This is a genomic window from Bacillus yunxiaonensis, from assembly GCF_037104695.1.
Lineage (GTDB): Bacteria > Bacillota > Bacilli > Bacillales > Bacillaceae_G > Bacillus_A > Bacillus_A yunxiaonensis.
This window is the reverse complement of sequence record NZ_JBAWSV010000001.1, coordinates 1,095,755-1,153,425: the sequence shown is the minus strand read 5'-3', so window position 1 is coordinate 1,153,425 and position 57,671 is coordinate 1,095,755. Positions and strand designations below refer to the sequence as shown.

General features: G+C 33.4%; 49 protein-coding genes and 4 pseudogenes (1 of these 53 cut by a window edge). 42 read left to right on the top strand and 11 right to left on the bottom strand.

The window, feature by feature from the left end:
• Positions 1-346 precede the first annotated feature (346 nt).
• The 3 genes and pseudogenes from WAX78_RS05715 to WAX78_RS25155 all read left to right on the top strand — a co-directional run.
• Positions 347-481 (top strand): hypothetical protein, encoded by a 135-nt coding sequence (locus tag WAX78_RS05715; RefSeq protein ID WP_336481283.1) that lies wholly within the window; start codon positions 347-349, stop codon positions 479-481.
• A 259-nt stretch (positions 482-740) separates the two neighbouring features.
• The gene (locus tag WAX78_RS05710; protein ID WP_336481282.1) at positions 741-2,837 is read left to right on the top strand and encodes a sigma-54 interaction domain-containing protein; all 2,097 of its coding nucleotides are present in this window, start codon (positions 741-743) and stop codon (positions 2,835-2,837) included.
• Positions 2,838-2,974 (top strand): annotated as a pseudogene (locus WAX78_RS25155) (PhnA domain-containing protein); the annotation flags it as partial.
• Positions 2,975-3,309: 335 nt separating this feature from the next.
• Here WAX78_RS25155 and WAX78_RS05700 read toward each other — a convergent pair.
• Complete coding sequence (locus WAX78_RS05700) at positions 3,310-3,915, bottom strand: hypothetical protein (RefSeq protein WP_336481280.1); 606 nt, start codon at positions 3,913-3,915, stop codon at positions 3,310-3,312.
• Between the two features lie 208 nt (positions 3,916-4,123).
• Between WAX78_RS05700 and WAX78_RS05695 the strand changes: the two are divergent.
• The 5 genes and pseudogenes from WAX78_RS05695 to WAX78_RS25145 all read left to right on the top strand — a co-directional run bounded on the left by WAX78_RS05695 (position 4,124) and on the right by WAX78_RS25145 (position 8,602).
• Positions 4,124-4,695 (top strand): annotated as a pseudogene (locus WAX78_RS05695) (hypothetical protein).
• Positions 4,696-5,137: 442 nt separating this feature from the next.
• Positions 5,138-6,390: pseudogene (locus WAX78_RS05690) on the top strand (ATP-binding protein).
• A gap of 505 nt (positions 6,391-6,895) precedes the next feature.
• Positions 6,896-7,471, top strand: coding sequence for a DinB family protein (locus WAX78_RS05685; protein ID WP_336481279.1), 576 nt, complete (start codon positions 6,896-6,898; stop codon positions 7,469-7,471).
• Positions 7,472-7,624: 153 nt separating this feature from the next.
• Positions 7,625-8,065: pseudogene (locus tag WAX78_RS25150) on the top strand (PAS domain-containing protein); the annotation flags it as partial.
• A 93-nt stretch (positions 8,066-8,158) separates the two neighbouring features.
• Positions 8,159-8,602 carry a methyl-accepting chemotaxis protein gene (locus tag WAX78_RS25145; RefSeq protein WP_413789170.1) on the top strand — a complete coding sequence of 148 codons (444 nt, stop codon included), beginning with the start codon at positions 8,159-8,161 and terminating at the stop codon, positions 8,600-8,602.
• A gap of 223 nt (positions 8,603-8,825) precedes the next feature.
• Here WAX78_RS25145 and WAX78_RS05675 read toward each other — a convergent pair whose 3' ends face one another.
• Both WAX78_RS05675 and WAX78_RS05670 read right to left on the bottom strand, forming a co-directional pair.
• Positions 8,826-9,221 carry a hypothetical protein gene (locus WAX78_RS05675; protein WP_336481277.1) on the bottom strand — a complete coding sequence of 132 codons (396 nt, stop codon included), beginning with the start codon at positions 9,219-9,221 and terminating at the stop codon, positions 8,826-8,828.
• Positions 9,222-9,951: 730 nt separating this feature from the next.
• On the bottom strand, positions 9,952-11,301 hold the full coding sequence (locus tag WAX78_RS05670; RefSeq protein ID WP_336481276.1) for an APC family permease: 1,350 nt from the start codon (positions 11,299-11,301) through the stop codon (positions 9,952-9,954).
• 510 nt (positions 11,302-11,811) lie between these two features.
• On the opposite strand from WAX78_RS05670, the gene ald reads away from it, so the two are divergent.
• The 4 genes from ald (at position 11,812) to pepT (ending at position 16,354) form a co-directional block, all read left to right on the top strand.
• On the top strand, positions 11,812-12,924 hold the full coding sequence (ald, locus tag WAX78_RS05665) for an alanine dehydrogenase (protein ID WP_336481275.1): 1,113 nt from the start codon (positions 11,812-11,814) through the stop codon (positions 12,922-12,924).
• Positions 12,921-13,919, top strand: a complete 999-nt coding sequence (gene tdcB / locus WAX78_RS05660; RefSeq protein WP_336481273.1) for a bifunctional threonine ammonia-lyase/L-serine ammonia-lyase TdcB — start codon at positions 12,921-12,923, stop codon at positions 13,917-13,919. The genes ald and tdcB overlap by 4 nt, the downstream gene beginning before the upstream one ends.
• A gap of 336 nt (positions 13,920-14,255) precedes the next feature.
• Positions 14,256-14,975 (top strand): YebC/PmpR family DNA-binding transcriptional regulator, encoded by a 720-nt coding sequence (locus WAX78_RS05655; RefSeq protein WP_336481272.1) that lies wholly within the window; start codon positions 14,256-14,258, stop codon positions 14,973-14,975.
• A 146-nt stretch (positions 14,976-15,121) separates the two neighbouring features.
• Positions 15,122-16,354 carry a peptidase T gene (gene pepT, locus WAX78_RS05650; RefSeq protein ID WP_336481271.1) on the top strand — a complete coding sequence of 411 codons (1,233 nt, stop codon included), beginning with the start codon at positions 15,122-15,124 and terminating at the stop codon, positions 16,352-16,354.
• Between the two features lie 74 nt (positions 16,355-16,428).
• Here the strand turns inward: pepT and WAX78_RS05645 are convergent, their stop codons facing one another.
• Together WAX78_RS05645 and WAX78_RS05640 are read right to left on the bottom strand one after the other, a co-directional pair.
• Entirely contained in the window at positions 16,429-16,944 is a 516-nt protein-coding gene (locus WAX78_RS05645) for a methylated-DNA--[protein]-cysteine S-methyltransferase (RefSeq protein WP_336481270.1), read from the bottom strand.
• Position 16,945: 1 nt separating this feature from the next.
• A complete protein-coding gene (locus tag WAX78_RS05640; protein WP_336481378.1) occupies positions 16,946-17,500 on the bottom strand; it encodes a bifunctional transcriptional activator/DNA repair enzyme AdaA in 555 nt (184 codons plus the stop codon).
• A 344-nt stretch (positions 17,501-17,844) separates the two neighbouring features.
• Between WAX78_RS05640 and WAX78_RS05635 the strand changes: the two genes are divergently transcribed.
• The 3 genes from WAX78_RS05635 to WAX78_RS05625 all read left to right on the top strand — a co-directional run bounded on the left by WAX78_RS05635 (position 17,845) and on the right by WAX78_RS05625 (position 20,344).
• Positions 17,845-18,150, top strand: a complete 306-nt coding sequence (locus WAX78_RS05635; RefSeq protein ID WP_336481269.1) for a hypothetical protein — start codon at positions 17,845-17,847, stop codon at positions 18,148-18,150.
• Between the two features lie 375 nt (positions 18,151-18,525).
• The gene (locus tag WAX78_RS05630; protein WP_336481268.1) at positions 18,526-19,065 is read left to right on the top strand and encodes a DUF420 domain-containing protein; all 540 of its coding nucleotides are present in this window, start codon (positions 18,526-18,528) and stop codon (positions 19,063-19,065) included.
• A 115-nt stretch (positions 19,066-19,180) separates the two neighbouring features.
• On the top strand, positions 19,181-20,344 hold the full coding sequence (locus WAX78_RS05625) for an iron-containing alcohol dehydrogenase (protein WP_336481267.1): 1,164 nt from the start codon (positions 19,181-19,183) through the stop codon (positions 20,342-20,344).
• A gap of 425 nt (positions 20,345-20,769) precedes the next feature.
• Here WAX78_RS05625 and WAX78_RS05620 read toward each other — a convergent pair whose 3' ends face one another.
• The gene (locus tag WAX78_RS05620; RefSeq protein ID WP_336481266.1) at positions 20,770-21,012 is read right to left on the bottom strand and encodes a hypothetical protein; all 243 of its coding nucleotides are present in this window, start codon (positions 21,010-21,012) and stop codon (positions 20,770-20,772) included.
• A 193-nt stretch (positions 21,013-21,205) separates the two neighbouring features.
• Here WAX78_RS05620 and miaA point away from each other — a divergent pair, with 193 nt between their 5' ends.
• Together miaA and hfq are read left to right on the top strand one after the other, a co-directional pair.
• The gene (gene miaA, locus WAX78_RS05615; RefSeq protein ID WP_336481265.1) at positions 21,206-22,156 is read left to right on the top strand and encodes a tRNA (adenosine(37)-N6)-dimethylallyltransferase MiaA; all 951 of its coding nucleotides are present in this window, start codon (positions 21,206-21,208) and stop codon (positions 22,154-22,156) included.
• Between the two features lie 25 nt (positions 22,157-22,181).
• Positions 22,182-22,406 (top strand): RNA chaperone Hfq, encoded by a 225-nt coding sequence (hfq, locus tag WAX78_RS05610; protein WP_000813896.1) that lies wholly within the window; start codon positions 22,182-22,184, stop codon positions 22,404-22,406.
• Between the two features lie 285 nt (positions 22,407-22,691).
• Here the strand turns inward: hfq and WAX78_RS05605 are convergent, their stop codons facing one another.
• Both WAX78_RS05605 and WAX78_RS05600 read right to left on the bottom strand, forming a co-directional pair.
• A complete protein-coding gene (locus WAX78_RS05605; protein ID WP_336481264.1) occupies positions 22,692-24,116 on the bottom strand; it encodes a collagen-like repeat preface domain-containing protein in 1,425 nt (474 codons plus the stop codon).
• Between the two features lie 114 nt (positions 24,117-24,230).
• Positions 24,231-25,193 (bottom strand): tyrosine-type recombinase/integrase, encoded by a 963-nt coding sequence (locus WAX78_RS05600; protein WP_336481263.1) that lies wholly within the window; start codon positions 25,191-25,193, stop codon positions 24,231-24,233.
• A 119-nt stretch (positions 25,194-25,312) separates the two neighbouring features.
• On the opposite strand from WAX78_RS05600, the gene spoVK reads away from it, so the two are divergent.
• Complete coding sequence (gene spoVK / locus WAX78_RS05595) at positions 25,313-26,269, top strand: stage V sporulation protein K (protein ID WP_336481262.1); 957 nt, start codon at positions 25,313-25,315, stop codon at positions 26,267-26,269.
• A gap of 126 nt (positions 26,270-26,395) precedes the next feature.
• Here the strand turns inward: spoVK and WAX78_RS05590 are convergent, their stop codons facing one another.
• From WAX78_RS05590 to WAX78_RS05580, 3 genes are all read right to left on the bottom strand, one after another.
• Positions 26,396-26,530, bottom strand: coding sequence for a hypothetical protein (locus WAX78_RS05590; protein ID WP_255258187.1), 135 nt, complete (start codon positions 26,528-26,530; stop codon positions 26,396-26,398).
• A gap of 12 nt (positions 26,531-26,542) precedes the next feature.
• Entirely contained in the window at positions 26,543-26,680 is a 138-nt protein-coding gene (locus WAX78_RS05585) for a hypothetical protein (RefSeq protein ID WP_336481261.1), read from the bottom strand.
• Between the two features lie 228 nt (positions 26,681-26,908).
• Entirely contained in the window at positions 26,909-27,541 is a 633-nt protein-coding gene (locus tag WAX78_RS05580; protein ID WP_098311110.1) for a trimeric intracellular cation channel family protein, read from the bottom strand.
• A gap of 91 nt (positions 27,542-27,632) precedes the next feature.
• Between WAX78_RS05580 and hflX the strand changes: the two genes are divergently transcribed.
• From hflX to WAX78_RS05460, 24 genes are all read left to right on the top strand, one after another.
• On the top strand, positions 27,633-28,910 hold the full coding sequence (hflX, locus tag WAX78_RS05575) for a GTPase HflX (RefSeq protein ID WP_336481377.1): 1,278 nt from the start codon (positions 27,633-27,635) through the stop codon (positions 28,908-28,910).
• Positions 28,903-30,174: a methionine gamma-lyase family protein gene (locus tag WAX78_RS05570; protein ID WP_336481260.1), complete on the top strand. Its 1,272-nt coding sequence runs from the start codon at positions 28,903-28,905 to the stop codon at positions 30,172-30,174. The genes hflX and WAX78_RS05570 overlap by 8 nt, the downstream gene beginning before the upstream one ends.
• 173 nt (positions 30,175-30,347) lie before the next feature.
• Positions 30,348-30,740 carry a MerR family transcriptional regulator gene (locus WAX78_RS05565; RefSeq protein WP_336481259.1) on the top strand — a complete coding sequence of 131 codons (393 nt, stop codon included), beginning with the start codon at positions 30,348-30,350 and terminating at the stop codon, positions 30,738-30,740.
• 48 nt (positions 30,741-30,788) lie between these two features.
• Positions 30,789-32,123: a type I glutamate--ammonia ligase gene (gene glnA / locus WAX78_RS05560; RefSeq protein ID WP_336481258.1), complete on the top strand. Its 1,335-nt coding sequence runs from the start codon at positions 30,789-30,791 to the stop codon at positions 32,121-32,123.
• A 786-nt stretch (positions 32,124-32,909) separates the two neighbouring features.
• Complete coding sequence (locus WAX78_RS05555; protein WP_336481257.1) at positions 32,910-33,665, top strand: YveK family protein; 756 nt, start codon at positions 32,910-32,912, stop codon at positions 33,663-33,665.
• A complete protein-coding gene (locus WAX78_RS05550; protein WP_336481256.1) occupies positions 33,614-34,276 on the top strand; it encodes a CpsD/CapB family tyrosine-protein kinase in 663 nt (220 codons plus the stop codon). The genes WAX78_RS05555 and WAX78_RS05550 overlap by 52 nt, the downstream gene beginning before the upstream one ends.
• A gap of 275 nt (positions 34,277-34,551) precedes the next feature.
• Entirely contained in the window at positions 34,552-36,378 is a 1,827-nt protein-coding gene (locus WAX78_RS05545; RefSeq protein ID WP_336481255.1) for a nucleoside-diphosphate sugar epimerase/dehydratase, read from the top strand.
• A gap of 57 nt (positions 36,379-36,435) precedes the next feature.
• Positions 36,436-37,590 (top strand): glycosyltransferase family 4 protein, encoded by a 1,155-nt coding sequence (locus tag WAX78_RS05540; protein ID WP_336481254.1) that lies wholly within the window; start codon positions 36,436-36,438, stop codon positions 37,588-37,590.
• The gene (locus WAX78_RS05535; protein ID WP_336481253.1) at positions 37,575-38,684 is read left to right on the top strand and encodes a glycosyltransferase family 1 protein; all 1,110 of its coding nucleotides are present in this window, start codon (positions 37,575-37,577) and stop codon (positions 38,682-38,684) included. The genes WAX78_RS05540 and WAX78_RS05535 overlap by 16 nt, the downstream gene beginning before the upstream one ends.
• A gap of 5 nt (positions 38,685-38,689) precedes the next feature.
• The gene (locus tag WAX78_RS05530; RefSeq protein WP_336481376.1) at positions 38,690-39,574 is read left to right on the top strand and encodes a glycosyltransferase family 2 protein; all 885 of its coding nucleotides are present in this window, start codon (positions 38,690-38,692) and stop codon (positions 39,572-39,574) included.
• 94 nt (positions 39,575-39,668) lie between these two features.
• Entirely contained in the window at positions 39,669-40,748 is a 1,080-nt protein-coding gene (locus tag WAX78_RS05525) for an EpsG family protein (protein ID WP_336481252.1), read from the top strand.
• 184 nt (positions 40,749-40,932) lie between these two features.
• Positions 40,933-41,673: a glycosyltransferase family 32 protein gene (locus tag WAX78_RS05520; RefSeq protein ID WP_336481251.1), complete on the top strand. Its 741-nt coding sequence runs from the start codon at positions 40,933-40,935 to the stop codon at positions 41,671-41,673.
• Between the two features lie 18 nt (positions 41,674-41,691).
• On the top strand, positions 41,692-42,645 hold the full coding sequence (locus WAX78_RS05515; RefSeq protein ID WP_336481250.1) for a glycosyltransferase family 8 protein: 954 nt from the start codon (positions 41,692-41,694) through the stop codon (positions 42,643-42,645).
• A gap of 26 nt (positions 42,646-42,671) precedes the next feature.
• Positions 42,672-43,871, top strand: coding sequence for a glycosyltransferase (locus WAX78_RS05510; RefSeq protein ID WP_336481249.1), 1,200 nt, complete (start codon positions 42,672-42,674; stop codon positions 43,869-43,871).
• A gap of 82 nt (positions 43,872-43,953) precedes the next feature.
• Complete coding sequence (locus tag WAX78_RS05505) at positions 43,954-44,979, top strand: glycosyltransferase family 2 protein (protein ID WP_336481248.1); 1,026 nt, start codon at positions 43,954-43,956, stop codon at positions 44,977-44,979.
• Positions 44,928-46,172 carry a glycosyltransferase gene (locus WAX78_RS05500; RefSeq protein WP_336481247.1) on the top strand — a complete coding sequence of 415 codons (1,245 nt, stop codon included), beginning with the start codon at positions 44,928-44,930 and terminating at the stop codon, positions 46,170-46,172. Before WAX78_RS05505 ends, WAX78_RS05500 begins: the two co-directional genes overlap by 52 nt.
• A 21-nt stretch (positions 46,173-46,193) precedes the next feature.
• Positions 46,194-47,312, top strand: a complete 1,119-nt coding sequence (locus WAX78_RS05495) for a polysaccharide pyruvyl transferase family protein (RefSeq protein ID WP_336481246.1) — start codon at positions 46,194-46,196, stop codon at positions 47,310-47,312.
• A complete protein-coding gene (locus tag WAX78_RS05490; protein ID WP_336481245.1) occupies positions 47,309-48,496 on the top strand; it encodes a glycosyltransferase in 1,188 nt (395 codons plus the stop codon). Before WAX78_RS05495 ends, WAX78_RS05490 begins: the two co-directional genes overlap by 4 nt.
• A 77-nt stretch (positions 48,497-48,573) precedes the next feature.
• Positions 48,574-49,704: a glycosyltransferase gene (locus tag WAX78_RS05485; RefSeq protein WP_336481244.1), complete on the top strand. Its 1,131-nt coding sequence runs from the start codon at positions 48,574-48,576 to the stop codon at positions 49,702-49,704.
• 19 nt (positions 49,705-49,723) lie between these two features.
• A complete protein-coding gene (locus WAX78_RS05480) occupies positions 49,724-51,265 on the top strand; it encodes an oligosaccharide flippase family protein (RefSeq protein ID WP_336481243.1) in 1,542 nt (513 codons plus the stop codon).
• Between the two features lie 350 nt (positions 51,266-51,615).
• Positions 51,616-52,671: a glycosyltransferase family 2 protein gene (locus WAX78_RS05475; protein WP_336481242.1), complete on the top strand. Its 1,056-nt coding sequence runs from the start codon at positions 51,616-51,618 to the stop codon at positions 52,669-52,671.
• A gap of 189 nt (positions 52,672-52,860) precedes the next feature.
• A complete protein-coding gene (gene galE / locus WAX78_RS05470) occupies positions 52,861-53,892 on the top strand; it encodes a UDP-glucose 4-epimerase GalE (RefSeq protein ID WP_336481241.1) in 1,032 nt (343 codons plus the stop codon).
• Between the two features lie 225 nt (positions 53,893-54,117).
• The gene (locus WAX78_RS05465; protein WP_336481240.1) at positions 54,118-56,811 is read left to right on the top strand and encodes a right-handed parallel beta-helix repeat-containing protein; all 2,694 of its coding nucleotides are present in this window, start codon (positions 54,118-54,120) and stop codon (positions 56,809-56,811) included.
• Between the two features lie 386 nt (positions 56,812-57,197).
• A protein-coding gene (locus WAX78_RS05460; protein ID WP_336481239.1) for a glucosamine inositolphosphorylceramide transferase family protein crosses the window boundary here: on the top strand, positions 57,198-57,671 show its 5' portion. It continues 1,161 nt past the right edge of the window; the window shows 474 of its 1,635 coding nt (coding positions 1-474); it begins with the start codon at positions 57,198-57,200; the stop codon falls past the right edge of the window.

Sequence of the window (57,671 nt, the reverse complement as noted above, 5' to 3'; positions counted from 1 at the left end):
TATCTGTAATATTTTAAAAACATTAATGACCATCATATTTCAGTCAGAGCAACTTCATAAATTTAGAAAGGTTCCTTGTTTATCGAGGAGCCTTTTCATTTCATTAACTTTGGAAAAACCAGGATGAAATATGTTGGATGTAATTGTTACCTTTAATACCGTATTAAATTTCTTATCATCTCGTTCGTAAAAGTACAACGTCTTGAATGTCTGTAAAAGTTTATTTTTAATTTACGAACGTTCATTACATCACGACTATGTTTGCGGACGGTTTTTGATTCGGATCAGTCCTGCTCCCTTTTGATCTAACATATGGATCTTAGAAAGGTGATCGGGAGGGGGGGGTATGAGAGGGTTCGGAGTCCATGGCGGTTTATTTTGTTTCGAGAATGTAACTTACGGACCAATAGAAGAGTTTTTGATCGTGCTAATTGGCCTTATCATCATTTACTTAAGCTATAAATTTATTTATAAAAGATAAATTGTATATTTATTTTTAATTTATATAATCGGTTAGAGGAAGTTAATCAAAATATAAAGTTGACTTTAACAGCCAGCTTTATACACTATTTGAACACCATACCTTTTCTAGATTGATAGTATCAGTATGTCCAAGATTTAGAGGTAAGTTTCAAGTTAGCTGAAATTTTTGCACCAGAACCGTTTTTTATTAGGTATAGTTTTAGGTTTGTGTTTAAGTTATTATTATTCTAAAAAAGGGATTTTAAGAGGAGAGAAAAATGGGGAGACCAAGTATTTTACTGCTAACAAGAGGGGAAAAGCTAGCACAAACCTTTGAGACTAACCTGAGAATGTTTTTCGGTACCAATATTCAGATTTATATCGTTCATGAGCACGGGGAGCTGGATAGCCAATTAGTGGATGAGTGTGAACTGATTCTAGTTTCCGCCGAAAGTATATTGGATCGTTTACCGAAACTAATCCATGAGCGGGCACTGTTTGCCAGAAGAACCGTTCATTTGCCAAAGCTCGAACAACTGATGGATTTAGCTCCGGGAACCCAATGTCTATTTGTCTCGAATAGTATGGACACGATTGTAGATGCCATCGAGCTTTTGAATCGTCTGGGATTTGATCATTTGCACTTTATTCCATATGTTCCGCAAACAGCGGAAATCCAGCCTGTACTTGAGGATATAGATGTGGCGATTACTCATGGATTAAAAGAACTTGTCCCGGAGACGATTGGTAAAGTGATTGATTTGGGCATACGCCCGATCGATTTGACAACGATTTATGATATTGCTCAACAATTGAATCTTCCTATAGAAAATGCGCATTTCTATACAGCGGAGTTTTTCCGTGATTTTGTCCGCCTTGGAAGAAATTTAGCCAATTCCGTAAACAATGAGAAGCGGTTAAATCAAAAGCTGGAATCCGTATTTAATGCTGTTCATGAAGGGATTATCAGTATGGATGAATGGGGATATATTACGGTTTTTAATGAAGAAGCGGAGAAAATCCTTAGCCTGTCTGCAGAGAATTGCCTTGGAAAGAGGTGCTGGGATATAATCCCTGAGTTTAACCTGAATCCGATTTTTCAGTCCCACGCGGAGGAATCCAATCAATTATTGGAGATACGGAACAAGGTTCTTCTGGTTACCAAAGTTCCCGTGATGATGGACGGGCATTTGATGGGTGTCGTTGTTACGTTTCAAGACGTCACGATTGTCCAACGAAATGAACAGGAAATCCGCAAAAATAGCAGTCGTCTGGGACTAACGACAAAATATTCTTTTGAAAATATTATCGGTGTAAGCGATTCTATCATTTCTGCGAAACAGGTTGCTGTCAGACTGGCAGAAAGTGATTTTACCGTATTAATCACAGGGGAAAACGGTACGGGCAAGGAAGTATTTGCCCAAGCAATTCATAGGTATTCCACCCGGCGTGATGGCCCATTCGTCCCGGTCAATTTTGCCGGTCTTACAGAAAGTTTGGCAGAAAGTGAATTGTTTGGATACGAAGAGGGCTCTTTCACAGGAGCTAAAAAAGGAGGGAAAATGGGTCTATTCGAATTGGCCCATAATGGAACCATTTTTCTGGATGAGATTGGAGATGCTCCTCTCAGTATTCAGGCAGCCTTGCTGCGTGTGCTCCAAGAGCGGCAGGTGATGCGAGTAGGAGGAAATCGCGTAATTCCCATTAATGTTAGGGTAATTGCTGCCACAAACCGAAATCTGAATAGTATGGTGTCGAAGGGTACTTTTCGGGAAGATTTGTACTATAGACTCAACGTTTTGCCGTTACATATCCCAAATCTTAGAGAAAGGCAAGAGGATCTTTTTATCCTCATTGACTATTTCCTTCATGATAATGGGAGAAAGCTACAATTTACACCTGAAGTAAAAAATGTTCTTTTAAACTACAGCTGGCCAGGTAATATTCGGGAGTTAGAAAATTTCATTAAGTATCTGATGGTAATCGTAGAAGGAGATATAGTGAAATTACAACATATTCCTGAACGTATATTGAATAGCAGCGTCATCTTGTCAACACCTTACAGTCCAATAGCCGAAGGGGAAACAATGGAGAGGGAGGACATCCTTCAATTCTTGTCACGCCATGGTTCCCTGATGGATTATGAGGATATATTGACGATCCTGTGGAATATCAGTAAACGGCAGGAGCGGGTGGGACGAACTGTTTTACGCTCATTGCTCTCCCGTCCTTTATCCGAAGCTCAAATTCGCAATAAGCTATCGATTCTCAAACGATGTGGGTGTGTCGCAGTGGGTGTCAAGAAGCAAGGTACAACGATTACTCCTATGGGAATACAGGTTTTACAAAGTATCAGAGAGAAAATAATGAATTGAAAAGGAAGTCCATTAGTTATAAAAATAGGTACAAAAGTAAAAATATACGTTTGGTTGAGAGAGATCATGATATTGATTGCAAAATTGATGGTATTGGAGCTATGCAATTAATATCTGAATTTGTTAAAAATGTATAAATGAGGTTAGGGTTTATTTGGTATGCAGATTTTTAGATAGTTGATATCAATTTTTTAGAAAACAGAAAAAATCTAGTTGAACAGAATTTTACTTAATTTTAAGTTGATGGGCATGTGGCGGTACTCCATGCTCATCAACTTAAGAATATTCACTACCTGATTGCTATCAACTTAAAAAATATTGATCCTCCAAACGAAAAAATGAGCTTAATTCTTATAAATTAACTGTAGAGAGAAAATTTCGTTTTCTGGGTGCTTCAAAATATTAGCTTGATGGCGATGAGGTAAAAGCGGCTTAGTTTGAAAAAACGATTATAGCTTCATAACTTTCTAAATTACACCTGTGTTTTAATTCCAGGTGATTTATAGATTCCGAAATCGGTAATATACATTTCATTTTGTTTTCCAGAAGTAACAACAATTGGTCTTTCTAAACCGCCACCACCTGTTGTAAAAGCAGCAAGCCCTGTTTTATTGATCGCAAATGTCATAATTACTCCCGTTTCAGGATTGATTCTAGATACACGATGACCTACTTTTCGTGCAGGTTTACCACCTGTCGTATTAGGTGCTTCACTTCCGAATTCAGCAATAAAAGCCTCTCCAACAGGCCCGAAAATAACACGATTGTTATGATGATCCCCAAAACTAAGTAGTCCTGAAATAATATCTTTCTTGGATCCATCTGGTTTTACAATAGTAATAAATCCTCGATGTGCAACATAGATGTTATCTTTGTAAAAAGTAATACCTGTAAGCGGAGGTTTAAACCCCTCAGCTATTACCTTTGTTCCAGTTGGGATAATCATTAACGCCTTGCCATTTCCTGAAGCAATTCCAGCATCTGCAATTAGTATTTCCCATTGATCTGTAAACGTTAAATTGAAGGGAGTTGTAAGGTTTTCAGCAAGCGCTTCGATTTTATATCCGGATGGAACCAAAATATCTTCGGTTTAATAATTCTTTTAATTGCATTAGCGCGATATAACGTATCCCCCTTAGAAAAGGCTTTTATTTTTAATTATTCATAGGGGAGTAGTCCTCATTCCAAGTGATCGAAAAGCATGACTAGTAGGTAATACTGCATAAAACATAAGGCAATGAATATTATAGGAAGTGGCAAATGGGATATTTTGAGGAGGGATTTCAATGAAACGGTTTGTTCGTTATTGGTGTAAACCGATAATAGAGACAGGTTCAAATTCTCTTCATGTACGAAAGATGGCACTTGCAACCCAGTTGGTAATCACAGCCTTATTGAGTACATTTGCTGCCATGTTTCAATCAGCAGGAGGCATTATGCCGGGGATAGGATTTCTGATTAGTTGTCTAGCAACATTACCCATTTTTTTAGCCACTTACTTTTCAATCCGTCAAGGAATCCTTTCTTATATCCTTACGATTTTCCTCTTATTTATTATCCAGCCGAGTGAACTGATTATCTTTCCCTTTACAACAGGTTTATTAGGAGTAGCGCTAAGTGTAGCTTTTTTACAATTGAAGAGGAGAATTGCGGTTGTTTTTTTTCAGCGGCATGTTTACTGGTGGGAATTATGATAAATCTGTACGTATTCCGTTTTCCGGTTTTAGGTCCTACGGTTGATACAACTATGGATCCAAAGGTTATTGCATTCATATTTATATTAAGTTTTCTTTACTGTTGGATCTTCGCAGAGCTTTGTAGAATGTTCATAAATAGGTTGTGTCAGGTGTTGTCTTAAATTTGGATGGGAATCTATTTAAACGAATAAGCATTGTAATAATCTAGAAAAGTTCTTTAAGAAATAAAGGGACTTTTCATTTACATAATTAATGCTATCAGTAGTTAATCTATGTAAAAATATAGAAAATAAAATTTTCTACAATTTAATACAAAAAACGACTAAAAAGATGAAATTTTCCGATTTTTTTGTTGCAATATGACGATTTTCATGTTAGTATAAAAGCAATCACACAATAGGTGGTGATATCTCTTAAAAATTAACAGAATATTCAAAAATTGTGTAATCGTGAGTCGTTATTGTTATTTGCTTTCTTCTTGTATTTCCCTTTAAAGAATGTTTTTTTGCCATCAACTCTAAATAAGCAGTAAAAAAGCACTTGAAAAAGTGCTTTTTTACCTTTTTTTCACTCTTTTTATAAAGAATTAGGGAGGGATAAAAGATGTGGATCTCTACACTACTATTAAATACATTCATTATTATAATTTGTATCCTTGGTTATCAAGTGTTTTGGTTAGACAAAACTGAAAAAAAAGCATGCAACAATATATTAATTTCTTTTCTTTCATCCATTGCAATTATTCTTTGTATGACCTTCCCGATCCATTTTCACGCTGGGTATATTTATGATCTGCGCTTTATTCCTATTCTTTTAGTTGTACTATATGGAAACACAGGAAGTCTAATTTTTATCAGCATTGTATATTTTTCATATAGATTTTACTTAGGTGGAACTGGTTTTTTTTCATCAGTTGTTATATACGGTATTATTATAATTACTATTACAATATTTCATAAGTTTTTCCTCATTCATTTCGAAAGAAAAAAATAGTATTCAACATACTACTTATTTTAATTTGTACCAGTTTTCTTTCAGTTTTTGCTGTAATAAACCAGATTGAAATAATTGGTAAAATAGAAGTTGATTTTATTAAATTATTAGCTAATTATATAATAATTAATATTTTCACAGGATTATTATCTATTTATTTAGTAGAAGGAATGATAGAAAAATTTAAGATGAAAGAAAAAATTCAAAGAGCAGAGAAATTTTGTCTAATTAGCGAATTGGCCGCATCTATTGCACATGAAATCTATAATCCAATCACTACTGTATACGGATTCACTCAATTATTTCATAAAAATGAACTCTCAAAAGCATCTCAAAATAACTACTTGGAAATTATGTTAGTTGAACTGGAAAAAGTACAATTCATTATTAATAATTATTTATCTTTAACAAAACCGCAAAACATAGTAAGCGAATCAATACATATTAAGCAACTTTTTCATCAAGTAAAAAATATTATTTTACCACTTGCACTTTCACACAATGTTGAAATAAAAAGCGATATCGAAAATTCTCTATATATAAATTCCGATCCAGAAAAACTAAAACAATGTTTAATCAACATTGCACAAAACGGAATTGAAGCTATGCAAAATGGTGGAGTATTACAAATTAATATACAAAAAATAAAAAATAATATTGTAATTGATATTATTGATTCAGGAATAGGAATGTCTTCTCAAGAAATGAAAAGAATTGCAATGCCATTTTATTCAACTAAAGAAAAAGGAACCGGACTTGGCACTATGATCGCTTATAGCATCATTAAAGAATTAAACGGAGATATAGAAATAAAGAGTAAAAAAGGAAAAGGAACACATTTTTCTATCATTATACCTTGCTAATACAAAAGTAAGTTTATGAAATGTTACCAATTCATATTTTTGTTTTATAATGTAGAGTAGAGAAACAATCTAAATAGCATAGAAAATCGAGTGTGAAATCGCATAGATTTTATACTCGATTTTTATATTTTTATAAGGATTTATTGCATTTCAACTATTAAAATAGCATTCGAAATAGTATTGCTTTTAACACGCTAACAATTTCTGTTGTCTTATTTACATTTAATATGTAATTTAGGTTGTTAATTTAAATATTAAGAATAAAAGATGACGAGGATTAGGGAAATTATGTTAAAATATTCATAAGATTATGAAGACGCGTATTCAACAAACGGGCAGGATTGTTGAGTTAAGTAGTATCGGTTATTGATATAAGTGTATATGAAAAGAGTACATGTAGCATATGTACTTTTCATTGATAAAAATAACGAAAAAATAAGAAAATTTCTGTTTAGAAAGATTTCACTGGAGTAATCCTTATGAAATAAAGTGGGGGAGTTAATAGATGAAATCTGAAAGTATGACACACCATTTCCAAACATTAAGACAGCAGCGGCATTGTTTTTTTCAAAAAGTACAATTTATTTCAAATGATAAACTATGGGATCAAAAAGAAGGAAAATGGTCTATTGGTGAGCATATTTATCATCTATATTTAATTTTAAGAATGGTTAAAGTTGCAACAAGATTTTCTTTTGTTCTTATTCCGTATGCAAAAATGAGAAGAAAGAAAGCATTTGCCAGCCAAATACATGATATTTATGCAGAATATAAAGAGAAGCATGGAAGAGGGATGAAAGCGCCTTTCATTTTAGTGCCACCGAAAAAAGTGATTCATACTATGGACAAAGAAGAGTTAAAGAGATTGCTGTTAAATGAAACGGATAAATTGAGAGAGTTAGTTATAAATATTGAAGAAGAGATTGCTGGACATATTGTGTTTTTTGATCCAATGGCCAACTATCCTAACTTAATTCAGGCTATTCAACTTTTAGCGATACATGAAGAGCATCATTATAAAATTATTGAAAGCTATTATAGTGACATAATGAAAGAGTTTGCTACTGAAGGTGCAAGGTAGAAGATATCTTTAGTACTGATATTTGAAAAGGAAAAGGTTATAGTTTATCTTGCTGGAGAACGATGAGACAGAAATACATTTTAGTTGAATTCTTAAATTGATTGGCATGGGGGATTTGTAGACAGTATTATATTTTTTTGATATAACGATTATATGAGGGGCGTAATGAGGCTTATGGCTAAAAGAGAAAGGGGTTATATTATGAATGATATAAATGATAGACAGGATTTATCCACTGATGAGGCATCAGATCGCTTAGTTATGAAAGCTATGGAGCGAAACCTTGCGATTATTCGCTTTAACGTTAATCGCCGAGTTGCTTATGTTAACGATCTTTTTGCAAGAACGATGGGATACTTGCCAACTGAAATGGTTGGAAAATTGCATAAAGAATTTTGCTTCCCTGAGTTTACTAACAGTCCTAGTTATGAAGAATTTTGGAATGATTTGTTAAACGGAAAAAGTTATCAAGATAAAATTGAACGTATGGATGCAGCAGGAAATCGAATTTGGTTGGAAGCTACATATATGCCTATTTTTAAGGATGATGGGAAAACAGTGGTGGGGATTTCGAAAATTGCTACAAATATAACGAAAAGACAAAATAGTATTTTACGTACAGCTAATGAAGTCCAAGTTTTATCGGAAACACTTTCTCAAAAATCTGAAGTTGGAAAAGAGAGAAGTTTGGCTCTGTTGAGTAAGATTCAGCAAATTAATCATGAATCTGATGAAAACGTAACGAATTTATCTCAACTTCATGAACAAGCAAATTTAATATCAGGAATCGTTAAAACTATTCAAGATATTGCAGCACAAACAAATATGTTGGCTTTAAATGCAGCAATTGAGGCAGCGCGTGCAGGAGAGTATGGTAGAGGATTCGATGTTGTCGCTAAGGAAGTACGAAGTCTTTCTGATAAAGTTTCACTTTCCATTAGTGAGGTTAAAAACACTGTTGAAGGCATTACATTAGAAATTAATCGAATGTCAAAACGTATCGAAGCTGTTTCGTTAAGTGTGAAAGAAGGAAAAATGCTACTTGATGAAACAGTTAATGAATTTGAATCTATCTCTGAATCGGCAAGTGCTCTAGATCGACAGGCTAAGCAATTCGTAGAAATTTTATAATGGATTTTAATTTGATAAGTAATTGAGCTAAGATTTATTTTGTGGCAATGATGATATTTAAAATAGTTGATTTAGCTGTACGAAAAAAATGTAATCCTAACACCCAATTAGTATTATCTCTATCTATATAAAATAAGCTGAATTTTCTATTTTAAGTAAAATTCAGCTATTATCTCAAACTGGAGTAGGGCACTACTGCCTAATTTAAGTTGTTTTATATGGTTCATATAAATCCCGAAATCTTTTTTTTCTTTTCGATTAATGTAACTTCTTCTGTTCTCACATATTTTTCGAATTTTTCTCCGACATGTGAGTGCATTCCAAATTCACGCCCTATTTTAGAATCAATGGAATATAGTAATACGGTTCCTTCTTCTTCATTTACCCTTATTATTTGAAATTCAATTCCTTTATACTGTGCAAATGGTACAACATCATATGCTGTTTCTAAATCGGTTGTTTTTACTTTTTTATAGTATAAATCTGAATTTAGTTTAAAAGGAAGAAACCCATTCTCGACATCTTGTTTATCTTTAGAAATTAATTTTAAGTGACCACCCATTTTAATAATTCTATATTCTTTCCCTTTGTAAATTGCATATTTGTTATGTCTACTCATTATTCATTCTACTCCTCTCTTTTTTAGGTCTAGCTAAGTTAAATATTTCTAAGGATTATTTTCTATTCGTGCACTGTTTATACAATGTTTAAGCATTCAGAACACTGTTATCTTTGAATGGATATTGATTTTCATATATAAATTAGTTTTTTAGTATTCAGAATCTCTATTGTTTATTTGAATTTCTATGAGGCTATTATGGAATGTAAAACTGAGATGAACCTGAATTGAAACTGAAAATTAGCTGAAAATGAAGTGGCGTATTTTGGGATTAAACTAAAATGTATTGAGGAGGGACTTTACAAACTTTCAGATTTCATTCAGACCAATTTAATATTTTTATAAGAATAAAAAATAAGATGTAGTGCATGTTTTGGTTCAAATATTAGCGATATCTGTCCTCATCAAATTAAAAAATTCTTTGTTCTCTAAACGAAAAAACGAACTAGATTCTTATAGGTAACCGAAACAGGAGTAAACTCATAATTTAGAGGTATTTTAAAATGTTAAGTTGATGGGTATCGGATAACGTGTCATTATCATGGAATGATAGCTATATTAAATAGGAGTTTATATTATTTGCATAGGTGGGGGATTTTTTATAAAAAAAATTAACTGTATATACAAAAAAGAAACGTGTATTAGATCCATCATCTATTTAGAGTAAGAATCTAATACACGTCTGCACTATAAGAAACAATTGATATAATAGTGAACGATTGAGTTATTACTAATTATTATTTTTAATTTGAACATGTTTATTCCGCATTGCAAAGTAAATAGGAAGACCTAAAGCAGTTAAGCCGATACCACATAATGCTAGCAACGTTTGTGTGAAAAGTGTATTAATAACGATAAATGATCCGCCTATAATAGATATCATTGGTATAATAGGGTATAGAGGTACTTTGTAAGGACGCACAAGTTCCGGTTCTCTTTTACGTAAAATGAATACTGCTACAAAAGTCATTGTGTAGAATATCCATATAACAAATACTAACATATCTGTTAAAGTATTGAATCCACCGATAACCATCATTATAATAGAAACAAATAAGATAAATAATCCAGAATTATAAGGGATTCGACTATTTTTAGATAATGTCGCAAACCATTTACTAAAAGGTAGTTTGTTTTCTAATGCCATTGCATAAGGGATACGCATTCCTGTCATGATATATCCATTGATTGTTCCAAATACGGAAATTAAAATACCGATTGTAACTAATTTTCCTCCCATTGCTCCAAACAGAATTGTCGCTACTTCAGATGCAGGTGTATCAGTTCCTGCAAGTGCTGTTGCAGACATAACCATAAGGAAAGCAATATTAATAAGTAAGTAAACAACCATAACAGTAGATAATCCGATTACGATTGCTTTAGGTAAATCTTTTTTAGGATTTTTCATTTCTCCAGCGATATTTCCTACATGAATCCATCCATCATAAGCAAACATTGTTGCAAGTAAGCCAGATCCAAGTGCAGATATAAGTGATTTACCTGGTCCTGCTTCAACTGGAAATAGTTGTAGAGTTACGTCACCTTTGTGGAATAATCCAAAAATAATAAGTAATGCTAAAGGCAGTAGTTTACATATAGTCGAGACAGTTTGAATTCCTCCGGCTGCTTTCGCGCCTAAGAAGTTCATCAAGGTTACGAATGTTGCGGTAACAACAGCAATTCCAATAATCATCATTTTATGTTCATTTGCATTTAATCCAAATAAACTAACTGCTTGTGTTCCAAAAATAATAGCAAGTGCTGCAATATTAGCTGGGAAGTAAATGACTGTTTGTGCCCAGCCTAGTAGGAAAGCAGTTAAGTTTCCATAAGTACGCTTTAAATATGCCATCATTCCACCAGTTTCAGGAATAGCTGCCGATAATTCAGCAGCAGTTAAACCTGCGCAAACAGTTAGTATTCCACCTATTACCCATGCAAGTAATCCTAAACTCGCTGTTCCGGTTGCACCGTATAAGGCAGTAGGCTTAAAAAATACACCTGCCCCAATAACGGTACCAATAACAGTGGTTAATGCTGCAAAGAAGCCGATTTCTTTTTTTAGTTGTTCTTGTGACATAATAATCACTCCTGTTTGGAAAAATACATGCAGTCTCTGATGAATTCATTTTTATTTCAATTTTAAATAGTATATCCTCTCATTTTTTTAATAGTGCTTTATATTGATAAAATTTAATTTTATTTGTGATATAATTCACAAGTTTGCGGAAAATACTATAAAGTATTTCTACGTTCGTATGTGAAAAAAATCACAAAAGTAAGTAAAAAAATAAAATTGCATTTCATTTGAATTCATAAGAGATGTTACTCGTGACAAAGTCTAGCACAAGCTGAAAACGGATTCAATGCTTATTTGAATGAAAAAAAGTTATTTCGAAATAAATAAAAACATTTTGTGAACTATTTCACAAAATGTTGACTCATCATTTTTCTGAGTGCTATCTTGTAGGTGTAAACAGGCGATTCAGACAAATGAGGAAATATAGAAACGTTTAATATATTCCGCAATTTTATTTGGATCGTATAACAAATAATGTAATGAATATTACATTTAAAAGGATGTGTCAACATGAAAATAGGCGTAGTTAAAGAGATTAAAAAAGGTGAAGCACGTGTTGGGATGACACCAGAAAATGCCCAGAAATTAATTAAAGCTGGACATGAAGTTTTAGTAGAAAAAGATGCTGGTGTGGGATCAGGTTATACAAATGAAGAATATACGAATGCAGGTGCTACTTTAGTAAATCAAGAGCAAGCTTGGGATGTTGATATGGTAGTAAAAGTAAAAGAACCTTTAGCGGAAGAATATAAATATTTTAAGAAAGATTTAATTGTTTGGGGATTTTTACATCTAGCAGCTTCAAAAGAGTGTGTTGAAGCGATGACAAAAGCGGGAACAACCGCTATTGCTGGAGAAACAATTAGTGAAAATGGAGTTTTAACGTTATTAAAACCGATGAGTGCAATTGCTGGGCGCCGGGCAGTATTTATGGGAGCTTATTATTTAGAAAAACAACATCAAGGAGAAGGTATTTTATTATCAGGAATAGATGGTATTCCCGCTGGTAATGTTGTCATTTTGGGCGGCGGCAATGCGGCAATTAATGCTTGTGATATGGCTGTTGGAATTGGTTGCCATGTAACGATTTTAGAGTTAAACAAAACACAAATTACTTATTTACAAGAAAAATATGCAAATGCTCCAGTTGAAATTATGGAATCTAATACTGAAAACTTAGAGAAAACAATTAAAAATGCAGACCTATTCATTTCAACCATTTTAATTCCGGGTTCTAGACCACCAAAAATTGTGAAAGAGTATATGGTTCAGTCTATGAAACCAGGAAGTGTTATCGTTGATATTGCAATCGATCAAGGCGGGACGGTTGAAACGATTGATCACTATACAACACATAATGATCCTATATTTATTAAGCATGATGTCATCCATTATGCTGTACCAAATATGCCTGGAGCGACACCGCGTACTTCTACTATGGCGTTAGCGAATGGAAACATCGATTATTTATTAGCGATTGCTAACGATGGTTTAGAAGAGACTCTACAAAATAAACCGGCATTAGTACACGGTATCAATATTTATAAAGGAACCATTACCTATGAAAATTTAGGAACAACGTTAGGATTAGATTATAAACAATTGAAAGAGGTGTTAGTATGATTACTGAAACCTTGCCACTAAACATTGTTGATATAAAAAAAGCCAAACAAGTTCTTGATAGAAATGCTCGCAAAACACCGCTTGTTAAATCGTTTTATTTAACAAGCAAAACAGGCGGGGAGATATACTTAAAATTAGAAAATATGCAATTAACAGGATCGTTTAAATTTCGCGGGGCATTTAATAAAATTTCTAATTTAACAGATGAGGAAAAAGCTCGCGGAGTTATTGCTTGTTCAGCTGGAAACCATGCACAAGGTGTTGCATTATCTTCACATTTACTTGGAATTAAAAGTAAAATTGTGATGCCAACTTCTGCTCCAAAAGCAAAAGTTGAAGCAACGAAAGGATATGGTTCAGAAGTTATTTTATATGGTGATACGTTTGATGATGCAAAAGCAAAATGTGAAGAAATTATAAAAGAAACGGGAGAAACATATTTACATCCATATGATGATGTAGAAGTAATGGCAGGTCAAGGAACAATTGGCTTAGACATTCTTGATGATATGTGGGATGTTGATACAGTACTTGTACCGATTGGCGGTGGTGGAATTATTGCTGGAATCGCGGTAGCACTTAAATCCTTTAATCCGTCTATCAACATTATTGGCGTCCAAGCTGATAATGTACATGGAATGAAAGCCTCGTATGATAAAGGTGAAATCGTAGAGCATTATGAAGCACCTACTATCGCTGATGGATGCGCAGTAAAAATTCCAGGAACTTTAACTTTTGAAATTGTGAAAGAGTTAGTAGATGACATTGTAACTGTATCAGAAGATGAATTAGAAGTAGCTATGAAAGATTTATTACAACGTGGAAAAGCTGTTGTAGAAGGCGCAGGAGCATTAGCGACAGCTGCTCTTCTTGCAGGTAAAGTTGATCCATATATAAAAGGGAAAAAAGTAGCAGCAATTATTTCTGGTGGAAATGTTGATTTAACTCGTATTTCTAGTGTATGTGAGCATTTCTTTGGGAATGAAGTAAAATAAAAAATGAAACTAAGCGATAGACTTATAGAATAGAAGAAGAGCTAAGAGAGAACCTCTTAGCTCTTCTTCGTAAAAGGGGGCACCAATAGTAATTGTAATAGTTCAATATTTTTACAATAACGGATGAGAACTATTTGTCTTTTTTTGATTATTAAACTTGTAATGAGGTATAATACAATATGGTAAATAAATACGACTTCTTCAATGCATATTGTTTGTCGGTAATGTGAAAAATAACGAACTTTTTATATTTAGTTTGAAAAAGTGTTGAAGAAGTAGCATATTTCATATTACTATTTTTATGTAGATTCAAAGCTGAAAGAGAGTGAAAGAAGTATGGGCCGTAAATGGAATAATATCAAAGACAAGAAAGCGTCAAAAGATGCAAATACAAGCCGTATCTATGCGAAATTTGGACGTGAAATTTATGTAGCAGCAAAACAAGGGGAGCCAGATCCAGAATCTAACCAGACTTTAAGAGTTGTACTTGAGCGTGCAAAAACGTATAGCGTACCAAAAACAATTATTGACCGTGCAATTGAAAAAGCAAAAGGTGGTTCAGAAGAAAGCTATGACGAACTTCGTTATGAAGGCTTCGGACCAAATGGATCAATGGTAATTGTAGATACATTAACAAATAACGTAAATCGTACTGCAGCAGATGTACGTGCTGCATTTAGTAAGAACGCTGGTAACATGGGCGTAAACGGATCTGTAGCATATATGTTTGATGCAACAGCTGTAATTGGTCTTGAAGGTAAAACAGCAGATGAAGCACTTGAAATCTTAATGGAAGCAGATGTAGATGTGCGTGATATTTTAGAAGAAGAGGAATCTGTTATCGTTTATGCGGAGCCAGACCAGTTTCATGCAGTGCAAGAGGCATTCAAAAATGCTGGTATAACTGAATTTACAGTTGCAGAACTAACAATGCTTGCACAAAGTGAAGTAACACTTCCAGAAGATGCACAAGTGAAATTTGAAAAAATGATTGATGCATTAGAAGATTTAGAAGATGTTCAACAAGTGTACCACAATGTTGATTTAGGTGAATAATATAGGAAAGCAGACCTTTGTTTTATAACAAAGGTCTGCTTTTTTGATTGTTCATTGAAATGTAAAAGATAAAGTCAAAAGAAATAAAAAAATTTGTAATAAAGGCTTATAATAAATAAAGATGGATAAAAAAGGAGTGTAGTAGAATGAAACAGGAAATTATAGAGCGCTTTACAAGATATGTTCAGGTGGATACACAATCTGATGCAGAAAGCCATACTGTACCATCAACACCTGGCCAAATTGAGTTTGCAAAACAACTAGTAGAAGAGCTGAAGTCGATTGGATTACCAGAAGTAACGATGGATGAGAATGGCTACGTAATGGCAACGCTTCCTGCTAATACGGACAAGCAGGTTCCTGTAATCGGTTTTTTAGCTCATTTAGATACAGCTACAGATTTTACAGGGAAAAATGTTAAGCCACAAATTCATGAAAATTTTGATGGTAAGGCAATTACGTTAAATAAGGAACTTGGTGTTGTTTTAACACCAGAATTATTCCCAGAGCTTCCATCTTATAAAGGGCATACATTAATTACAACTGATGGAACAACACTTCTTGGTGCAGATGACAAAGCGGGAATTACAGAGATTATGACGGCAATGAATTATTTATTACATAACCCACAAATTAAACACGGGAAAATTAGAGTGGCATTTACGCCTGATGAAGAGATTGGTCGTGGTCCATCTCACTTTGATGTGGAGGCTTTCGGAGCTGCATTTGCTTATACAATGGATGGAGGTCCACTAGGTGGATTAGAATATGAAAGCTTTAACGCTGCTGGTGCTAAGCTAATTTTTAAAGGGAATAGCACTCATCCTGGTACAGCTAAAAATAAAATGGTCAATGCAACGAAATTGGCAATGGAATTCCATGGACAACTACCAGTAGAAGAAGCGCCAGAGCATACAGAGGGATATGAAGGCTTCTACCATCTTATTTCTCTAAATGGTGATGTTGAGCGAAGCCAATCTAACTATATTATTCGTGATTTTGACCGCGCTCATTTTAATATTAGAAAAGAGAATATAACAGCTATTACAAAACAGATGCAAGAGAAGTATGGTGAGGAAAATATCATTCTTGAGATGAATGATCAGTATTACAATATGCTTGAAAAAATTGAACCAGTGAAGGAAATTGTTGATATTGCTTATGAAGCAATGAAAAATCTAGATATCGAGCCGAATATTCAACCAATTCGCGGTGGAACTGACGGCTCCCAATTGTCATATATGGGCCTGCCGACACCAAATATTTTTACAGGCGGAGAAAATTACCACGGTAAATTTGAATATATTTCTGTAGATAATATGGAAAAAGCTGTTCAAGTTATTATCGAAATCGCACGATTATTTGAAGAGAAAGCTTAAAAGAAATAAACCCGGATAGTAATGCTTCTATTCGGGTTTATTTTTCATATAATCTAGGTGTTCTATTGATATTTTTATTGTTTTTCAAGCGTTAGCAGTTGCTTCTTCATTTCTAAGCCACCTCTAAATCCAGTTAATTTTCCATTTTTTCCAATGACGCGGTGACAAGGAATTACAATTAAAACGGGATTAGTTCCGATTGCGGTACCTACTGCACGTACTGACTTTGGTTTTTGGATTAACTCTGCAATATTTGAATATGAATAAGTTTGTCCATAAGGAATGTCACATAATGCATTCCAAACTGTTAATTGGAATGGTGTTCCGGTGATATGAACAGGACATGAAAAAGTCGTACGTTGTCTTTTCAAATACTCTATTAATTCATCAACATATGGTTGTAATTTTTGTTCATTTTGTACCAAGGTATATTGCGGTAATCGTTTTTTAGCCCAATTTGATAATCCTTCAAAAGCTTGATTTTTGGATCCTACATAACATAGTCCTTTGGATGTAGCAGCAATATACATACTCCATTTTTCGTAAGTGAATAATGTCCAATAGATTGTTTGATTTGTTTTTGATGCCATTTTATCTTACCTCTTTTGTGCGATTCATTTTTCGATAATCTGTAGGAGTATATCCTGTTTTCTTTTTAAATAGGGTTGTAAAATGTGCGGTATTCGGTATACCTACAGCCAAACTAATTTCCATAATTGTATGATTCGTATTAGTAAGGTATTGCATAGCTATGGAAATACGTGTTTGTTGTATATATTCAATTGGGGCTATTCCTTTAATCCTCTTAAATGTGCGCTGTAAATGATAAGGGCTACCGTGACACATATTTGCTAGTCTTGCAAGCGTTAATGTTTCGGAGTAATGGTTATCAATGTATTCCGTAATTTGCTCTATCCAGTCTTCTTCAGGTAATTTTAGGCCATTTGGCTTACATCGTTTACAAGGGCGAAATTTTTCTGAGAGAGCTTGTTGTGCATTGAGAAAGATTCGTACATTGTTTCTATTAGGAGTTCGAGATTTACATGACGGGCGGCAAAAAATACCTGTTGTTTTTACAGCGTAATAAAATGTATCATCATACGATGAATCATTGTGTACAATTGCTTGCCATCTTTCATCTGTCATAAAATCTTGATACTTAGGTGTTTCTTTTTTGATCTTTTCATGGCGTGTTGGTCTTTCGCTTTTCATATAACCACCTCTGAAATCAGTATATCCTGAATAGAGTGCGTATGTACGGATTTATGAATGTAAGAGCAAGATTACAAAGATGAAAATATAAAATTTTATGTGATGAGGGAAGTAAAGGAAATGAAGGAAATGAATTTCTATATTGGCTAAGTTGAGATCAAGCAATAAGGGGAATGCCATTATATGTAATCCCTATTGTCATAGTGAATATAAAATATTTTTCTTGACTTTTTATACGAACACGAGGAAAATAGGGAAAAAGGAAGGGAGGGGTAACGTTGGAGGAATATGTGCTAGATGTATATAATTTTTTGAGTACAACTGATTGGGAAGATATCATTTCAATCGTAAGTATTTTATTGTGTATTCAATTCGTGTTTTTATATGCGCAAATGAATGGCGCTGAGTTTTCTTTAACGTCCCCATCCGACGTACAAGGGAAAATATCGTTAAAGCAGACAAATATAAAACATGTATATTTCCCTTTAAACATTATTTTCTTTATCCGTTATATTACTGCTGTTGTAAAGAAAAAAGAAGGAGACGACCACTGTAATCCGATTTGTCATTTAGATTTTAAATAAATGATACAAGGAGGAGATTCGTATGTGGATTCGTTTCTTATTAATTGGATTCTTTTCATTAACAGCAATGTCTCTTATAACTTTTCAATTAGCTGAGATTTTTCAAGCGTATACTGATATGTTTTTAAATAAAAACTAAAATGGACGTTACAGTTTGAAATATTTAATGTGAAACGGTACAATCCTTCTTAAGTGGTAAAAAACTTAAGGAGGATTTTCTATTTTTATCCCGCTATTCGTGGGCAGTAAGCACCCCGCTGATGAAAGTTTCACTTTATATAATTATTTCAAACATTTGTCACATTTACACTGTTGATAATATGTTAAAATAATGAAGCTACTATATACTTTAAGAAGAATGAGGGAGTGAACAATTTGACTGATCGTTCTGTTAAACAGAAGAGCTATGCTCCTGTTGTAATAACGCTTTCTGTGGTCGTCAATGCAATTATTTTGTTCTTATTTTTTGGACCGGTTGGTTACAAAGGAGAAGTACATTTTGATGTAAAAATTTTGCCGATGTTAAATGCGATTTTTAATAGTTTTACATTTGTGTTTTTAATCGCAGCATTGTTTTCAATTATTAAAAAGAATGTGAATCTACATAGGGGATTTATTCTTGCAGCATTTACAACTACATTGTTATTTTGTGTTTCGTATTTAACGTATCATTATTTAGCACCAGCAACGCACTTTGGCGGAGAAGGAATCATTAAATATGTATATTTCTTTATTTTAATTACACATATTTTCCTTGCCGCTATTATTGTACCGCTTGCATTATTTTCTTTAGTATTCGGATTTACAAACCAACTGACTCGTCATCGTAAAATTGTACGTTGGACAATGCCAATTTGGTTATATGTAAGTCTTTCAGGTGTTATTGTATACTTAATGATTTCACCTTATTATTAAAAAGAGTCTCAGTTTTAGCTGAGATTCTTTTTTTGTGTAAGCAAATATTTTTGTGAAAAGCTAAATATATGATATATAAAAGTATAGTTACTTTTAGTTAGGAAGGATGAAAAGTATGCAAAACTTCGTGTTTCGTAATCCAACAAAACTTATTTTTGGAAAAGGTCAATTAGAGCAATTGAAAACAGAGGTGCCACAGTATGGGAAAAAAGTTTTACTCGTATATGGCGGCGGAAGTATTAAACAAAATGGAATTTATGATAATGTGATGTCTACGTTAAAAGAAATTGACGCAGAAATTTTTGAGTTAAGTGGTGTGGAACCTAACCCGCGTTTATCCACAGTAAATAAAGGTATTCAAATTTGTAAAGAAAATGATGTCGAGTTTATATTAGCTGTAGGTGGTGGCAGTGTAATAGACTGTACAAAAGCTGTTGCGGCTGGCAGCAAATACGATGGAAATGCGTGGGATCTCGTTACGAAAAAAGTTATTGCAAAAGAAGCATTGCCTTTTGGAACAGTGTTAACTCTTGCGGCAACAGGTTCTGAAATGAATGCAGGTTCTGTTATTACAAATTGGGAAACAAACGAAAAGTATGGCTGGGGTAGTCCAGTAACATTCCCGCAATTTTCTATTTTAGATCCGAATCATACAGTATCTGTACCGCGCAACCAAACAATTTACGGGATTGTTGACATTATGTCGCACGTACTCGAGCAATATTTCCATCAAGGCACGAATACAATGCTGCAAGATCGCTATTGTGAGTCTATTTTACAAACGGTTATTGAGACAGCTCCGAAGCTGCTACATGATTTAGAAAGTTATGAGCACCGTGAAACGATTTTATATTGCGGTACAATGGCGTTAAATGGTATTTTAGCGATGGGTGTACGCGGAGACTGGGCAACGCATAATATTGAGCATGCTGTTTCGGCGGTGTATGATATTCCGCATGGCGGTGGCTTAGCAATTTTATTCCCAAATTGGATGAAACATGTTTTACATGAAAATGTAGATCGTTTTAAACAATTTGCGATTCGAGTATTTCATGTTCAGGCAGAAGGTAAAACTGATGTTAAAATAGCATTAGAAGGTATTGAAGCATTGCGTCAATTTTGGACATCTATTGGAGCGCCATCTCGCTTAGCTGATTACGAGATTGGTGAAGACCAAATTGATATTATGGCAGAAAAAGCAATGGTATATGGTGAATTTGGGCAATTTAAAAAGCTAAATAAACAAGATGTTTTAGATATTTATCAAGCATCATTATAAACAAATAAAAAACACTTCTTTATTGAAGTGTTTTTTATTTGTTAATTTTCCCACCAACATATATTTGCATTGGTAGAAAGAACGCCAGCAACTATTAAGGAAGCGCTTATTGTAATAGAGATAGCCTTATATGGAAACAATTTCTTCAGTTCGTTTTCTTAAATATGCAAAGGTTGTTGTGAAGGGAGAAGGAACTGGAAAGGTTATTGTTTATTTACAAGGACAAATGTTAGTGTAATATTTAAATATCAATGAAAATTCGCTATAAAATGAAAGACTGATGATAAAACGGAAATTAGTGAAGAGAAGTCAATATTATTATAAATTATGTTTATAAAGCAGCAGAAGGGGGAGGATGAACCTGAAACCTCTAAAAAAAACAGTTATAGCCGAACTTGTTAAACAATTTAAAGCAGAGAAATGATTTAGAATGGATATATCGTTCGCCCTGTCACGATGTTATATGCGGAGCAAAATTGTGTTTGTGTATATTCGGTTGTTTTAGCATCTGTCTCATCACTTACAAGCATCGTATGAAACGAACGCAGTAAACAATTTAGTGCGAAGTATAATTCTTCCTGAGAGCAATTTTTTTCTTTTGTTGCTGTTGCTAAAATTAAATCCTCTAGTAACGAGCAAAAATCAATAGTAGCTTGTCCAACTTTCATAGTATCATCTCCGTTTTCATTTTTAACATGTATATGAAGTGGTTGGACAAAACATGCAAAATAGATTATATTTTTAACGAATACATGTAATTTCAATTACCGTAATAAGATAACTTGCATTTTGACTATTAAAATTGGTAAGATTGGGTATAATAATCAGATGGATAACTTTACATAAAGAGAGTTGAAGTATATGGGAGAAGAAAAACGGGACGAAGTTATTGTTATTATTGGGCCAACAGCAGTTGGAAAGACAAAGCTTAGTATTGAACTGGCAAAAGCGTTAAATGGAGAAATTATTAGTGGCGATTCAATGCAAATCTATCGTAATATGGATATAGGTACGGCGAAAGTTACAGAAGAAGAAATGGATGGAATCCCGCATTATATGATTGATATAAAAAATCCAGAAGATTCATTTTCCGTTGCGGAGTTTCAAGAACTTGTGCGCGGTCATATAGCAGATATTACAAAACGTGGTAAACTTCCTATTATTGTTGGCGGAACAGGCTTATATATACAATCGGTGTTATATGATTACCAGTTTTCTGACGAGCCGGGAGATCCTGTGTATCGTAAACAGTTAGAGCAACAGGCGGAGGAATATGGTGTAGAGTATGTACATAGGAAGTTAGAAGAGGTTGATTCGATAAGTGCAAAGCGAATTCATCCAAACAATGTAAGACGTGTCATTCGTGCTTTAGAAATTTTTCATACAACAGGGCAGACGATGAGCGATCAATTAGAACAACAGGAAAATGAGTTGCTATATGATGTTGCTTTAATTGGTTTAACGATGGATCGAGGTTTATTATATAGTCGCATTAATTTACGTGTAGATATTATGATGGAGCAAGGTTTATTAGCTGAAGTTGAACGTTTGTATGAAGATGGAGTTCGTGATTGTCAGTCTATTCAAGCCATTGGTTACAAAGAATTGTATGAGCATTTTGAAGGGAAAACATCGTTAGAAGAAGCCGTGACGGCTTTGAAAACAAATTCACGCCGCTACGCCAAAAGGCAGTTAACTTGGTTCCGTAATAAAATGGATGTTAATTGGTTTGACGTTACAAGTGGTGAAAAAACCATAGAAATTTTAGAGTACATAGAAGGAAAGCTACAACTTAAGTCGAATAATAAGTAAGTAGAGAAAAAGAGGAGGATTCGACATGAAGCAATCAATCAATATTCAAGATCAATTTTTAAACCAACTCCGTAAAGAGAATACGTTTGTCACGCTGTACTTATTAAATGGTTTCCAACTTCGTGGTCTAATTAAAGGCTTCGATAATTTTACTGTACTGTTGGAAACGGAAGGTAAGCAACAGCTTATTTATAAACATGCTATTTCTACATTTGTTCCGCAAAAGAACGTTTCAATCGAATTAGAATAGTACAGAATTGTACATAGCAAAAAGAGCGAATCATTCGCTCTTTTTTTATGCTCAAAATATATAGGGATCTTAATGGAAAATCTTTTAATGGATATATAAGCTAAAAAGTTTAGCTATTGTGCCATCTATTTCAATGATTAGAAATGGATTTTTTGATTGGAATTTTATCCCGTTATCCGTGGGCAGTGAGCCCCTACCTTAAGATTGAAAGAGAAGCGAAGAAGATAGGTGAAGGATACCTGCGGGATTTGCACCATCAGTAGGGTGTGAAGATGCTGGCTTTTATTACACCGTTTGATGGCGAGGAGCTATATCTGATTGTTCGAGAAAATCTGGTTGAACTGCAAGCTCCGGTTGTTCAAGAATATCTGATTGAGCAAGAGTTTCAGGTTGATCAAGAAAGTCTGGTTGAACTGCAAGCTCCGGTTGTTCAAGAATATCTGATTGAGCAAGAGTTTCAGGTTGATCAAGAAAATCTGGTTGAACTGCAAGCTCCGGTTGTTCAAGAATATCTGATTGAGCAAGAGTTTCAGGTTGATCAAGAAAATCTGGTTGAACAAAAAGCCCTAGTAGTTCGAGAAGAGCTTGTTGAACTAGAGGTTCTGATGGGTCAAGAAGAGCCTGTTGCTCGAAAAGCTCCGGTTGTTCGAGAACATCTGATTGAATTAGAGGCTCTGAATGCTCGAGAAGCTCTGTTTGTTCGAGAATATCTGATTGAAGTAGAGGTTCAGGTTGCTCGAGAACATCCGATTGAATTAGAGGTTCTGAATGCTCGAGAAGCTCCGGTTGTTCGAGAACATCCGATTGAATTAGAGGTTCTGAATGCTCGGAAAGCTCCGGTTGTTCGAGAACATCCGATTGAATTAGAGGTTCTGAATGCTCGAGAAGCTCTGTTTGTTCGAGAATATCTGATTGAACTGGAGGTTCTGAATGCTCGGAAAGCTCCGGCTGTTCGAGAACATCCGATTGAATTAGAGGTTCTGAATGCTCGAGAAGCTCTGTTTGTTCGAGAATATCTGATTGAACTGGAGGCTCTGAATGCTCGAGAAGCTCTGTTTGTTCGAGAATATCTGATTGAATTAGAGGTTCAGGTTGCTCGAGAACATCTGATTGGACTAGAGGTTCTGGATGCTCGAAAAGCTTAGGGTGTTCGAGAATATCTGATTGAACTAGAGATTCTGAATGTTCGAGAAATTCAGGTTGCTCGGGAAGAACCTGTTTACTTTGAAATTGGCCATTCATTCCGATTGGCGTAATTTGTAGTAAAGTTACTTGTAATTCCTCTGTTTGCTCAATGATATTTTCGAATTCATGATGATTCATCATGGATAATTTTGTAATATGCAGTGAAAAGTTGAGTAAATTTTGTAATTCAATATATACTGTATTTGCTACAAAAGGTTTCTCGTTTAAAATAGTAATTAAATTTTCGACAATCGCAATGCCAGTTTCTTGCTGTGTAAGTGTTAAGCTTAAATGTTTCAGACCCCCCTTTATTGTTTTTAAGGTGTTTATAAGTTTTTTCGTGTTATATTGTGATGGGTTTGAAAATGCGGATGGAATTATATCAGTTAAGTCACTTAATGCTTTTGAAAAAAGGGTGCCGTACGATTCTCGATTAGGGGTATAATGAACAGCTGGAAGTCGGCGAGGTTGCTTTGGAAAATAAGGTTTTGAGATTTTTTTCTGATTATCTTTAAAATTAGACATTGAAAGTCTCCTTCCTGATAGGGATAGTTAAAAACCTATCATAGTAGATGCAAGTAGTATATAAAATGGGATAGGAGAACGAGCCGTTTCTATGAAAAATAACAAAAACGCCTATTATGAGGCGTTTTCTTTTTGTTTTGCATAGTTATAATATCTTTTTAATGAAATCTTTGATTTAAAACCAATTCGTTTTATAATTTCTTGTTCTGGAACATGGTTTTGGATGAGGCGTAAAATAAATGTATTTCTTAAATGTTGACCAGAAATTCCTTTTCGCAGCCCGGCGCGTGCAACTTCAAGCCGAATCATTTTTTGTACAGCGATTTCCGTTAATGCTTTTGGGGCGTCATTTTCGTATACCCAGCGAAATGTATTTCGGTTAAAATCAAAAGCTATAAATAAAGGGTCTGTGCTATGGTATCTCGGACGTACTGGCTCGGGGATTTTCTTGTAGTAATGATATAGCTTTTTTTTATCTTCTTCTGTTAATGTAATAATTCGTTCTATTCCAGATACAGCGGGAATAGATAATGTATTATTTTCAAAATGAACGTGGTGCATATTTAGTGAAACGAGCTCTTGTAACGATAAACCGTAATCAAGCAAAATCATTATAATACATACGTTTCGATCCATGAGTAACGGACGTACAGGACGTTGTTTATCTGAAAGTCCTTCTAAAGAAGTTAAAATATGTTTTAAACGCTGTTCCTCTTGTGTTGAAATGAAGTCTTCATCTCGCAATGCTCGATCTGGCTGTATAACAAGTTCCATATCTTTTAGTGGGCTAGGTAGGTTTAAAAAATAGTACAATCGATTTAACACGATTAAAACACGGTGCATTGTTTTTTCGGAGTAATGACGCTTCATTTTTAAGTCTGAAAAATAATCTTCATAGTCTTTTGTACAAAGAGTCCGCCATATATTATTAGAAGAAATTTTTTTGTTCTTTTGTAACCAATGAACAAAATCTTCAATGTCATAGACGTATCGCTTAATAGTTGAAGGCTTCCGTCCCTTGTTGATTAAATACGCAGAGAAAGCTTGTACTGTATCATCAAGTTCTTTTGTTGTCATAATCCCACCACCCTAGTTTTCTTACATTATACCAAAAATTTTCAGAAAAAGTTTATTTCTTGGGAAAGCGCAAATTTTGACAATAATCGTCAATGGAATGATAAAGGTGAGGTGATTGTATGGAACAGTCGATGCGAAAGAAGAATAATAATCAAATTAACATTGTGCTAAATCACCGAAAGAAAACTTCTGTTTCTTCGCCAGAACAAAAACCAAATCTTTCAAATGAAACTGTTACAAAACATGAAATGTTGCAACGGATTGAAGAAGAAATGAGCAAGCTTGTTGGAATGCAGGAAATTAAAAAAATTATAAAGGAAATTTATGCATGGATTTATGTAAATAAAAAACGGCAAGAAATGGGGCTGAAATCAGAGAAGCAAGTCCTTCATATGTTGTTTAAAGGTAACCCAGGAACAGGGAAAACAACAGTTGCTAGAATGATTGGGAAATTATTGTTTGAAATGAATGTTCTATCGAAAGGGCATTTAGTTGAAGCGGAACGAGCTGACTTAGTTGGTGAATATATTGGGCATACTGCACAAAAAACACGTGATCTTATTCGGAAAGCAATGGGGGGAATTTTGTTTATTGATGAAGCTTATTCGCTTGCGCGTGGCGGCGAAAAAGATTTTGGAAAAGAAGCAATTGACACGCTTGTTAAACATATGGAAGATAAGCAGCACGCTTTTGTACTTATTTTAGCAGGGTACTCACGTGAGATGAACCATTTTCTGTCACTAAATCCAGGGCTACAATCTCGCTTTCCTTTCATTATTGAGTTTTCTGATTACACGGTCAATCAATTATTAGAAATCGGAAAACGTATGTATGATGAACGGGAGTATCAATTATCAAAAGAGGCAGAGTGGAATCTTCGTGAGCATTTAAATGCGGTAAAATATTCATCGCAAATTACTTCTTTTAGCAACGGACGTTATGTTCGTAATATTGTGGAAAAATCCATTCGTACACAAGCGATGAGATTACTTCAGGAAGAAGCGTATGATAAATACGATTTGCTTACAATTTCAAGTAGTGATTTAACGCTTGAAGAAGAAGGGCACGGTTTATAAGATGAAACTTCCATCAGTGGGGGCTTCATCCCCACTGATGGAAAGCTCTCACCAATCGGGCTTTTACTGCCCGTTAATGCGGGATAAATTGTTTAAAATAAAACACGAGGCGTAATGCTTCGTGTTTTATTTTGTATTCTTTGTTTTTGCGCGTTGTTCTAATTTACTTTTTGGACTTTGATCTGCTACATCTGATGCGATTCCTTGTGGATTAACGCTACTGTGTTGTCCTCGGTTGCTTTTGTTATTTCCTTTTGCCATCCAATATCACTCCTATTCTTCTTTGGCCTTTTGTTGGTATGCTCTATGATATTTTCCCATTTTTTTGCTTTTTTCGTGAGCGGAATTTAAATCGTGTCCAAATTGATCTACGGAGCTTCTTTGTGCACCTTTATTTACGTGTTTTGTCACTTATCTCACCTCTCTTTAAGAAATAGTATTTACGGATAAGTACAAAAAACATGCAATAAAGTACAACTTCTATTAGTGGTATTTTTTTGTCTCTATGGATGGTCAGCACTGTTAATTAAGATTTCACATATGGTTAGGGCGAAGTGAAATAGAAAAGCCCTTTACAGAAGTAAAGGGTTGATTTGTTATTTATGCCGTTATTCGTTGGTAGTAAGACTACTTCGCTGATTAAAGTTTCACTTTATCATTGAAATGTTCTATCTTTTCTACACTGCGATGTGGCAGATGCCATTTGTAATGAATAGAAATCATACGGAAACATACGATAAGAACGAATAAAACATATAAAGCCCAGTCACTCGTAACAATTTTAGCTCCAATTAAAAATCCAGCTAAAATCGTCCAAAATGCATAAACTTCAGCTCGCAGTACAAGTGGTTTACGACGTGCCAATAAATCACGGATAATACCGCCGCCAATTCCTGTTAAAACAGCTGCGACAATCGTTGCGCTAATTGGTAAGTTTAGTTTTTGTGCATATAATGCCCCTTGAATTGCAAAAGCAGATAAACCGATTGCATCGGTAATGTTTTCCCAGCGTTTCCAATGTTTGATAAGTTTGTTCGGGAATAAAAATATAATAGTCATTGACAAGATTGCAATTTCAAATAACATATCTTGTTTCCAAAACGCATCAATTGGATAACCGATTAATAAATTACGCAGTGCTCCTCCCCCGAATGCAGTTGCCATTCCTAAAATATAAACCCCGAAAATATCGTATTCTTCTTCCATCGCGATGATTGCTCCGCTTAAAGCAAATGCAATTGTACCAATGATGCTAAATAAATCCCATGCCATGAAATTCTCCCTCACTAACTAGATGAAATGTTCTTACTCTGCTATTATATTAGAAGGTTTAATTTTCGAAAAGGATGAGTGAGCATATTTGATAGAAGAAAAAGAAAAAGTGATAATAGTTGGTTGTCAATTGCCGCCAGATGATGATGAACGTTTTGAACAATCGATGGAAGAATTAGCATCATTAGCGAAAACGGCACAAGCGGAAGTGTTGGTTTCAACAGTGCAAAAGCGTTCTAAGTTTCATCCGGCAACGTATGTTGGGAAGGGAAAGTTAGAAGAGCTTTCTCTACTTGCAGAAGAACTAGAACCAGATGTTATCATTTTTAATAATGAATTAACACCAAGTCAAATTCGAAATTTATCAGCACAGTTAGACGCGAGAGTCATTGATCGTACACAGCTTATATTAGATATTTTTGCTCAGCGCGCGAAATCAAGAGAAGGTAAATTACAAGTAGAACTTGCGCAGCTTCAATATGCATTGCCTCGTCTTGTAGGACAAGGGCAAGCCTTATCTCGTCTTGGTGGTGGTATTGGTACTAGAGGCCCGGGGGAAACGAAGTTAGAAACGGATCGTCGTCATATTCGCTCTCGTATCGATGAAATTAAAAGGCAGCTTTCTGGTGTGGTAGAGCACCGCAAGAGATATCGTGAACGTCGTAAAGAAAATCAGGTTTTTCAAGTTTCTTTAGTCGGATACACAAATGCTGGTAAATCTACGTTATTTAACAGGTTAACGGCGGCTGATACATTTGAAGAAGATTTACTGTTTGCAACACTTGATCCGACGACGCGTAAAATGCAGTTGCCGTGTGGATATACAGTGTTATTAACAGATACAGTTGGATTTATTCAAGACTTACCAACATCGCTAGTGGCGGCATTTCGTTCTACGTTAGAGGAAGTGAATGAAGCGGATGTTATTTTGCATGTTATCGATTCAGCTGATCCAAATTACATTGGGCATGAGGAGACAGTGAAAAAATTACTGCAAGATCTTGAGTTTGACCACATTCCAATGATTACAGTGTACAATAAAAAAGATAAGTTACATCCGAACTTCATCCCATTCCCAAAGAATGATTTTATTATGACGAGTGCTTTTGATGCGGCGGATTTAGAGAAATTAAAAAAAGTTGTAGAAATAGAAATGATGAAGCGGATGGATTCATATGAATTAATGATTCCGGTAAGCGAAGGTAGATTGTTGACGCTTTTAAGAACAGAAACAGTATTAACAGAAATGACGTTTCAAGAAGAGAAGCAAGCATACGAATGTACAGGGTATATTTTTGCTCATTCTCCGCTAAACGGACAAATCAATAGATATTCAGCAAGAAAAGGAGAAGAGAAAGAAGATGTTTAATCGATTGAAGAATGGGGAAAAGATTGCTCCAATTGTAAAAGAAGTTGAAATGCAAATTACAGACATACATAAACGGATTGATCAAGTAATTGAAAGTAATCAATTTCGTGTGTTAGAAAGTTTTCGTAGTCATAAAATTAGTGATTCACACTTTATTCCGACAACAGGGTACGGCTATGATGATATCGGTCGTGATACGTTAGAAAAAGTGTATGCTGATGTGTTTGGAGCGGAAGCAGGTCTTGTACGGCCGCAAATTATTTCTGGAACTCATGCAATCTCTACAGCGTTATTTGGAATTTTACGCCCTGGTAACGAATTATTATATATAACTGGGAAGCCGTATGATACGTTAGAAGAAATTGTTGGTGTTCGCGGGAAAGGTGTTGGCTCATTTAAAGAGTATAACATTGGTTACCAGGCAGTTGCTTTAACGGAAGAGGGACGTGTTGATTTTACTGCAGTGCAAGCGGCGATTCATGAAAATACAAAAATGATTGGTATTCAACGTTCAAAGGGATATGCAACTCGTCCGTCATTTACAATTGCCGAAATTAAAGAAATGATTGCATTTGTAAAAGAAATTAAGCCGGATGTCGTTGTGTTCGTGGACAACTGTTACGGAGAATTTGTAGAAGAACTTGAACCATGTCATGTCGGTGCAGATTTAATGGCGGGTTCACTTATTAAAAATCCAGGTGGCGGCATCGTGAAAACGGGCGGTTACATTGTTGGGAAAGAACAATATGTAGAAGCATGTGCATATCGTTTAACATCTCCAGGTATCGGAGCAGAAGCTGGTGCATCTTTATATAGTTTGCAAGAGATGTATCAAGGGTTTTTCTTAGCGCCACATGTTGCTGGTCAAGCGTTAAAAGGTGCGATCTTTACAGCGGCCTTTTTAGAAAAGCTTGGTATGAATACATCGCCAACTTGGAATGCACCGCGAACAGATTTAATACAATCTGTTCAATTTGATGATAAAGAACGCATGATTGCATTTTGCCAAGCGATTCAATATGCATCACCAATTAATTCGCATTTTACGCCGTATCCGAATTATATGCCAGGATATGAGGATGATGTGATTATGGCTGCAGGTACATTTATTCAAGGTGCGAGTATTGAATTATCAGCAGATGGTCCGATTCGTCCGCCTTATGTTGCGTATGTGCAGGGTGGTTTAACATATTCGCATGTGAAGATTGCGATTTGTTCTGCTATTGATGCGCTTATTGAAAAAAATCTATTAGTAATTTCTTAAATGAAAGCTGCCAGTTTTGGTAGCTTTTTTTGTATATAAGTAGGTAATTGAGACATTTTAATTAAGAGTAAAAAAATTTTTAAAAAAATCATGTAAGAAAAGCTAACATGTGTTGACATGATACATAACATGATATAAAATGAGAATCAAGTTAAGGCGAAGGAGGAACTGAAATGACACAACATGATCGACGTTCTGCCCCGCTGTTTCCAATAAGTATAGTTATGGATTTAACTCAATTATCTGCGCGTCAAATTCGTTACTATGAAGAACATAAATTGATTTCCCCAACCCGTACAAAAGGAAATCGTAGATTATTTTCATTTAACGATGTAGATAAATTGTTAGAGATTAAAGATTTGTTAGATCAAGGTTTAAACATGGCTGGTATTAAGCAAGTACTACAAATGAAGGAAAATCAATCAGAAGTAATACAAGTAAGAGAAGAAGTGAAAGAAATTTCGAAATCTGAGCTTCGTAAAATTCTTCGAGATGAACTGCAACATACAGGCAGATTTAATCGAACGTCTTTACGACAAGGTGATATTTCAAGGTTTTTTCATTAATGATTGATAATTTTGAACATGTTTAGAGGGACTAAGGAGGAATTTAAAATGGCAAAGTACACAAAAGAAGATATTTTCCGCTTGGCGAAAGAAGAGAATGTAAAGTATATCCGTCTACAATTTACGGATCTTTTAGGAAGTATTAAAAACGTAGAAATTCCAGTTAGTCAGTTAACAAAAGCTCTAGATAACAAAATGATGTTTGACGGATCTTCTATTGAAGGATTTGTTCGTATTGAAGAATCTGACATGTACTTATTTCCAGACCTAGATACATGGGTAGTATTCCCATGGACTGCTGAAAAAGGAAAAGTAGCGCGACTAATTTGTGACATTTACAATGCAGATGGTACACCGTTTGATGGTGATCCACGTAATAATTTAAAACGTATGTTAAAAGAAATGGAAGCACTAGGCTTCACTGATTTCAATCTTGGACCAGAGCCAGAGTTCTTCTTATTTAAAGTTGATGAAAAAGGAAATCCAACATTAGAATTAAATGATAACGGTGGATACTTCGATCTTGCGCCAATGGACTTAGGTGAAAACTGCCGTCGTGATATCGTTCTTGAACTTGAAGAAATGGGATTTGAAATCGAAGCATCTCACCATGAAGTTGCACCAGGACAACACGAAATTGACTTCAAATATGCAAGTGCAATTAAAGCGTGTGACGATATCCAAACATTTAAACTTGTTGTAAAAACAATTGCGCGTAAACACGGTCTGCACGCAACATTCATGCCAAAACCGCTATTTGGTGTAAACGGCTCTGGTATGCACTGTAACTTATCACTATTCAAAGGTAATGAGAACGTATTCTATGATCAAAACGGTGATTTACAATTAAGTGACGATGCTCGTCACTTCATCGCAGGTATTTTGAAACATGCATCAAGCTTTACAGCGGTAACAAACCCAACTGTAAACTCTTATAAACGTTTAGTACCTGGATATGAAGCGCCTTGTTACGTAGCATGGTCTGCGCAAAACCGTAGCCCATTAATCCGTATCCCTGCATCTCGCGGCGTAAGTACACGTGTAGAAGTACGTAGCGTTGATCCAGCTGCAAACCCATACTTAGCAATGGCTGTATTATTAGCAGCAGGTCTTGATGGAATTAAAAATAAACTAGCGGTACCACCTGCAGTAGATCGCAATATTTATGTGATGACACCAGAAGAACGTGAACAAGCAGGTATCATTGACTTACCAGCTACATTAGCACAAGCATTAAATGAATTAAAATCAAATGAAATTATTTGCGGTGCATTAGGTGATCATTTACTTGAGCATTTCATCGAAGCAAAAGAAATTGAGTGGGATATGTTCCGCACACAAGTTCACCAATGGGAACGCGATCAATATATGACTCTTTATTAAGAGCTTCAAACCCTTGACACATAACGTGTTGAGGGTTTTTGTTTTATAATTGGCCTAGTCAAAAGTAAAAAGATTACTTGGGGCATCTTCATCGTAAATTGTCTATTATAAACCCTACGTCGTAGTACAATTTAAACCGTAATTAAAGACCTTGAATTTATATCTAAGTTAGAAAATATTTATTTAATAGAAAGAGTAAATTTTATTAGCTCCATAATGGATAAGTTTTGATGATTAATCATATTTATCCTGTAAGATCACGCCTCAAAATTCTGAGAAAACAAAACAGATAGGTAGTGGATAATTACCTGTAAGAGCCTGAATGATGAGAACTTTTCCTGAGTCGGGATGAAAACAATCTCCTACTGACGGAAGTTTTACTTTATATTTGCTAATTTAATGTTTTTAAAAACTTTACAAAAAATCCATATTTGTAGAAGATAAATACAGAGGATTATTAGAAGAATTAGGTAGAAAATAAAGTTTCTCAACTTTTTGTAAAAAACAGAGGGATAACGAAAGCGAAAATGATATATTATGAGGAGAAAAGAAAGAATTTGCAGAATAATTTATATTGACTTGTTCTGTATAAAGAACTAAAATCTATTTTAAATAGAACATATTGTGTTTCATTCGATGAAGTGATGTTCTTGTGTAAGAAAAGTTTTTCAACATTTTTCTAAAATATCTGAATAAAATCGATTTTACAGAGTATATTAGATTGGATATTCTAAAATCTATAAGTAGTGCTTAGTATATTTATAAAAAAATTTGTGGGGGGAAACTATGGAGAAGGAAATAAATCTTAAAAATTTATTTGCTGTTATAAGAAGACGACTATGGATCATGGTTGTACTTACACTCACCATTACATTGGTAGGAGCAGCTTATAGTATTTTCTTAAAAACCCCATTATACGCATCTTCTGCAAAAATACTCATTCCAGCAAATAATGACGCTATGAATACGCTTAAAGTAATGATAAATGAACAGGTTGTGATGGAGAAAGTAGCTGCGGAATTGAATGCGGAATTGAACATTAACAGATCAGCAAGCGCGTTGAGTGGACAAATAAGTACTGAAAGTGTCCAAAGTTCGCAAATAGTGAAAATTACTGTGGTGGATACGGACCCCAAACTTGCAGCTAAAATCGCGAATACTACAGCAGCTGTTTATAAGCAAGAGGTTGCAAGTATATTAAACTTTAATGATGTTAGAATTTTATCGAAAGCGACAGCAACGAAATACCCTGTACCAATAAACATTAATCATACTAAAACGATAATGATTGCCTTCTTTGTTGGTTTGGTATTAAGTATCGGATTCATCTTTTTACTAGATTCTTTGGATGATAGGATTAAATCGGAGCGAGCTATCGAAAAATTATTAGATAGCCCTACTTTAGGAAGTATTTCTAAAATGAATAAGAAAAACATAGTAGACAAATATAGCAAAAAAGGATCTGTATCCTTATTAAGGGGGGGCAAGAATTGGTTTACAAAAGCAGAAGAAAAAGAGACAAAATCAAGGAAGAAAGCCTAGTTACTTATGCTGCGCCCAATTCCAAAATTGCTGAAGATTATCGTACGATTCGTACGAATCTTCAGTTTTCATCTGTTACCAATAAGGATAAGACCATCGTTATTACCTCTCCAAGATTTGGCGAAGGAAAATCAACTATTACGGCTAACCTTGCTGTGTCCATAGCTCAACAAGGTGAAAAAGTATTGGTAATTGATGCTGATTTACGGAAGCCAACAATACATAAAATATTCCAGCTTGAAAACACGACTGGACTGACAAATGTTTTGAGTGGCAAAACAACAATAGAAGGGGCTGTAGTGCAAACGGGAATTGGAAGGCTCTGTGTGCTAACAAGCGGTCCAGTGCCTTTTAATCCAGCTGAGCTGCTTAGTTCAGCAGCAATGGAGACTTTAATTCAAAAAGCAATAGAGCAATATGACATCATATTATTTGACTCTCCGCCAATTTTAGAAGTAACAGATACCAGCATTTTAGCTGACCGGTGTGACGGGGTAGTATTAGTAATAGGATATAATCATACTGTGAATGAGGATGCAGTGGAATCTAAAAGAATATTAGGCTTCGCAAGAGGAAAATTAGTGGGGACTATTTTAAACAATAAGGTATAAGGATTATTTCGGACTATTGTGTTCTTTATAAAGAACATAGATGTTATTTATAAAAGGAATGTGGTAATGTCTCCTTACCAGTATCAATGGAGGCACTCGATCATGCTGTGGGTTGGATAAACCTTAGATGCTAGTCATCAAGAGTGTGATGTGAGGGCGGGTTAGATGCCCGAATTTTATCAGATTAAAGCTTTTAGCTATGAGTTTTTGAAAAGACCTCGTAGTTAAAAGCTTTAATTTTTTTAAAAGTAATGATTGAAAACGGGGGAAGGCTTATGACATATCGGCAGAGGCTATCGTTATTGCTTTTTGTGGATTCATTCATTGTATTAAGTGCAATTTTCTTTAGTTATTTTTTTGTAAATGCTAGTTTCCACGTTATTACATTATCGTCAGTAATTAGTTCTATAACTTTACTACTTAGCCATCATTTTTTTGCTTTCATTTACAAGTTGTATAAAAAGGCGTGGGAATATGCGAGTATAGGGGAATTATTAATTATTTTTAAAGCTATTACATTCTCTATTATCACCACAGCTTTTGTGCAACAAGTAATGATACATAAGATTTACTTTCGTTTGCTTGTTGTAACTTGGATGATTCATATTTTATTAATTGGCGGATCACGTTTTGTTTGGCGGATGTATAGAGATGCATATTTTAAAAAGGATGATACGAAAAAGAGAACTTTAATTATTGGCGCTGGTTCTGCAGGAACAATGGTGGCAAGACAATTGCTAAAGAACAACGATACAGAATTATTACCTGTTGGATTTATTGATGATAATGTAAAAAAACATAATCTTGATATTCTGGGTATTCCAGTAATTGGCGGGGTGGATCGAATTGAGCATGCTGTTCAAAATCTGAATATAGAAAGTATCATAATAGCAATTCCTTCACTGAGTAGAAAAAGCTTGAACTCCATTTTTAAAGAGTGTTCAAAGACAAAAGCGAAAACTCAAATTCTTCCTATGCTAGAAGATTTAGTAACAGGAAAAGTTTCAGTTAATGAATTTCGTGATGTTCAAGTAGAAGACTTGTTAGGCCGAGATCCGGTTGAATTAGATATGAATAGCATTTCAGAATACTTAACCGACAAAGTTATTTTAGTGACTGGTGCTGGAGGTTCAATTGGTTCAGAGATTTGTAGACAAGTTACAAAATTTAATCCGAAGCAATTAATTTTATTAGGCCATGGCGAAAACAGTATTTACTCTATTGAAATGGAATTGAAAGAGTTATATGGTGGCACGAAGATTACATTTATTTCAGAGATTGCAGATATACAAGATAATAAGAAGATGATGTCAGTGATGAACAAATATCATCCACATGTTGTCTATCATGCTGCTGCCCACAAACATGTACCGTTAATGGAACATAATCCAGAAGAAGCTGTAAAAAACAATTTAATCGGGACGATGAATATTGCAGAAGCAGCAAGCTGGCATAATGTAGAGACATTTGTCATGATTTCTTCTGATAAAGCAGTGAATCCAACAAGTGTTATGGGGGCAACGAAAAGGCTGGCTGAAATGATTATTCAACAGAAAGATAAAACGAGCCATACAAAGTTCGTTGCTGTTCGTTTTGGAAATGTATTAGGAAGCCGCGGGAGCGTGATTCCGCTATTCAAAAAACAAATTCAAAAAGGCGGACCAGTTACAGTTACTCATCCAGATATGGTTCGTTACTTTATGACCATTCCAGAAGCATCAAGACTCGTTATACAGGCGGGAGCTTTAGCTAAGGGTGGAGAAATTTTTGTGTTAGATATGGGTGAACCGGTAAAAATTGTCGATCTCGCTAAAAATTTAATCAAACTATCAGGAAACTCTATAGAAGAAATCGGAATAAAATTTACTGGAATGAGACCCGGCGAAAAGCTTTTTGAAGAGTTGTTAAAAGATGATGAAATCAATGAACAACAAATTTATCCGAGAATTTATGTGGGAAAAGAAACGAATATTTATATAGAAGAAATTGAAAAAGTCATTTCTACATACTCTGAATGGGATAAAGAGGAGTTACGAACAAAGCTACTATACTTAGCTAATAATCATGATATCTCAAAAATACCAATATCTATCTCTGGTTAAATGACTGCGAAAACTGTACCTTAATTGAAAATATAGTTGAATGGGTGTGTGATCTAAGTGTCTAAGAAAGTGTTGTTTTGTGCAACAGTAGACTATCATTTCAAAGCATTTCATTTGCCATATATGAAATGGTTTACAGAGCGGGGCTGGGAGGTACATGTTGCTGCAAATGGCAATATAGAGCTTCCATATGTAGATGAAAAGTATGACATTCCTATCCAAAGATCACCTTTTAAACTCCAAAACTTTTATGCATACAAGGAGCTTGCATCAATCATCAATAAAAATAAGTACAGCATCATTCATTGTCATACACCTATGGGAGGAGTACTTGCCCGCTTAGCTGCAAGAAAAGCGCGAAGACAAGGAACAAAAGTGATATATACAGCTCATGGATTTCATTTTTGTAAGGGTGCCCCACTCATAAACTGGCTTGTATATTATCCAATTGAAAAAGGACTAGCTCCTTATACAGATTGTCTCATAACAATCAATAAAGAAGATTACAATCTTGCCGTGGATCATCGCTTTAAAGCAGTGTGTATTGAGCACGTTCATGGGGTAGGGGTCGATATAGAGCAATTTAGACCGGTAAAAGAAGTGCATAAACGCAATATAAAGATGCAATTTGGTTATAAGCCAGACGATTTTTTAATGTTTTATGCTGCAGAATTTAACAAAAATAAAAATCAGCAATTGTTGATTCATTCGTTAGCTTTACTAAAAAATGAGGTTCCAAATGCAAAGCTTTTACTTGCAGGAAATGGTCTATTAATGGAAAGTTGTAAGACACTAGCTGGTCAGTTAGGAGTTGCCGAGATGGTGCATTTTCTCGGTTATCGAACTGATATTGCTTCATTATTACCAATGTGTGACCTTGCTGTTGCATCCAGTCTGCGTGAAGGTTTACCAGTTAATATTATGGAGGCTATGGCTTGTGGCCTTCCAGTTATAGCTACTGATAATAGAGGACATAGGGAACTTATTCTCAATAATGAAAATGGTTGGATCATAAGTCATAACAACCTAGACGAGATGTCCGATAAGATAAAATACCTTGCTCAAAATCCCAATTTGAGTATTCAGTTTGGGAATACCGGGCGTAATATGATTGAAAATAAATATGCCATTAATAAAGTATTAGAAGAAAAGAAAGACCTTTATGCTATGTTCACGGGTGAAACGGAGGAGTTAAAGTGGGCTATCCATTAAGGATATTACACGTAGTTGTAAATATGAATCGAGGCGGTGCTGAAACTCTAATTATGAATTTATATCGAAATTTAGATCGACCTAAAGTCCAATTCGACTTTCTTACCTGTAAGGAAGGTGTGTTCGATGAGGAAATAGTAGAGCTAGGCGGAAAAATTCATAGAGTTCCATATATTACAGATGTCGGGCATATGGAGTACATGAAAGCCTTAAATACTTTCTTTGCATCTCATGGAGAATATAGAATTGTGCACTCGCACATGGATAAAATGAGTGGGTTTGTACTCCGTTCAGCTAAAAAAGCAGGTATACCCATTCGAATTGCTCACAGTCATAATACGAGCAGTGAGGGCGGCGTTGCAGCCAAAATGTATAAATGGTACGCCGGGAAATTTATATCACCGAATGCCACGCATCTGTTAGCGTGTTCGGAGGTAGCTGCTAAGTGGTTATTTGCAAATAAAGCAAATGCAGCTAAAATTTTAAAAAATGGGATTGAATGTGATAGATTTGCATTTTCTTCTAATATTAGAAAACAAGTGAGAGAGGAATTACAACTTCACCAAGATACTTTCGTAGTTGGACATGTCGGAAGATTCACGCATCAAAAGAATCATTCTTTTCTTATAGACATATTTGCGCAATTAATCAATTTGAAACCGAACTCTATTCTTCTATTAGCGGGAGATGGTCCGCTTCGCTTAGAGATTGAAAAAAAAGTAGAAGAGTTGAATTTAAGGAACAATGTAAAGTTTCTTGGGATACGAAGCGATATAGAAAAGCTACTTCAGGCATTTGATGTGTTTGTATTTCCGTCTGTTCATGAGGGCTTACCGGTTACTCTTATAGAGGCACAAGGAGCTGGATTACCTTGTATGATATCGGATGCTATTACACAGGAAGTTGATATGGGAATGAATTTAATTGAACGTTTCCCTCTGACTGACAAAAAGATATGGATAGAAAAATTAAACAGTATATCAGTTAGAAATTTACCAAGGGATATATCCGATCAAGCATTATCTAAAAAAGGGTACGATATAAAAAATACTGCGGGATTAACGCAAGATTTTTATTTAGCAGTGTCGAGGTGAATTATTTGAAGAAGCTAACTATTTTTACTCCTACTTATAACAGGGCATACTGTCTTCACAATTGTTATGAGAGTTTGAAGCGTCAAACATGCAAGGATTTTGTATGGTTAATTATAGACGATGGTTCCAGTGATGATACAAAAGAGTTGGTGAGCAGCTGGATTGCTGAAAATTGTATAGAAATAAAATATCACTGGCAACAAAACCAAGGCATGCATGGTGCTCACAATACAGCCTATGAGATGATCAACACGGAACTAAATGTATGTATTGACTCTGATGATTACATGCCTGATGATGCTGTAGAAAACATTCTTTCTTTTTGGGAGAAACATGGAAGTGATGAAGTCAGTGGCATAATTGGACTTGACTCGTACACAGATGGACGAATTATTGGTTCGAAGTTACCCGAGAATCTTAAACGCTCGACTCTTTTTGATCTTTACAACGAGCATAATGTAACCGGTGATAAGAAGCTTGTATATCGTACGGAATTGACGAGGAAGTATCCGTACCCGGTTTTCAAAAATGAAAAGTATGTAGGATTAGCATATAAGTATTATATGCTTGATCAGCAGTATGAGATGTTACTGATGAATGAAATCCTTTGCTGTGTTGAATATTTGCCTGATGGATCATCCATGAACATGCTAAATCAATATCGTAGAAACCCAAAAGGCTTTGCTTTTTATCGGAAGGAGCTTATGAAATTGCCATTTGCAAGCTTATTATTTAAATATAGACAAGCAATACATTATGTTTCTAGCTGTTTAATATCAAAAAATCGAAAGTTTATAAGTGAAACGCCATACAAAATTCTTACGTTTCTAGCAACCCCACTAGGGATCGTATTATATTGTTACGTTATGACTAGAACAAAAGAAACTTAATTATTTGTAGTTAGATATAATCCTAAAAAATTAGTTTTTTTTGAGAATTATACAGGGAAGGTAAATTTGATAATCCTTCGAGAGGGAATAAAAAATGACAATATTTTGGATTAATCTTCTGGTAGTTTTTATTGTTTCATTTTTCGCTAGGTATTTTGCGACAATCACATGTACAACAAATGTACTGATCTCTATAAAGCCTAATAAGATTTTGGTGTTTGTTGCTTTGTTGCCTTTAGTATTGATATCAGGCCTTCGAAAAGATATTGGTGATACGGGCTTCTATAAATACGCTTATAAGATAAGTGATTTTACTTGGAATCATATTAAAAGTGAGAAAGATATAGGATTTGGAATTTTTCAGATGTTCTTAAAGAAGTTCTCAGATGATCCACAGATAATGGTTTTCACAACGGCTTTGATTACAAATGTTCTTGTTATTCTAGTTCTATATAAATATTCAAGATTATTTGAATTGAGTATGTATGTATATATTACAGGCGGTTGGTATCTAGTTTCAATGAATGGAATAAGACAATCTCTTGCAGCAGCAATTATTTTTACTGCGACAAAATTTTTAATTGAGGGTAACTGGAAGAAATATATTTTAATTGTTCTTATTGCATCCACATTTCACCAAAGTGCACTAATATTAATTCCTATTTATTTTTTAGTTAGATTTAAAGCGTGGTCAAAGACTACCTTTATACTTATATTTTGCTCAATATTATTAGTGATAGTATTTAATCAGTTTACTTCAGTATTGTTTGCAGCCATTGAGAATACGCAGTATGGTCAGTATAAAGATTTTGTTGCACAGGGAGCAAACGTATTTAGGGTTGCGGTATATGCTGTACCGTTAGTAATTGCTTATTTGGGTAGGGAAAAGCTTAGGGAAATATATCCCGATTGCGATTATATCGTTAATATGTCAATAATAAATGTCGTATTTATGATAGTTTCCACACAAAATTGGATCTTTGCAAGGTTTTCTATTTATTTTGGTCTTTATCAAATTATTTTAATTTCCTGGATTGTGAAAGTTTTCAATGAAAAGGATCAAAAGCTTGTTTATTATGCAATATTAGTTTTTTATTTTATTTATTACTATTATGAGAATGTAAGAAGTCTAAATATAATCTATAGAAGTGATTTTATTAAGTTTTTCTCTTGATTTTAATGCTATAAACAACTGAATAAAAAACATTCTTATCTTTATAAGAAGCAAAAAACGAGTTATTTAACAAGAGCTAAACCAGCTTATATTTGATTAAGGGTAAACAATTATGTTTTTAATTAAGATACATAATAACCAGTAACCTCTTTTAAGTCAGATTTATTCAGGAGGGAGAATCTAGATGAATACAAGTGCTAATGAAATCCCCAAAATTATTCATTACTGTTGGTTCGGAGGAAAAGAAAAACCTAGTATAGTAAAAAAATGTATTGATAGCTGGAAAAAGACTTTATCAGATTATGAAATAGTCGAATGGAACGAGGATAATTTTGATACAAATAGTAACTTATACGTGAAAGAGGCTTATGAATCTGGAAAGTTTGCATTTGTAAGTGATTATGTAAGAGTATATGTCTTATATAACTTTGGTGGGGTTTATATGGATACTGATGTTGAAGTATTCAAATCCTTTAATGATTTATTACATCATGATTCGTTTTGGGGATTTGAACAAGAGAACTATATAGCTACAAGTACTATAGGAGCTGCTAAAGGGAATAAGTTGATAAAAATATTTTTAGATTCATATAAGGAAAAGAGTTTCATTACAAAAGATGGGACTTATGATGATTTAACTAATGTAGCTATAATAACTAAAATTTTAAAGGAAATTGGATTAAAACAAAATGGAAGATATCAAGAAATAAAAGGTATGGGAACTTTCTATCCTCAAACATTTTTCTCTCCATACGACTATATAAATTGTAGAAAATTCATAACGGAAAATACGTATGCAATACATCATTTTTATAAAAGTTGGCTCCCGTTCAGCACTAGAATTAAAACAAATATAAAAGTGGTTTTATCTATGATAATAGGTGGAGATAACATTGCAAGAGTAAGAAAATTATTATCTAGATAACCTTGGAGGGGAATAAATATGAGTCTAAGTGTTGTGTATTCAAGTGATAACAATTATGCACAGCATGTAGGTGTATCTATGATATCACTTTTTCAAAATAATAAAGCATTTACTAATATTAATGTTTATATTATTGAAAATAATATTTCACCAGATAATAAAAATAATCTTGAATTTATCTGTAAAAAATATAATAGAACAATAAATTTCATAGATATTAATGGTTTTTCAGATAGATTGAAGCTGAATATGAAAAACCCTATTTCCATTAATGCTTATGCTAGATTATTCCTATCTAGCGTTCTTGAAAAGGGTATAGATAAAGTTATTTATTTAGACTGTGATTCAATAATAAATGATAGTTTAAGTGAGTTATGGAACAAAGACATAAGTAATTATTATGTTGCAGGTGTCTGTGATACAGTGGGAAATAACACGAAATTAAGAATAAATATTGATTTAAATAGCGCATATATAAATTCGGGTATGCTTCTAATAAACCTAGAAAAATGGAGAAAAGAAAATATTGAAGAAAGGTTTATAGAATTTATAGATGCATATAACGGTCAGGTATTTCACCATGATCAAGGAACAATAAATGGAGTGTTAAATGAAAAGATATTACTACTTCATCCAAAGTATAATTCTATGACTCCATTTTTCACTATGAATAGAGATGAAATTATGCAGTATTATATGCTAAAGGATTATTACAGTGAAGAGGAATTAAGAGAAGCTATAAATAATCCTGTATTTATTCATTTCACTCCCGCTTTTGTAAATAGACCATGGATAAAAGGGTGTAAGCATCCTTTGGCATCACTTTACAAGGAGTATTTAGATATGACCCCGTGGAACGGAACTGACTCGTACGAAGATGAGAGAAGTAGAGGGGAAAAAATAGTAGCGTTCTTGTATAATAATTTACCATTTAGGATAGCAAATAATATATGTAAGCTTGTATTTAAGTAGATGTAGATTTAGATAGGAGATACTCTATGAAGAAGAAAATACTTATAAGTATGTACTCTTTAAATATAGGCGGAGCTGAAAGAAGTTTAATTGGACTATTAGAAAGTTTTGATTATAAAAAATATGATGTGGACTTATTCTTATATAGACACGAAGGTGAGTTTTTTAGTCTGATTCCTAAAGAGGTTAATTTACTACCAACTATAAAACGGTACACGACATTTGAGAGACCTGTAAAAAATATTATAAGAGAGGGCCATATATATTTAGGTTGTATGAGAATTTTAGCAAAATTAAAAGCTAAGGTTAAAAATAAAGGATTGAAGAAAGAACAAGGAACGTACAAACAGATGCAGTATACTTGGAATTACTCAATGCCGATATTGCCTAAAATAGAAAAACAATATGATGTAGCTATAAGTTTCCTAGGTCCTCATAACTTTATACTTGATAAGGTAAATGCTAATTTAAAACTAGGATGGAATCACACAGACTACTTTACAATTGTAAATCCGGATAAAAAATTAGATGAGAAAATGTGGAGTAGATTAGATTATATAGTAAATGTATCTAAGGACTGTGAGGAATCGTTCCTAAGGGTATTTCCTAATCTTAGACATCAAAGCATTATCATAGAGAATATACTATCATCTACGTTTGTAACAGAACAAGCGAATGATGATATAAACGATGAAATTTCTGATGATAAAGCAATAAAAATTTGTTCAGTAGGTCGGATTTGTGATGCAAAAGGATTTGATATGGCAGTAATAGCCTGTAAAAATCTAGTGCAGCTAGGCTATAACATAAGGTGGTATATTGTGGGATACGGCGGAGATGAAGAGTATATTAGAAATTTAATTAAAGACAATAATATAGGGGATAGGTTTATATTGTTAGGTAAAAAAGTAAATCCATATCCATACATAAAAAAATGTGATATTTATTGTCAACCGTCAAGATATGAAGGTAAAGCTGTAACAGTTAGGGAAGCACAGATTCTTAAAAAACCGGTTGTTATAACAAACTTTCCTACCGCAAAAAGCCAGGTTCAAGATGGTATTGATGGTTTGATAACTTCTATGGGGATAGACGGTATAGTCAATGGCATAAAAAAACTTATTGAAGATAAAGAGTTAACAGATAAGTTTGTTACTAATATGTTAATAAAGGATTATGGTAACAGCAGTGAGATTGAAAAACTATATACGATAATCGATGAATAAAATTAATTTTGAACAAGGCAGCTTAAAAAATTCGTTGAAAAAAGTTATACAAATAAGGTTACTTTGAAAGGATGTAAGGATGGTGGTTCCGAAAGTCAGTGTTATAATACCCGTTTATAATTGCGAAAAATATATTTCTGAATGTTTAGAGAGTGTATTAAATCAAACTTACACAAATATTGACATTATAATTGTAAATGACGGATCAACTGATAGAAGTGAAGAGATAGTTAATGAATATAAAGAAAAAGATAACCGAATAGTATATTACAGCCAAGAAAACAGTGGTCCATCTGAAGCTCGTAATAAAGGTATTTTAAATTCAACAGGTGAATATTTAGTTTTTGTTGATTCTGATGATACGATTAACAAATATTATATTGAGCTTTTAATAAAACAGATGATAAGTACGGGTTCTGATCTAGTATGTTGTGGTTATAAGGATATTTCTGAATATGGAGTCTTAAATTATACAGATTTTAATTTTGATAATAATGTTTCGGTACATGCTTTTATGGATATGGTTTGTAGCGGAACAGGAGGAGTTCTGTGGAGTAAACTGTATAAAAAGGAGATTATTATTAATAATGGTTTAAGGATGGATAAAAATATATTTATGTGCGAGGATTTAATATTTATTTTACAATACGTATCTCATTGCACATCATTTTCTGCTATAAAAGAGTATTTGTATAATTACAATAGACTCAACCAAAGTAGTATAAGTTCTAATATTTCAATAAATTATATACAAAATTACATTAAAGTTTTCCGTGAAATGGAAAATGTATTTAATTCTGTTTATTTAAATGAATACAAAAAAAGGAAAATAATCACAAAGGAAATTCAAGATATTGTTGTGAAGTTAGTAGAACAACAAAGTATTAATATAAAAGTAACAGGTAGGAGAAATGCAATCTGTAATATAAAGAAAATCTTATCTATACCATATGTTAATGAACATAAAGATGCATTTTCATCTGATGATTATTTTTATAAGCCATATATATTTCTTATAAGGAATAATTTTGTAAGAACAAGTATTATGTATGGAGTTTGCTTAAACATATTAAGGAATTTAAAAAAGAAATTAAAAAAGAGAAAGTAAGTGAGTCTATGAAAAAGAAGCTATTATTTGTTATTGATTCATTAACTATTGGTGGGGCAGAAAAAAGCTTGATATCTTTATTAAGCATGATAGATTCATCGAAATATGAAATAGATTTATTACTATTTAAAAAAGGCGAGGATCTTGAAAAATATGTTCCCAAATATGTGAATATGTTATCAGTTCCAGAATATTTCAGGTTTATAAATAAAGAAAAATTACCTATAAGTAAAAAGATACCATATTTCTATTATAGATTTAAAACTTCCTTAAGTTTGAGATTAAATAATTATAAAGAAAATGCTTTACATAGTGAGCAAGTAGTATTTAGAAGTTTAAAAAAAATAATTTCCCCTCTGCCAAAAAAATATGATGTAGCTATAGCATACAGTCAGGGGATGCCTACATACTTTGTTGCTAATAAAGTCACTGCATTAAGAAAGCTAGCTTGGATTAATACAGACTACGTCAATACATTATATGACAAAGAAACGGATTATGAATCGTATAAGAAGATGCATAAAATCATTGCGGTTTCTCAACACGTTAAAGAGTCAGTATCACGGATTAGAAAAGAATATAATAGCAAGGTTGATATTATTTTAGATATGATAGATCCAAATATAATTTATAAAATGGCTGAAGAACATGTAGTCAATGAATTTCATAACTCGTCAATAAATATTTTAACGGTTGGAAGGTTAGTAAATGTAAAATCATATGATACAGCTATTGAGGTAACGAGACTATTAAAGAATTCAGGATATAAGTTTAAGTGGTTTGGAGTTGGAGACGGTCCGGAAAGAAAAAGACTTCAATTATTAATAGACAAGTATGAATTAAATGGTTATTTTATATTACTTGGAAAGAAGTTAAATCCGTATACATATATGAAAAATTGCGATATATATGTACAAACCTCTATCACAGAAGGGTTTGGTCTTACCGTAAGTGAAGCTAAAATACTAAAAAGACCTATTGTATGCACTAGCTTTCCTACAGCAAACGAGATAATTAATCATAATATTGATGGTTTAATAGTAAATCATGATATAAACAGTATATACAACGGTATAAAAAGGTATTTAGATGATATTAGTTTTAAAGAAAAAATTATGAAAGAGCTAGATTCTATAGAACCTTATAACTCAGTAAATCAATTGAAAAAATTTTACGAATTGGTGGAAAAATAGTATGTGGTGGTGATAATTATAATGAAAAAAATTTTTGTGGATATTTACTTGCAGTTCAATTTAGGGGATGATTTATTTTTAGATATTCTAGCAAAGAAATATCCTAATTGTGAGTTTACAATTAATTATCTAGGTAAAAATTACGATTCATTTATCTCTCGATATAGCAATATTAATAGAAGAAAATATACATTGTTTAATAAAATTGGACAGCGTCTTAAAATATCAGATTCTATAACTAACTATGATGAAGTAGCAGAAGAGCATGATGCCTTACTATTTATAGGAGGTTCTATTTTTAGGGAAGAGGAGTATCACCATTCATTATATCAAGATAGAACGAAAATTGTTAGGGAATTTAAGAAAAGAGACAAACCAATATTTATACTAGGTGCAAACTTTGGGCCTTTTGAGACAGAGCAATTTCTTAATGATTATAAAAAATTTTTTGAATTATGTGACGATGTTTGTTTTAGGGATTTATATTCATATGAATTGTTTAAAAACTTATCACAAGTTAGGTATGCCCCAGATATTGTTTTTCAAATGAATGTAGATAAATATAAGGAACTACGGAACAAAAACAGCGTTGGATTTTCAATTATAGACGTTAGGCATAAAAAGGGATTATCAAATTATTATGATGACTATATAGCTAGTACAGTGAAATCAATTGAATTACTAGTAAATAGAGGCCATGACTGTTGTCTAATGTCCTTTTGTGAACAAGAGGGGGATTTACAAATAATAAATACAATAAAATCATTTCTTTCTCCTGAAATACTTAAAAATGTTTCTGTCTATAACTATAAAGGGAATTTAAAAGAAGCTATAAATTTAATAGCTTCTTTTAAATTGCTCGTTGCAGCAAGATTTCACGCAAACATAATAGCATTACTGTTAGGCATCGGAGTTATGCCTATAATTTATAGCCCAAAAACCACAAATATGCTTAAAGATATTAATTTTGATGATACTTTAGTAAACATGGAAGAACTTTATCTGCAGTATGATGAAAATATTATAAATAGAGCATTCAATAATAAAATCAACTTAGAATCCATATCAAGTGATGCTAAGAAACAATTTAAAAAGCTAAGTGAGTTTTTGGAAAGTAGCATTATCTCGGAGGTAGTATGAAAAAGAAAATCGTTTTTATGATGATAAATATGAATGTAGGTGGAACTGAGAAAGCGTTGCTTAATATGATATCAGAGATCCCGAAAGATAAGTATGATATAACAATTTTAATGTTAGAGGAGTATGGTGGATTTTTAAATTTCATTCCCAAAGAAGTTCATATTGAATATTTAAAGGGCTATAAGAACGATAAAGATGTGTTAAATGAACCACCACAAATAGTTGCGTTGAATTTTCTTAAAAAAGGTAAAATAGTAAAGGCTTTTAACATAGCATTCTTACATTTAATATCAAAGATGATGAAAGACAGGAGTGTCTTTTTTAAATATGTTTTAAAAGATTACCCTATAATTGATAATGGATTTGATGTTGCTGTAGCTTATGCTGGACCTATGGACTTTATAAGCTATTTTGTAGTACATAAAATAAAAGCTAAAAAGAAAGTTCAATGGATTCATTTTGATGTTACGAAAATTGCCTTTAATAAGGTATTTTCATCTAAAATATATAATAAGTTTGATAAAATTTTTGTTGTATCACATGAGGCAAAAAAGAAGTTACTTAGTGTTGTACCTACTCTAAAGAAGAAAACAGAGGCGTTTTCAAACATAGTATCATCAAAATTAATTTATAGCCAAACAAAAGAGGGTAATGGATTTGATGATAAATTCGATGGATTAAGGATATTAACAGTTGGTAGGCTAACAAACGAAAAAGGTCAAGATTTAGCTATACGAGCATTAGCAAGATTAATTGATGATGGATATAAAGTTAAGTGGTATTGTGTAGGGGAAGGAGCTTCAAGAAATAGATATGAAAAGCTAATAGAAGAATATCATCTAAAAGATAAATTTGTTTTATTGGGTACGGATGCTAATCCATATCCTTATATGAAGCAATGTGATATATATGTCCAACCATCCAGACATGAGGGATACTGTATAACACTTGCTGAAGCTAGATGTTTACATAAAGCAGTTGTAACTACAAATTTTACTGGGGCAAAAGAACAGATAAAAGATGGGAAAACGGGACTGATTGTGAATGTTGACGGAAATGACATTTATATAGCGGTGAAAAAATTGATAAACAATCATGATTTATGCGAATATTTTTCTGGAAATTTAGCGAAAGAAAATTTTGATACGACATTTGAAATGAAAAAACTATATGAGCTGTTTTGAGTCAAGTTATCGGGAGGTAACATATGGGGTTTTCTGCGAAAAGAAAAAGGGTTGTATTTGTAACTAGGAGAATGGTAATGGGAGGTATAGAGAAGGCGTTAATTTCTATGCTAGAGTCTATGCAGAAAGATGAGTATGATATAACGGTTTTAGTGATGGGAAGGGGTGGCGAACTTATAGATGAGATACCAAATCATGTAAAGGTAAAATGTTTATATGGTAACGAGAAATCTATTATAGAAAAGATATGGAACTATACAAAGAGGGGTAATTTTATTAATGCATTTAGAATAGGCTGGTATACAGTTTTAGCTAAAAAAGCTAAAACTGTATATGAACAAGAAATGTATCAATCTAAAATGTTACCGATTGCGGAAACTGAATATGATTTGGCAATTGCATATCATACTCCGGCATCATTCCCGGTAGTGTATGTAATGAATAATATAAAAGCTAAAGTTAAAGCTGCATGGATTCATAGTGATATTTCTCAATATGAAAGAGAATTACAATCATATAAAAATTTTTACCGAAGATATGACAGAATATTTTGTGTATCTAAATTTGCAATGAATAAATTTGTTGAAGTGTATCCTGATTTAAAAGGAAAAGCATCTGTATTTTATAATATTCTTGATCAAAAGAGGCTGAACTTAATGTCAGTTAAAGATGAGGGTTTTAATGATAAATTTGATGGTATACGTATCCTTACTGTAGGAAGGCTAACATCACAAAAAGGACAAGATATAATACCTAGTATCCTAATGAAATTAAAGTCAAAAAATTATAATATTAAATGGTATTGTATAGGAGATGGTGAAAGTCGGTCAAAGCTAGAGAGTATGATAAAAAAATATGATTTAGAAGAATATTTAGTACTATTAGGAACTAAGAATAATCCTTACCCGTATATAAAACAGTGTGATATATATGTACAGCCATCAAGACACGAAGGGTATTGTATTACACTAGCTGAGGCAAGAGCATTTAATAAGCCTATTGTAACAACTGATTTTGTTGGTGCTAGAGAGCAAATTGAAAACGGGCAAGATGGGTTGATAACAAAATTTGATGAAAATGAAATTTATAGTGCAATGGAGAATTTGATTAGTAATAAAGCTTTATGTGACAAGTTTAGAAGTAACTTAAACAGAAAAAGTGTCAATACTACTGCAGAAATTAACAAAATATACGATTGTTTAAGCTAAATGAAAGGTAGTTATTAGAATGAAAAGTCAACTTAAAGCAGGTGCACTATTATCATATATAGCATTGTTTATTAATAGTGCTATATCAATCATATATACTCCTATTATGTTGAAATTACTTGGACAATCAGAGTATGGTCTATATAGCTTGGCTACTTCAGCAGCAGGATATGTCGGAGTACTAAATTTTGGATTAGGTAATGCAGTGATTAGATATACAGCAAAATATAAAGCGCTTAAAGATGAACAAAGGTGCTCCAATTTATATGGAATGTTTTGTATTATGTATGGTTTATTAGGAATTGTAGCACTACTATCAGGACTAATTTTAACAATAAATGCAGACAGAATATTTTCAAACTCATTAAGTATAGATGAGGTTAGTAAACTTAAAATATTGATGGGAATCATGGTAATAAATATATCTATAGGGATAGGATTAGGATTTTTCAGCGTCGTTGTATTAGCGTATGAAAAGTTTATTTTTCAAAAGGTGATAAGTATAGTGAGTTCCATTATAAATCCTCTCATAGTGTTACCTATTCTTATGATGGGATATGGATCTGTGTCTATGACAGTTGTAACTACTATAATTAACTTTATAGTAATTTTAATTAATATATACTATTGCTTTAGAGTTCTAAAAATAAAAATAGTATTTAAAAAGTTCGAAAAAAGTTTATTAAGCGAGATAATAGTATTCTCATCATTTATCTTCTTAAATTTAATAATAGATAAGATATATTGGTCTACAGATCAAATTATACTTGGTATATTTAGTGGTACAGCAGCAATCTCTGTATATACAATAGGGGCATCTTTTACTGGATATTTCTCAGGTTTCTCTGCAGCTATATCGAATGTATTTTTAAGCAGAGTTACAGGAATGGTTACTAAAGAGGTATCAGGTACAGAAGTATCAGATTTATTTATTAGGATAGGAAGAATTCAATATATTATATTATCATTTGCTTTAAGTGGATTTATTGTTTTTGGAAAGGAATTTATTATTTTATGGGTTGGAAAGGCCTATAGTGACGCTTTTGTTATAGCTATTGTAATTTTAGTTCCTATGATAGTATCTTTAGTACAAAGTATGGGAGGAATCATACTTCAAGCAAAAAATCTGCAAACATTTAAATCGGTAATTTATGCTGTTACAGCTATAGTTAATATATTTATAAGTATAATATTTGCTCAATGGTGGGGTACTATAGGGTGTGCTCTTGGAACGGCTATAGCATTTACTATAGGGAATATAATTATTATGAATCTTTATTACTGGAAGAAGATAAATATAGATATACCAAAATTTTGGATTAACATTTTTTATATGAGTTTGCCTTTTATTATAAGTTTAGTCTTTGGGGAAATCTTAAATAAGTTAGTATTTGCTAACAGTTGGTTTATATTTATTATTAAAACTATTGTCTTTTCTATAGCATATGCTCTTTTAATGTGGTTTACGGGAATGAACAAATACGAAAAAGATCTGTTTATAGTACCTTTTAAAAAGGTACTACAGCGATTTGGAAAATGGAAATTGTATAAAGTCAGTTAATCAATGATGGGGAGTTCAAAGAGAGGAGAACTTCGTTATTTCATATTAGTTATTAATATAGAAGTACAAAAAACTACTATATTATTATAAGGTTAGTAAAAATAGGTTTATTTCTTTGTTTATTTATTGCGACTAGTATTATGTAATTAAGAAATTAACTATGAAGTTAAGCAAAGGTTTAACTTCATAGATTAAGGATAACAAACAAAGTGTTAAAGGACGTAAAAATGTTGAAGTATGTCATTTAAAGTAAAGAAACTAATAGCTTACTGCTATTTGGTTCTTTATTGCGAACGTACTGAACCTCTAATAAAGGAATAAAAAGGTAAACTGATTTGTGGAGGGGATTTATGAGTAAGGTAAGTATAGTAGTACCCATTTATAATACAGGAGAAAAACTTCATAAATGTATAAAATCAATTCTTAGTCAAACTTTCAAGGACTTTGAATTAATTTTAGTGAATGATGGTTCAACAGATAAAAGTCTGACTATTTGCAAGAAATATCAACAACAAGATAAACGAATAACGGTGATAAATAAAAAAAATGAAGGAAGTATTCCTACAAGAAGAAAAGGTGTTGAAGCTGCAAAGTCTAAGTATGTAATGTTTGTTGATGCAGACGATTGGATTGATGCTAAAGCTATTGAAACACTATATGAGGAAGCTGTGAAAAATAACGTAGATATTACAGTGTGCAATATGTATAGAGTTTTAGGAAATGGTATATTGATTAAGAAAAAGGTTGAAAGTTGGTATTTTCATGAGAATAAAATTTATAATGAAGAAGAAATTAAAAGAGATTTAGTAACTGCATATTTTCATGGGCATCCGTTTCCATCATCATTATGTGCAAAGTTGTATAAAAGAGAGTTACTTGAAGAGTCAGGAAAATATTTAAAGAAAATACGTTTCTTAGGGGATGACCTTTTCTATAACATGGAAATATTGTTAAAAACAAGAGGGTTAAAAGTAATCGGTAAACCATTTTATTATTATCGGTATGGTGGATTTACAAGCAAATATCAGCCTTATTTGTTTGATGATATGGTTAATGGATATTTGATACAAGAGGAAATAATTGAAGAGTATTATCACAATACTACAGAAAAAAACTACAATGGAATTAGTATAATGCTATTAAATACATTTAAAGCATGTTTATTAAATGTATTTAATAGTAACTTTAATGAATTCGAGATAAAAAATTTAATTCAATTTTATATTTCAAATAATACTGTAATTAAATGTGTATCTAATGGGGGAGCAATAAAATTTTTCCCTAAAGAATATTTAAATGCAATAAGAAATAAGGATACGGAATATCTGTACCACTTAGGGGAAAGTATGTATAAAAGAGCAAGAATAAGAAAATCTTTAATAAATATTTTATCTAAAATCTGTTGAAGCAAATGAATCCTTTCAAATTTTTGTGTACTAATCAATATGTAATTTATTGAATCAATGATAATTTTTTATATGTGGTTTAAAAAGCAGGGAATCCTTTATGGAAACCTGCTTTTTTATTTGAACTGATTAAGTTTTAATATAAAGAAATGGTTAAAAAGATAGATGATGATTAGGAGGTAAGAATGCATGAGAGTTTTAGTTACAGGCGGAGCAGGATATATTGGAACTCATACGTGCGTGGAATTATTAAATGCTGACTATGAAATAGTTGTGGTTGACAATTTTTCTAATAGTAAATTAGAAGCTTTAGAACGTGTTCGTGAAATTACAGGGAAAGATTTTGCATTTTATCAAGTTGATTTGCTAGATAAGGATGCGTTAGATACCGTTTTTTATGAAAACAAGATTGATGCCGTTATCCATTTTGCAGGATTGAAGGCAGTAGGAGAGTCAGTAGCTTTACCGCTTTGGTATTATCATAATAATATTACAGGTACTCTTGTACTGTGTGAAGCCATGAAAAAGTATGGTGTACAGAAAATGGTCTTCAGTTCATCGGCTACAGTATATGGGATGTCGGAACGAGTACCAATTTCAGAAAATTTTTCACTTGGAGCAACGAATCCTTATGGACGTACAAAACAGATGATTGAAGAAATTTTACGTGATCTGTATGTGTCTGACCATAATTGGAGTGTTGCTCTTTTACGTTACTTCAATCCTGTTGGAGCACATAAGAGTGGACGAATAGGCGAGGACCCAAATGGCATTCCAAACAATCTTATGCCATATATTGCACAAGTAGCTGTCGGAAAGCTAAATAAGTTAAGCGTGTTTGGTAATGATTATCCAACACAGGATGGTACTGGTGTCAGAGATTATATTCATGTTATGGATCTTGCGATAGGACATTTAAAAGCTCTTGAACAGGTTATGGAAACTACTGGTGTGAACGTCTATAATCTTGGTACGGGCCGTGGTTACAGCGTGCTGGAGATGGTTGCTGCTTTTGAAAAGGCATCAGGAAGAAAGATTCCATACCATATTATGAAGCGTCGTCCTGGTGATGTAGGTATTTGCTTTGCGAATCCTTCAAAGGCAAAGGATAAACTCGGATGGACTGCAAATAGAGGAATCGAAGAGATGTGCGAAGACTCATGGAGATGGCAGATAAATAATCTAAATGGTTACGAGAAAGAAGTTAACATATCTTTATGAGTGTAAAAAAGTATGTTGTCAAATATCACTTTAAAAATATAGAAAAGGTGTTCTCTACGTTTTTGATAACAATATTCATTGAAATGAGCGTTACTGATTCTATTTGAGGTAGGGGAACTTAAGAATTTGATATGTCTATTTTTAGATTTTAAAATATGTTTGTTGGCACCATTCCTCTAAATATAGCATTTACTATATTATAAAAGCTAAAAGGAGTGGTAGATTTTGTCTCTAGGAGATTGTTATATTATTGAATTGGATCGATGGGGCATCAAAAATAATGGAACGCTTCCTATAGAAACAACTCAAGGGATAAATAATGCATTCATATGGGCAGGAGATAATGGTTTTCAAACAGTAGTTCTGCCAAAAGGGAATTATCTTGTAGATAAAAATTCAGCATTAACACTTCGGAGCAACATACATTATAAGTTTCATGACTGTATATTTATTAAAGAAGCTAATAACCTCACAGGATATATTGTAATAGTATGTGATAGCATTAAAAACGTAATAATAGAGGGTGCGATAATAAAAGGTGATAGAGAAACGCATGACTATTCAAGCGGTGGTACTCATGAATGGGGATATGGTATCGCTATTGAAAATTCATGCTATAACATCTTAATAAAAGATTGTGACGTTAGCGAATGTACAGGAGATGGATTTACAACAAGTATGAATTTTGATGCAATAGGTGGGGTGATGTATCCGAACCATTTTGCAAAAGGGGATATTGACAGTCAGGGTAAATTAGATGCCACAAAAACGAATTATACCACAGTAACAAAGTTCTTTGATGTTACAGGTGCTTTGGTTAAATCTACTGGATATTTTTATTACTCCGGTGATGGATATGGCGGATATGGTATTGGATGTAATCTAAATAAAACGATAATAAAGGTACACTTCTATAAAGCGGACGGTTCATATTTAGGTTATAGAAATACAAGATCTTATGAATTTATATACTTAAACACGTTACCACGTGAAACAACTCAGGTGAGATTTTCATTCCTTCAAAACTTTGATTTAATGAAGGATAATTTGCATTATATATCATGTGCTAAAATTCCCCAGTATGTACACTTTTTGAATTGTAAAAGCCATGAAAATAGACGACTGGGTATGTCAGTTGCTGGAGGAAGATTTGTAACATTTGATAGTTGTGAAATTTTTAATAACAGTAATCCTATGAGTAATTCAACAGGCGTAAATCCGGGTTACGGTATAGATATTGAAGACGGGTATATGGCTAATCAAAAAATAACTATTAGAGATTGTAATATATATAGTAATAGAGGTGGAGCTGTTGTTACTGTTAGTTCTAGGGGGGTGTATGTAGAAAATAATAAGTTTGGTGAGCTATTTTCTTTTTCGGGAAGTGGAGACGATTATTTATCTGTAAATAATATGTATTATGGTGGTTTTCAAGGTAAATCTATAACTGGCGGAGAAGAAGCAGATGGAACTTTTTGTACATTTAGAAATGACTCTGTTTTTGGTAGTACTTGTAATATTGATGCAGGGAACACAACTTTAGAAAACTGTGCTTTTTCAAAAAGCAGCATTTCCTTAAATGGTGAAACAGCAAAAATTATTAATTGTAAATTTACTTGGGATAGTCCTGAGTCAATTGATTCATTTGTATTTGGTAGCAAATATGTAGAGATACGTGATTCTTCATTTGATATAAGAAGAAGCGTTCGATGGGTACAAGCTTACAATATTTCTGATAATGTACTACTATCAAATGTAAAGTTTATTACAGGTGAATCTGGCGGTGGGACTTTTGTAAACGCTAGAAATCTGATTATGCAAAATTGTGAATTTATTCATAATGGTACTAACGTGAACTATGGTGCTGTAGTAGTGTATGAGTCTATGAGAGTTGAGAATTCACTTTTTAAAAATATATCGTTTAGGTTTGATGGTGGTGGTATGATGGTAAGTCCAGAAGCGTTGGCTAAGGATACAGGTTATATCACACATAGTTTTCGAAATAACAAAGTTATTTGGGACGTAAATTATGGAACAGCAATCCATGAAGGTAGAGGACCAGGAGTTTCGTTCCTATATATACCAAGATTAGGGATTATAGGAAATGATATTAATGTAATTGACAAAGGTGTTGCACTTGGTTCTATGTACACACTAAGGGTTTTTGCGGAAAATCATTTAACTCTTTCTAATAACACAATTGTTACTGTAAACAATTCCGGTAATAATACGAAAGGAACGATTACTGTAGATGGTGCATTTAGGCAAGGTGGCTCGACACTAGCTAAACCCAAAACTATTATAATCAGCCAAAATAATAACAAAGTTAACTCAGATATTACATTTACGAGTAACGTGAATTCACAATTAGAAAAAAATATACTAGGGGACATACCGCTAGTTTCACTAGTGTCTGAAGAACCAACCTTTGGTACCTATGCACTTAGCCAAATATTATATCATTCTGCTCCAACTCCAGGTGGATACGTGGGATGGGTGTGTACAACAGCAGGAACAGCGAGTAACACTCCTTGGAAAGCCGCTACTGTATATAATAGCGGGGCAAGAATTTATAATGGTACTTATGTGTACGAGGCGCAAAATGGAGGGCGTTCGACTACTACTCCTCCTGTTTTTCCTATAGGTGTGAATACTACGGTAGAAGATAAAGTTGGAACGATAACATGGACTTCTAAGGCTTATATGGTTGGAGATTTAGTTATTCCATCTACTCCTAATGGATACTATTATGAATGTACAAAATCAGGTGCTGCTGGAGTAACACAACCGATTTGGACTACAACAGAGAATTCTACAATTGCTGATGGAACAGTGATTTGGACAGTTCGTAGAATTATTACTTGGAAATGGATTGACACAAAAGCTGTATTCAAAAAATTTGGGCTGATTTCCGGGTAGTGTAAATGACAGGCAGATTTTCTGTCTGTCTATAAAAAGATAATTTTAATCTGTGGTGCTATATAAGTTGAATCTAATTTTTGCACTTTCGAATTTAGTAACTAAATCAGTACTCAAATTGCCTTGATAGAACAGTGTATTTTATGTAACTTGGTACTATGAGGGAGAGCGCAGAAATTATTTAGTTCAACTTGTATAGCTCTACATGAATTTTTTCAACGTGTACATTTCTTCCATCTATTTAATACTTCAGGTTATTAGGAGAGTATGTCAACTAAGCTGTTATTAAAGGATGTCATAGGAAGGGGATACTTTTATGATCAGAAACGAACTAGTGCCGTGGATTATACTTGAAAATTAACCACTAAGTGTTGGGGGAATATGATATGTTAAATACAAGAGAAAAGCATCGTTTAAAAATAGGTATAATGTTAGATTCACTTGTTGTCAGCAGTTGGATTGAGAAAATGATTTATGATATCGTTCATACTGAATTTTTAGAGCTCTCTATGGTGATTATCAACGGTGATGAAAAGATTGAGAAGCAAAATGTCTTTAAGCAGAGCGTAAAGACATCGTTGTATTCTAAATATGTAAAATGGGATTATAATCATTATAGTAAATACGTTAAACATGATGCATTGAAGCCGGTTCAGATAGAATCTTTGCTATCTGAATATGGTTGCAGAATTTTAACCATATTTCCTAAAACACAAGGATTAAATAATGAGTTTTCTGATTCTGATTTAGATATAATTAGAGATGAGCAATTAGACGTTATTATAAAGGTAGGATTTTGTACGCTTTATGGTGAGATTATAAATATTGCAAAATATGGAATATGGTCGTACTGCTTTAAT

Excerpts from the sequence above, each read along its gene's own strand:
- WAX78_RS05590 (WP_255258187.1), bottom strand. The coding sequence starts at position 26,530 with ATGGCAAAAGGAAATAACAAAAGCAACCGAGGACAACACAGTAGCGTT.
- WAX78_RS05715 (WP_336481283.1), top strand. The coding sequence starts at position 347 with ATGAGAGGGTTCGGAGTCCATGGCGGTTTATTTTGTTTCGAGAATGTA.
- WAX78_RS05520 (WP_336481251.1), top strand. The coding sequence starts at position 40,933 with ATGAATACAAGTGCTAATGAAATCCCCAAAATTATTCATTACTGTTGG.
- tdcB (WP_336481273.1), top strand. The coding sequence starts at position 12,921 with ATGATTACTGAAACCTTGCCACTAAACATTGTTGATATAAAAAAAGCC.
- WAX78_RS05565 (WP_336481259.1), top strand. The coding sequence starts at position 30,348 with ATGACACAACATGATCGACGTTCTGCCCCGCTGTTTCCAATAAGTATA.
- WAX78_RS05580 (WP_098311110.1), bottom strand. The coding sequence starts at position 27,541 with ATGGCATGGGATTTATTTAGCATCATTGGTACAATTGCATTTGCTTTA.
- miaA (WP_336481265.1), top strand. The coding sequence starts at position 21,206 with ATGGGAGAAGAAAAACGGGACGAAGTTATTGTTATTATTGGGCCAACA.
- WAX78_RS05495 (WP_336481246.1), top strand. The coding sequence starts at position 46,194 with ATGAAAAAAATTTTTGTGGATATTTACTTGCAGTTCAATTTAGGGGAT.
- WAX78_RS05670 (WP_336481276.1), bottom strand. The coding sequence starts at position 11,301 with ATGTCACAAGAACAACTAAAAAAAGAAATCGGCTTCTTTGCAGCATTA.
- WAX78_RS05655 (WP_336481272.1), top strand. The coding sequence starts at position 14,256 with ATGGGCCGTAAATGGAATAATATCAAAGACAAGAAAGCGTCAAAAGAT.
- spoVK (WP_336481262.1), top strand. The coding sequence starts at position 25,313 with ATGGAACAGTCGATGCGAAAGAAGAATAATAATCAAATTAACATTGTG.
- galE (WP_336481241.1), top strand. The coding sequence starts at position 52,861 with ATGAGAGTTTTAGTTACAGGCGGAGCAGGATATATTGGAACTCATACG.
- WAX78_RS05510 (WP_336481249.1), top strand. The coding sequence starts at position 42,672 with ATGAAGAAGAAAATACTTATAAGTATGTACTCTTTAAATATAGGCGGA.
- hfq (WP_000813896.1), top strand. The coding sequence starts at position 22,182 with ATGAAGCAATCAATCAATATTCAAGATCAATTTTTAAACCAACTCCGT.
- WAX78_RS05525 (WP_336481252.1), top strand. The coding sequence starts at position 39,669 with ATGACAATATTTTGGATTAATCTTCTGGTAGTTTTTATTGTTTCATTT.
- glnA (WP_336481258.1), top strand. The coding sequence starts at position 30,789 with ATGGCAAAGTACACAAAAGAAGATATTTTCCGCTTGGCGAAAGAAGAG.
- WAX78_RS05685 (WP_336481279.1), top strand. The coding sequence starts at position 6,896 with ATGAAATCTGAAAGTATGACACACCATTTCCAAACATTAAGACAGCAG.
- WAX78_RS05480 (WP_336481243.1), top strand. The coding sequence starts at position 49,724 with ATGAAAAGTCAACTTAAAGCAGGTGCACTATTATCATATATAGCATTG.
- WAX78_RS05515 (WP_336481250.1), top strand. The coding sequence starts at position 41,692 with ATGAGTCTAAGTGTTGTGTATTCAAGTGATAACAATTATGCACAGCAT.
- WAX78_RS05555 (WP_336481257.1), top strand. The coding sequence starts at position 32,910 with ATGGAGAAGGAAATAAATCTTAAAAATTTATTTGCTGTTATAAGAAGA.
- WAX78_RS05490 (WP_336481245.1), top strand. The coding sequence starts at position 47,309 with ATGAAAAAGAAAATCGTTTTTATGATGATAAATATGAATGTAGGTGGA.
- WAX78_RS05675 (WP_336481277.1), bottom strand. The coding sequence starts at position 9,221 with ATGAGTAGACATAACAAATATGCAATTTACAAAGGGAAAGAATATAGA.
- WAX78_RS05485 (WP_336481244.1), top strand. The coding sequence starts at position 48,574 with ATGGGAGGTATAGAGAAGGCGTTAATTTCTATGCTAGAGTCTATGCAG.
- ald (WP_336481275.1), top strand. The coding sequence starts at position 11,812 with ATGAAAATAGGCGTAGTTAAAGAGATTAAAAAAGGTGAAGCACGTGTT.
- WAX78_RS05625 (WP_336481267.1), top strand. The coding sequence starts at position 19,181 with ATGCAAAACTTCGTGTTTCGTAATCCAACAAAACTTATTTTTGGAAAA.
- WAX78_RS05605 (WP_336481264.1), bottom strand. The coding sequence starts at position 24,116 with ATGTCTAATTTTAAAGATAATCAGAAAAAAATCTCAAAACCTTATTTT.
- WAX78_RS05645 (WP_336481270.1), bottom strand. The coding sequence starts at position 16,944 with ATGGCATCAAAAACAAATCAAACAATCTATTGGACATTATTCACTTAC.
- WAX78_RS05620 (WP_336481266.1), bottom strand. The coding sequence starts at position 21,012 with ATGAAAGTTGGACAAGCTACTATTGATTTTTGCTCGTTACTAGAGGAT.
- pepT (WP_336481271.1), top strand. The coding sequence starts at position 15,122 with ATGAAACAGGAAATTATAGAGCGCTTTACAAGATATGTTCAGGTGGAT.
- WAX78_RS05710 (WP_336481282.1), top strand. The coding sequence starts at position 741 with ATGGGGAGACCAAGTATTTTACTGCTAACAAGAGGGGAAAAGCTAGCA.
- WAX78_RS05545 (WP_336481255.1), top strand. The coding sequence starts at position 34,552 with ATGACATATCGGCAGAGGCTATCGTTATTGCTTTTTGTGGATTCATTC.
- WAX78_RS05600 (WP_336481263.1), bottom strand. The coding sequence starts at position 25,193 with ATGACAACAAAAGAACTTGATGATACAGTACAAGCTTTCTCTGCGTAT.
- WAX78_RS05640 (WP_336481378.1), bottom strand. The coding sequence starts at position 17,500 with ATGACAGATGAAAGATGGCAAGCAATTGTACACAATGATTCATCGTAT.
- WAX78_RS05570 (WP_336481260.1), top strand. The coding sequence starts at position 28,903 with ATGTTTAATCGATTGAAGAATGGGGAAAAGATTGCTCCAATTGTAAAA.
- WAX78_RS05475 (WP_336481242.1), top strand. The coding sequence starts at position 51,616 with ATGAGTAAGGTAAGTATAGTAGTACCCATTTATAATACAGGAGAAAAA.